Genomic DNA, 55923 nt, shown 5'->3' on the forward strand with positions numbered 1-55923 from the left:
ACACACATAGACCTGCATCACTATACAAACTCCTTCCTCCTGCAGAAGCTCGCAGGATATTAAAAAAGTTAGAGATACACTATACTCCCAAGCATGGAAGTTGGCTTGATATTGCCGAAATAGAACTCAATGTTATGACAAGGCAGTGCCTATCACGACGGATATCAAATATTGATTTGCTTATAAAAGAACTCAGCACTTGGGAAGATGAGCGTAATTCAAATAAAGCAACTGTAGATTGGCAATTCAAAACATCTGATGCAAGAATCAAACTCAAATCGCTGTACCCTGTCCTTTAAGGCAGGGAGCGACTTTGATTAATTGTCAACGTGTCAGTACACTAGTTTTACTGAGTGGAATGAAGGCCATGTAAAGAATTGCAGGTTTGTTTTTGAGGAAGAAGGGAAGGTTGTAGGCTGGATAGCGCTAAGTCCTTCTTCAAGTAGGTGCGCATATAAAGGCTGCGTTGAAATGAGTGTATATGTAGACAGAAACTATAGAGGTCATGGGATAGGAACAGCTTTGGTAAATACGATTATCAAAGAAGCTGAGAAAGATGGATATTGGAGCATATACTCTGCAATATTTTCAATTAATAAAGCAAGTATAGCCTTACACAAAAAATGTGGTTTTAGGGAAATTGGCTATAGGGAAAGAATAGCTAAAGATCGATTTGGAAAATGGCAGAACACAACTCTTATGGAGTACAGAGCTTCATAATTAGTTTATAGGAGAAGCTACTTATGACTATTGAAGAAAAAGCAAACAGGATTATTGAAGATATACGTAATGAAAAAGGCGTAAATCCTATCAAGATGTTTAAGTCAATGGCAAAGAAAGCGTATATAAGCATACATGGGCCAGAGCATCATATATTAGATGGGGCATGTCTTTTAATGGCTTATCATAATGCTGGTGGCAAAATAGATATAGACTATGCCTTGGAGAAGCTTTTGAAAGAAGGACTTCGGATGCCGGGAGCAATGTGCGGACTGTGGGGAATATGCGGAGCGATAACATCTATAGGAGCAGCTCTTTCTATTATTGATGGTACAGGACCACTTTCTGAGGATGGCACATGGGGAGATCACATGGCATTTACATCAAGCGCCATAGGAGAGCTTGGCAAGATAAATGGCCCAAGATGTTGTAAAAGAGATGCTATGATTGCGTTCAAGCATGGAATAGAGTACGTAAGACAGCACTACGGTGTGCAGATTGAATATGAGAAGCAACACTGTGAGTTCTCATCGCAGAACCAGCAGTGTATCAAAGAAAGATGCCCTTTCTTTGGATAATGGAAAGCTTTTTGTTCCGGACGATTTAGAAATTATGGAACTTTGAATTTCAGGTTAATAGATTAAAGGGTTAAGGATTATTAGCTGATGATACGAGAAGCAAGAAAAGAAGATTTGGAAGCACTTTTGGAACTGTATCTTTACTTACATGAAGATAGTATTCCCAAGCATGATGAACATCTTGAAAAAACATGGAATCAGATCATTGAGGATCCGAATCACCATCTGATCGTAAATGAGATTGATGGTCAGATTATATCTTCCTGTGTTTGTGTGATCATCCCGAATTTAACAAGAAATATAAGACCATATGCTTTTGTTGAGAATGTGGTAACACATGCGGATTTCAGAGGAAACGGATATGCAGGTGAATGTCTGGATTATGCAAAGAAGATTGCGGAGAAGGAAAACTGTTACAAAATGATGCTACTGACAGGATCAAAGAAGCCGGAGACTATGCATTTCTATGAGAAGGCTGGGTATAGCAGCAGTGATAAGACAGCTTTCATACAGTGGATAGAGATGGATAAGTAGCCATAGGTAAAGGAGTATGAAATGAAGGTATTCATTGTATATTGTCATCCAAGTAAAAATAGTTTCACATATGAAGTGAAAGAAGCTTTTATCAAAGGACTGGAGAGTGCAGGACATTCATATGAGATTTCTGATCTGTATGCAGATGGATTCAATCCCGTGATGCCGGAAAAAGAGTATATAAGAGAAGGATTTTATAATTTGGATAGTCCTGTATCGGAGGACGTTCTTTTTGAGCAGAAAAAGATAAATGAAGCAGATGCGATAGCTTTTATTTACCCTGATTTTTGGACTTCGTCTCCTGCTATGTTAGAGGGATGGTTTCAACGGGTATGGACTTACGGATTTGCATATGGGGATAAAACATCTATGAAATGTCTTGAGAAAGCTTTATTTTTGATTACCATGGGTGGGTCATTAAAAGATAAGGTAAGAAGAGATCAGCTGGAAGCAATGAAGACAGTTATGGTTGGTGACCGGATCAGAAATAGAGCAAAAACCTGCGAAGTATATGCTTTTGATGAGATGACCAGAGGCTATGGTAATGATGCTAACCGGGATAAAAACGCTGGTAAGTATCTAAGAAAAGTATTTGAAATTGCAAAAAACTTATAAAAAGGAAAAATTCTGTTGAAGATAATTCTTTTGCAGATCCTGATTAAAATTGACTAAAGGAGTGAATAGCTGTGAAACGAAAAACAACAGACGAGACCCTTGCGGAGTCTTTCTTGGAAAGAGTGTCAGTAAATGTGCTATTTTTAAGTAAGGAGGAATCGCGATCATCACATTGATTGCATGTTTTTTATAGAATATGTATAGAGTCAAGAGAATAATACCATACGCTTGTACAGTTCTGTTAGTAGCGCTGATGACACTATTTGCAGAAACTTTAAATGAGAAGGAGATTATATTTCCTGAGATAACAGCATTAGCAGTTGGATATATGGTGGCAAAAAATAGAAGCTGGAAGGTTAATGGAAAGCGTATGCTTTCACTGATAACAGGCTGTGCGATAATAGGAGTGTGCATTGTAAGATTTGTTCCGTTTGATACGTATATCGAAGTGATTTTGGCATTCACAATCGCTCAGGTAATCTTTATGTTTTCAGGAACCACGTTTGCACCATTTGTCTCAGCAATAGTGCTCCCGGTGATGATGCATACTACAAGTATAGTGTATCCTATAGCTGCATTTGTACTGACATTACTTGTAATATTGTTTCATAAACTTTTTCTATTTCAGGGAATCCGAGCAGATGAGGAATATGTTCCTGTGATGCTGAATTCCAGGGACGATATGGTAGATACTTCCATTAGAATCCTTTGTGTGACAGTAATAGCCGGTGTTGCATTCAGAACGGGTTATAGATTTGTTGTGGCACCTCCGTTACTTGTGGCATTTACTGAGTTTTCCAGGCCAAGGAACAAAACAAGAAATATGCCAGTCAAAACGGTGGCAGTGATAACTGTGTGTGCCATAATTGGTGTGATTTCAAGATATTTCTTTGCTATTTGGATAGGGCTTCCTATTACGATTTCAGCAATTGTTGCTACAAGTGGTATGCTTATCGTTATTCATTTTACTAAGATGTATATGCCACCGGTTGGCGCTATTACCATGCTGAGCATGATAATATCTGAAAGCGTACTAATCACATATCCGATTCAGATTTTTGTAGGAAGTAGCTTGATTCTTTTTCTGTCCCGGATGATTTTCATGAGACGGCAGGATAACAAGCTTTATGAAAAAGAACATGAACTTCATGCAGAATGAGTTATAGGTTGTATTTCCTCACATATTGCACGGATCTCTTCACTGAAAACAGTATCTTTGGGCCAGATGAAGGTAAAATCATGTTTTACCCTAAAGTCGTCAAGGGGGATTGTTTTCAGATATCCGGACTGCAGTCCTGATGCAACCGCTGCTTTATATAAAAAGGTGATGCCACAATCTTTTTCAATAAGGCTTATTATGGCATGCATGTTCTCCACCTGGGTAAAATTCCTAAAATCACTTGTGGAGTAATTGTTCAGGGCAAGAGCTCTTTCCAATATATTGCGCGTTCCTGAACCGGGTTCTCTTATAAGAATTCGCTCGGGAAAGAGATCTTTTATCACGCGTGGCTTCTGATTGAAAGAGTGCTTTGCCGAACAGACAGGAACGAACTCTTCTTTGCTAAAAAGCAGCGTTTCATAATCATTTTCAGGGAAATATCCTTCTACAAGTGCAAAATCTATAACACCGTCGGAGAGTTTTTTAAGAAGCTCCGATGTGTTGCCAAATGTAATCTTAAGATTAGTATCCGGGTGATTTTTTATGTAATCACTGATCGGATCAGCAATTATGTATTCTCCTATGGTCATGGTGACACCAAAAGAGATGTCTTTTAAGCCATGGTTATTCTTTGAAAGTATTTCTTTGAGACTTTCATCATCATTTTTTATCTGATTCATTTTTTTATACATGAGTTTTCCGTTATCAGTTAGAAAAAGTTTTTTTCCATCCTGAGTAAACAGCTTTGTCCCGTATTCATTTTCAAGATGATGTATGTGCTGAGAAACAGCGGGCTGAGTAATATTCAGCTCCTTAGACGCCTTGGTGAAATTGAGGTGCCTGCAAACACATAGAAAGGTATCTATCCTGAAATCCAGCATAATCAGTCCTCCCTAACGATAAGAAATGTTTATGGATATATAATAATATATAATTTTATCTTTTTCAAAAGACAGAATAGAATAAGACCTGCGAAAGAACAGATTAAAAAGAGAGAGAGGTCTTGAGATGGATTTTTTGAAAAAGAATTACATGGGAGTAATAGTATGCTTCACTATTGCAGTTCCTTCATGGCTCCTGGGAAAGCGCTTCCCTGTCGTTGGCGGAGCGGTGATTGCAATCATTCTGGGCATGATAATAGCCCTGTTCTGGAATGACAAGGGGAAGGCGGCTGATGGAATAAAGTTTACATCAAAGATAATTCTGCAGGAGGCTGTTGTCCTCCTTGGATTTGGTATGAATCTTTCGGTCGTTCTTCAGACCGGGAAACAGTCACTTCCTATAATTATCTGCACGATTTCAACATCGCTTATCCTATCATGGATTCTTCATAAGGTTATGAATATCAAAGGAAACACAGCTACTCTTATCGGAGTTGGCTCATCAATATGCGGCGGCTCAGCAATTGCAGCTACGGCTCCTGTCATTGATGCGGATGATGATGAAGTGGCACAGGCAATTTCTGTGATATTTTTCTTTAACGTGCTGGCAGCACTTCTTTTTCCTTCGCTGGGAAAGCTTATAGGTTTTGATATCACAACAGGAGAGGCTTTCGGTATTTTTGCGGGAACTGCAGTTAATGATACTTCTTCCGTCACCGCAGCTGCATCAACCTGGGATAGTATGTGGAACCTGGGGAGTCAGACTCTTGATAAGGCAGTTACGGTCAAGCTTACAAGAACACTGGCTATCATACCTATTACACTGGTACTTGCGTATTTGAGGGCAAGGGAAGCAAAAAAGGATGGAAGTTCGACAAATGGCTTTAGCTTTAGAAGAGCATTTCCGATGTTCATAGTCTTCTTTGTGATTGCTTCAATTATCACAACTATTTGCTTGAGAGCAGGTGTCCCTTCTTATGTTTTTAAGCCACTTAAGGAACTTAGCAAGTTCTTTATAATAATGGCCATGGCTGCTATTGGCTTGAACAGTAACATAATCAAACTAATTAAATCAGGTGGGAAGCCGATTTTGCTTGGCGGCTGTTGCTGGATCGGAATAACAGTTGTCAGCCTTTTGATGCAGCATGTAATGGGAATATGGTAAAAGAAAAATAGGCGTTGACAAATACTCCCCCCCTAGTATATATTGCAAATGGTAGGGGGGACTATTTTGTCGTCCCGTATTTATTGTCAAATTATGAACCAAAAAGACTATGAAATTTTTGGATGGACCTAGGGAATCCACCGCAAGCGGTACCACCCTTAGGTCGAAGAATGGAGGATACTCGAATGAAACTTGAAGAAATATTAAAGATGGTTGATCACACACTGCTTGCTCAGGGAAGCACATGGGATGAGATAAAAGAGATATGCGACGATGGTATGAAGTACCATACGGCTTCCGTATGCATTCCTCCATATTATGTGAAGAAAGCCCGTGAGTATATGGGCCCTGATATGCCTATAACAACAGTAATCGGATTCCCGAATGGAAATACAACAACTGCATCCAAGGTTTTTGAGACAAAGGATGCGCTTGCAAACGGAGCAACAGAGATCGACATTGTTATAAACATAGGGGAGCTGAAAGCTAAGAATTATAAGTTTGTTCTTGATGAGATCAATGAACTCAAAGAAGCCTGTGGCGACCATACCATGAAGGTTATCATTGAGTGCTGCCTTCTTACAGAAGAGGAGAAGATCAAGATGTGTGAGATTGTTACGCAGTCAAAGGCAGACTATATCAAGACTTCAACAGGTTTCTCAACAGGCGGTGCAACCTTTGAAGATATAGAACTCTTTGCAAAACACTGTGGTCCAAATATCAAGATCAAGGCATCAGGCGGTATTGCATCAATTGAAGATGCTGAGAAATTTATTGAACTTGGAGCACACAGACTTGGCACAAGCAGGCTGGTAAAGATTGCTAAAAGTATGTGATTTAGAAAAACTATAAAACACTGGAAATGGAATAATCAGTACATATGGACAGAAATAATATTTTGACTGAGTTTAAAAAATATACGGATCAACAGAATTGATGGCGTATCTGCAAAACTGAACCTCAAAAAGAAGCAAGCTGTTGTGAAGTACGAAAAAGAGGTAGAGGATGACACCTTGATAAAGGAGATAGAAGATCTTGGCTATAAGGTTGTTTCTGTACAATAAATAGCCGGGATATGATACTATTAGTCAACATATGAATAATAGGGAGATTACTTATGGCACATAAAAAGACAGTCAGAACAGCAGCACAGAAAAAGGCTCTGACCAACCGGTTGAAACGTCTGGAAGGGCAGATACGTGGCCTGGAAAAAATGATCGAGGATGACGTATATTGCAACGACATCCTTCAACAGTCCATGTCTGCAGCCTCAGCAATAGACGGCTTTAATCAGGAACTTCTTGGATATCACCTGAAAGGATGCGTTACGGACGGCATAAAAAATGACGATGAAGAAATCGTGGACGAATTATTGAAGACGATCCGTAAACTCATGAAATAAAAGAATTACATTCATGAGTAACTATTCCGCGATAATAAAATATGTAGGAGAAATATGCAGACATCTGAGAGTTTTCGATTAAGTGCATTATTATCCTTTTCAGGAGGATTACAGGATGCGTATACATATAATATGAGGGATAAAGTCTTTGCCAATGCACAGACCGGCAATGTTGTTTTAATGAGTCAGAACCTGATGCAGGGTAATTTTATGCAGGGGTTACACTATATGTGTCCGCTTTTTTCGTTTGCTGCTGGGATTTTTATAGCAGAGAGAATTGAAAACGAGTATAAATGTGCTGAAAAAATCCACTGGAGACAGATTATCATAATAATTGAAATGATTGCGCTTAGCATTGTCGGACTTCTCCCCATGGATATGAATATGATAGCAAATATGATTGTGTCATTTTCATGTGCCATGCAGGTGCAAACATTTAGAAAAGTACATGGATATGGATATGCAAGTACCATGTGCATTGGAAATCTGAGAAGTGGAACAGAGAGCCTTTCTAAATACCTTAGAGACAAAAACAAACAATCTTTGTACAAATCATTTCACTTCTTTGGAATCATTCTGATATTTGCTATAGGAGCAGGATTTGGCGGAGTAATATCCGGAATCATTGGGATAAAAACCATATGGATTTCGGTAGTCATACTGCTTATAGTTATCAATATGATGGTAAAAGAAGTAAGGTAAAATTGGCATACAATGCGCGGTTTGCTGGAGGCGATGGTTCAGCAGGTGCTATTCTCCAACTCCGCTAAAAATGATGGTCTAAAGGAATTTAAGATGAAAAATGTACTCTTGAGTGATGATGGTGATATAAAAGTTTATTCTGTTCCTGACATGGAAGAAGTCGCTCACATTTTAGAGCAGAATGGATTTATCAGAATGTCCGATGAAAAAAGACGGATTTCATTAAATAAGGGATATACAAAAGAGGGCTTTGCGGATAAGGTTTATCACATTCATCTTAGATACACAGGAGATAATGACGAGCTTTATTTCCGAGACTATCTGAATGAGCATCCTCATATTGCAGAGGAATATGAAGCATTGAAGCTTGAATTATGGAAGAGATATGAGCATAACAGAGATGCCTATACCAATGCTAAAACTGAGTTCATCCGCAAGTGGACAGCAGAAGCCCGCATGAAATATGTCGACAGATACTTACAAATTCAGAATTTGTCGAGATAATCGTTAGAACATAATATTTGCAGTTATGATATGTGTGCTTGACACAAATACTCCTATATCGTAGTATAAAACTGCGATATAGGAGTATTAAATTATGAAGACAAATGGTGGATTTCTTGTTACAAAAATAAAACAGCTGGGTGATCGTATATTTGAAAGGATACTGGCAGAAAAAAACATTGATGCATTTAATGGAGCTCAGGGAAGGATTCTTTATGTCTTATGGCAGGAAGATGGTGTTCCTATTAAAATTATTTCCGAGAAAAGCGGACTTGCAATTACTTCACTTACAACCATGCTTGAGCGGATGGAAAAAAACGGACTGATAAGCCGCAAAACTGATGAAGCTGATAAGAGAAAAACTATTCTGTTCCTCACAGATAAAGCCAAAGAACTTAAAGAAGCTTATGACTCCGTATCCAATGAGATGGGGAATATTTATTATCGTGATTTTACGGATAAAGAGATTCTTCAGTTTGAAGAGTATCTTAACCGCATCAGGGTAAACCTTGAGGAATGGAGTGACAAATGAGTATCTGTATTAAAGATCAGATTCAGAACATGAATCTTGTTATAGGGTGCACTGTTGGATGTCCGTACTGCTATGCCAGAAACAATACGAGGCGTTATCACATCATAGATGATTTTGAAAAGCCACAGTTTTTTCAAGGCAAGCTTCGTATGATGGAAAAGAAAAAGCCGCAGAATTTTCTGCTGACCGGTATGAGCGATCTCTCGGGATGGCATGAGGAATGGAGAGAGGAAGTCTTTAAAAAGATAGCAGAGAATCCTCAGCACCAGTTTCTTTTTCTTACCAAACGACCGGATCTTCTGTCTTTTGAAACAGATCTTGATAATGCATGGTTTGGCGTTACAGTTACGAGAAAGTCTGAGTTATGGCGTATTGATGCACTGCGGAGCAATGTGAAGGAAAAAAAATATCATGTTACCTTTGAGCCTTTGTTCGATGATCCGGGTAAGGTTGATCTTACAGGCATTGACTGGATTGTGGTGGGAACCATGACAGGTGCAAAGAGCAGGACTGTTAAAACAGATCCCGGGTGGGTTTATTCATTGACAGAACAGGCTCATGAACTGAACATTCCTGTATTCTGGAAAGAAGATCTTGTTCCGATTATGGGAGAAGAAATGATACAGGAAATGCCGGATGCTTTTAACAAAGTGCTGGAGGAACAGAGGATATGGAACAACCAGAAATCAAAGTAAATCATATAGAAACAAAAAGTGTAATGACAAAATCGAATACTCCTATTGGAGGATATTCGGTGAATCCCTATGTGGGGTGTCCCCATGCCTGTAAATACTGCTACGCATCTTTTATGAAACGCTTTACAGGGCATACGGAGGAATGGGGAACTTTCATGGATGTGAAAGACTGGCCTGAAATAAAGAATCCAAAGAAGTATGCCGGCCAGAAGGTGATCATTGGAACAGTTACGGATGGTTATAATCCGCTAGAGGAAACATATAAAAATACAAGAAGACTTCTGGAAGAACTAAAGGACAGTGGTGCGGACATACTTATCTGCACAAAGTCAGACCTTGTACTAAGAGATCTGGATCTGCTAAAAGAGATCAATGAAAATAGCAGACTTACAGTATCATGGTCAATCAATACTCTCGATGAAGAGTTTAAAGACGATATGGATGCGGCAGTAAGCATAGAAAGAAGGCTTGCTGCAATGAAAGAGGTATATGCGGCAGGCATTCGTACAATTTGCTTCATTTCACCCGTGTTCCCGGGGATTACGGATATAGAAGCAATCATAGACAGGACAAAAGATCAGTGTGACCTTGTATGGCTTGAGAATCTGAATCTTCGCGGAGGTTTTAAGGCAGATATCATGAAATACATTTCCGATAAACATCCGGATCTGGTGCCGCTGTATGACGAAATTTATAACAAAAAGAACCGCAGCTATTTTGAAGCGTTGGAAAAGAAAGCTGAAGAGCTGGCTAAAAAGTATGATTGCAGGTTTGTTGATAATGAAACTCCGTATGAGAGAGTAGAGAAAGGACATCCAACAATCGTAGATTACTTTTACCACGAAGAAGTAAGAGGAACTGCCAATAGTGGAAAGAGAAATGTAATACATAATCCTTGATGGAAGAATAAACGGAAGTTAATCGCACAACTTCAAATTTGTGCATATAGAAACACTTTTGTAAAAAGGGAGATACATTTTTATGATAGAGATCCCGTAAAAGAAGCTGATTGTCGATTATGGCAGTCAGCTTTATTTTTTGCATTGACATGCACGCAATGACTACATTAAAATGAAGGTAGATAAATATACGCATTGACTACATTGATGGAGGTAGCCTATGAAGAAAGATATTTATGATGTAGAAGGCATCCAGATTGAAGTTGAAAGAACTGACAAGGATGACAAAGACGCTGAGCGTCGTAGGACAGCTTACATGTTTAAAGTAATCAGGGAACAGTCTGGTATGAATCGTACAGAATTTGCCAAGTGGCTTGGAGTTCCTTATAGAACTATGCAGGAGTGGGAGCTTGGACGTAGACAGATGCCTGACTATGTACTTCGTTTGATTGCCTATAAGGTAGCAAATGAAAAACGCGAAGGGAGGATCTGATATGAGTAGAGTATTAGTAAAAATCCTATTGGCACCGATAATTCTTCCAATGATAATTGTAATGAGCTTACTAAGCCTGATGATCACGATAGTAGCAAGCGTTTATGAGAATGTAGCAGGTCTTCCGATGAAACTTGTTGGCATCTGTATCCTTCTTGCACTTTTCACTAAGTCCTGGCTTGCAGCTGTATTATTCGGAATTATACTTGCGATGGGATATCTTGTACCGTTATCAGAAAAACTGATTTACAATCTGTGCATGAGGGAGGTGCCATCATGCAAAGCATCAAGATTTGATTAGTTGATGTCCGGAGCTATTTTATTTTTGTCTGAAAAAAGGTATGATAATCCATAAGTTGTCGAAAAAATGATAGGAAAAGGGAAAGTAGGATAAGATGAAGCATTGCGGAACACAGACTATCGAAACAGAAAGACTTATACTGAGGCAATTCAAGAGAGAAGATGCAGATGCCATGTTTAAGAACTGGGCAAATGATGAAGAAGTTACTAAGTATCTTACTTGGTCACCTCATGGAACGGTGGATGTTACAAAAGAGATTTTAAAACAGTGGGTGGATTCATATAAGGATGAAAAGTACTATCAGTGGGCCATTGTTCTAAAAGAAATAGATGAACCAATAGGCAGTATCTCTGCAGTTGGTATGAAAGAGAGTATAAACATGATTCATATCGGATACTGTATCGGAAAGCGCTGGTGGAATCAGGGTATTACATCTGAAGCATTAAAAGCAGTCATAGATTTCTTTTTTGACAAGGTGGAAGCAAATCGTATCGAATCAAGGCATGATGTTAATAATCCACACTCCGGTATGGTCATGAAAAAATGTGGAATGAAGTACGAAGGGACACTCCGTAGCTCAGATATTAACAACCAGGGACTTAATGATTCCAGTTGGTACGCAATTCTAAAATCAGATAGGTGAGGGAAGAATGAAAAGGTTAATAAGCAAGATTCTTGCTGGGCTAGGAATTACGATAGTGGCGATTCCGGTTCTTCTTATAGCGCTAGGGGATAAGGATGATAGAAAAGATAATAGCGGCTTGTGGAAACGATTGTGCTGCATGCCCCAGATATGTTGGACATCCATATGAAAAGATAGGCGAAGAAGTCCGCCACACTGTAGAGCTTTGGATGAAGATTGGGTACCGGGATCATCTCGTGACGAATGAAGAGATTTCCTGTACGGGTTGGAATTTAATGGAGAAACTATGTTAAAAGATTATGAAATAGATAAGCCAATGCTTGAAACTGATAGACTGATCATTCGAACTCTTAACGAAGCTGATGTGCCGGATTTGAGAGAATGGTTGGGGAGAGACGAAATTTATACCTATTGGGGACGAAAAGCAAGTAAGGGTGAGAAAAATCCTGAACTTATGTTTATTGACCCCCGCCCTTGGGTAAAAAGAAAACCTTCTCCTGATTTTGATTGGGGAATCATATTGAAAGAATCCAATAGAGTGGTAGGCATGATCTCGGTATTTGATATCCAAAATGCCAGAATGGGTGATATAGCATACAGAATTAATCCTGAGTACTGGAATATGGGAATTACTACAGAAGCCCTAAAGGAAGTTGTACGGTTTATATTTGAGAACACGGAAATAGAACGATTGAATGGGCGCGCTGATGTAAGAAACAGTGCCTCAAATAAGGTTATGGAAAAATGTGGATTTATAAAAGAAGGAACCATTCGCCAAGGAAAAATGGTTTCTGTTTATTGCGATTATAATATTTATGGCATGCTTAGAAATGATTATGGGGTACTGTAAATATGAGTTTTTACGATCCCGGCAATATGTATTATTAAAGGCAGCTACGATCAGATGGGTGAGGCATATGCAACTGTGGCGTCATGGATCAAAGCTAATGGATATAAAATGAATGGACCTATGTTTAATATCTATCATGTGAGTCCTGCACAGACACAGAATCCTGATGAGTATGTAACGGAAGCTTGTTTCCCTATTGAGTAAATACTATCTATGCCAAGGAGCTTAAGTGTTCATTGGCATATTATTGAAAGGAGCGGTCATGGAATATGTTCATGTAACAAAAGATAACCTCGAAGAGGAGCATATTTGCTGCGCGATATCAAATAATAAGGATGTTCAGGTTTCTTCTAAGAAGGCATGGCTTTCGGAGAGGTTTGATGAAGGACTTGTTTTCCTAAAGAGCGTAGAGCGCGGAAAGTGTTTTATCGAATATATCCCGGCGGAAAACGCATGGATTCCGATAGAGGCAGATGGATATATGTACATTGACTGTCTCTGGGTGTCCGGGGCTTTCAAAGGACATGGATATTCTACTGATCTACTTACTGCCTGCATCGAGGATAGTAAGGAAAAGGGGAAAAAAGGGATTTGTATTCTTTGCGCTTCAAAGAAGAAACCGTTTCTGGCTGATCCGAAGTTTCTGAAGTACAAAGGATTTGTCGTGAGCGATGAAGCTGATAATGGTATTCAGCTTTGGTATATGCCGTTCGATAAAAATGCAAAAGCTCCGGTGTTTAAGAAATGTGCAAAACATCCGCATATAGAAGAGAAGGGATATGTTCTGTACTATACGAATCAGTGCCCATTCAATGCAAAATATGTCCCGGTTTTGGAGCAGACGGCAAAAGAAAATGGTATTGCATTCAAGGCAATACATCTTGAAAGCAAAGAAGAAGCACAGAATGCACCGACACCGATTACGAATTATGCGTTATTCCATGATGGGGAGTATGTTACAAACGAGCAAATGAACGATAAGAAATTCTTAAAACTTACAGGAAAGTGATAGTCGTTTATATACGAAGTTAAAGCGGAAAAGCCACTGCATCTTTGTACAGCTTTTGAAGCGTCTTGATAAATGAGGCAAGGCTCTCACGACTATCCGTCTTGTGGGTGCATAGGACGCAGTGAAAACATTCCCTGCAGTCATAAGGGATCCACGCAAATTGTCCGCTATGGTCGTTTAAGAATCCGGGAGCAAGGCAGATACCTTTGCCGGATGCGACATTTACAAGAGTAGAGTCGTGATCAGGACTGTTAAAATACTCGATCTTCCCAGAGGAGATTAGTTTTTGCTGGACGGATCGTAAAGCGTTCGGAGAGCCGCCGCCTACCATGAGGGTGCGTCCGTAGATGTCTTCATCCGTGATGATGTTCTTTTTAGCCAGAGGATCGTTTTTATCGGTAATAAGGTAGATACCAGAATCAAAGAGTTTGTGGATGTTGATTCCCGGGATATGTTTAGTCTGTTCTATAAGTGCAAAGAGGATGTCGGACTCATCCTTTAAAAAGCTTTCCACACCGTTATCGTACTGAAACAGAGGAGTAACCTGGACACCGGGTTGCTCCTTTTCAAATATGCGGATAGCTTCGGGCAGAAAGTATATGGCTTGTCTGACCATCATGGAAACAGTTATGTTGTCCCTGTATCTGGCACTGAAATTCTGTCCCTGTTCGATGGCGCGTTTCATATCCTCACGCATACCGGAAAGATAGGTTACGAACTGCGCACCGGCCGGAGTGAGTGCAGCTCCTTTGCCGTTTCTTTCAAATATCTTAAAGCCTACCTCATCTTCCAAAAGCTTTAGCTGATAAGAAAAGGTTGGCTGACTTACAAATGTGTTCTCAGCCGCCCGGCTGAAGTTAAGGGTATGAGCCAGTTCTATGCAGTAATCTATCTGCTTGGTTGTCATCGATATATCTCCTTGAAAGTCAGCTATTTAAAAATTAAATCAATTATAGGATATTTGAATTGGATTATTCAAGTGTTTTGCGTGATAATCAAGTCATAGAAACAAAAATAAATGTAAACACCTGTAGATAAAAGGAGGAGATCAAGATGGCAAAAACATTGATTACATTCTTTTCAAGAGCGGATGAAAACTATTTCGGCGGAGCAATGAGATACGTAAAGGTCGGAAATACAGAAATCGTTGCAGGTCTTATGAAAGAGCTGATCGACGCGGATACATTCAAGATCGAGATGAAGGATCCATATTCACCGGTATACATGTCCTGCATCGATGAAGCAAAGAAAGACAAGCAGAACAATGCACGACCTGAGCTTACAAATTATCTTGATAGTATCGATGAGTATGACACCATAGTACTTGGCTACCCGAACTACTGGGGGACCTTCCCGATGGCAGTCGCAACTTTCCTTGAGAGATATGACTTTACAGGAAAGACCATCCTTCCGCTTTGCACAAATGAGGGAAGCGGTATGGGTTCCAGTGAGAGTGATATAAAGAAATGTGCTAAAGGGGCAACAGTAAAGAGTGGTCTTGCAATCACGGGTTCAAAAGCCGCAGATTCCAAAGATGCCGTAAAAAAATGGTTTGCAGCAAACGGACTGGTTTAAGAAGAAGAATGGTGACGGAGATGGATTACGAAAGAGGATATGTATTTGATCTGATGGAACAAGGCGGTCCCACGGATGTAAGGGAGCCATACTTTAAGGATGCCGTGGATGCAGCACAGTGATCGCAGAGGTTTATGGCGGAGGAAAGGGAAGCTGGAGACTGCAGGGAGATTTTACCTTAAGAAAAGAAAATGGAACATGGAAATTGATGAGTTCAAAGGCGTCAACATATTAATGAATGGAGGATTATGCAATGGAATATGTAACACTAAATAATAAACTGGAATGTCCCGCAGTCGGGATCGGAACCTTTATGCTTTCGCCTGCCGATGCAGAGAACAGTGTAAGAGAAGCACTTAAGATGGGATATCGCCTCATTGATACTGCCAATGCATATGTAAACGAGCGGGCCGTTGGAAGAGGCATGAAGGATAGCGGAGTAAAGAGAGATGAGATCTTTCTTTCCACCAAACTCTGGCCCAGTGAATATGAAAATCCAAATGCTGTGGATGAGACTCTGGAGCGCCTTGGTGTAGATTACGTAGATCTTCTTTATATACATCAGCCGGCCGGCAACTGGCTTGCAGGATACAGACAGCTTGAGAAGGCTTATAAGGAAGGTAAGGCAAAGAGCATCGGTATCTCTAACTTTGAAGGAAAGTATATCGAAGAACTTGAGACGAAGTGGGAGATCGCACCGCAGTTTATCCAGGTGGAGGCGCATCCTTATTTTACCCAGAAGGAACTGCGAAAGACTCTTGATAAGTATGGGATCAAGCTTATGAGCTGGTATCCGTTAGGACACGGCGATAAGAGCCTGATAAATGAGCCGGTTTTTGCCGAACTTGGAAAGAAGTACGGAAAAACTCCTGCACAGATCATCCTCCGCTGGCATACACAGATGGGATTTGTTGTGATCCCCGGCAGCAAGAACGTGGATCACATCAAAGATAATCTCAACATCCTTGATTTTATGCTGACAGACGATGAGATGGCAAAGATCGCTAAACTTGATAAGAATGAGAGATATTATCACAGGACAGATGAGCAGCTGGTCCAGTTTGCAGGATGGAAACCTGATTTTGAAAAGGCGTAATGATATGAAGAAAATACTAAAACAATTAGGAAGTGAACATATGAGATTACAAGTAATTGGGACTGTTTTTACGCAGTCCTTTTTATTTTGAAATAAAGTTAGCCAAAGCTAACATTATGGTGTATCATTGATTATGGTGATCTAAATATTTGACATATGGGGGCATTTATAATGAAAACAGCAGAGCAATACAAGAAACTTACAATTAGTGAATTTACCAAAGCAGCGGAAATATATGAAACCGATCATGCAGGAATTTATGAAATGTGCAAGGATGATTACCCGTATATTGAGGCAGAACTCTCACATATAGAATACCAGGATCTGTTGGACTGTGGATGCGGTACAGGTCCTATGATATCTCTTTTACATGAAAAAGACAGTTCCAAGCATTATGTAGGACTGGATCTAACGCCTAAGATGATAGAGGTTGCCAAAAGTAAGAACCTTAAGGGAACGGAATGGGTAGTTGGGGATTGTGAAGATTTGCCCTTTGAGGACGAGTCTTTTGATGTCATCATATGCACAAACAGTTTTCATCACTATCCAAATCCCCAGAAGTTCTTTGACAATGTAAAAAGAGTATTAAGACAAGGTGGAAAGCTCATCCTTCAAGACTATACAGCACCGACTCCTATTTTATGGCTCATGAACCATACAGAGATGCCGCTTGCTAATTTGATAGGTCATGGTGATGTTGGGGCATATTCTCTTGGTCAGATCAGGGATTTTTGCGATAATTGCGGACTATATATTGAGAAGTTGGAAGCGGCAAGGAAATTTAGGATGCATCTGGTGGCAAGGAAGTAAGGAGATTGCGATATGAAATATGAAGAAATGGGACTTAAGACAGGAAAGACACTTATGCTACTGCCTGGAACATGCTGTGACTATCAGACCAACTTTGCTAATGTCCTGCCAAAGCTCTCTGAGAAATATCATCTTATCTGCGTTAACTATGATGGTTTCGATGGAGGGGATGAAATATTTCCTGACATGATAACTGTGACGGAGAAGATTGAGAAGTATATTATCGAAAAACATGGTGGGAAGATTGATGGTGCAATAGGATCGTCTCTTGGTTCAAGTTTTGTGGGACAGCTTGTGCAAAGAAGAAATGTGCATATTGATCATGCGATATTTGGGAGTCCCGACCTGGACCAGAGCGGTAAGTTTAGTGCATGGCTTCAGTCCAAAATGGTAGTTCCGCTTCTCACAAGCTTTACCAAAAGTGAAAAGAAGCAGCAAAAGACCAAGGAAAAGCTGAAGAATATTTTTCTTATGAGTGACGAACTTGCAGACCAGTTCATGGCCTGCTTTTCCAAATTCAAACCGGAGTCGATTAAGAATGAGTACTATACGGATCTTATCACATATCTTGAAGATGATATAAACGTGAAGCACACAAAAGCTCATTTTATCTATGCAAACAAGATGGGTGAAAAGTACCTGAAAAGATATAAGAAGTACTTTCATGATCCTGATATCAGGGAATTTGATATGCAGCATGAGCAGTGGCTTTTTGGAGAGGAAAAGTATGCCCTGCTGGTACTTACTGTGATAGATGAATTTATGGAAATGCCGGTTTGACATGACTATACTGTACCAACAATTATGACCTCCTTGTAAAAATCTTAAGACAGGAGTGGGGATTTGATGGTGTGGTAATGAGTGATTGGGATTCTATGAAAGCAGATCAGGGTGATTGTATGAAGGCTGTAACCGGAGATGTTTTAAAGGTAATGGGGGCCCAGTGCGACCTGATCTGCCCCGGAAGACCAGATCAGGCAAACGAAGGCAGTGCCTTGCTATTACATGACCTGGACAGAAGAAAATAATGAGCAGTTTCAACAAGAGTAATGCTTAATGCCATGCTTGATAAGGCAAAAGAACTTGGTTTTATAGAAGTTACGTTCACAACCAAGCCTGAAGTGATGAAGGTTGGATATGAGCTGTATAAGCGTATGGCTTTACATATTGATCAAATCGAATCTATTACTTCTCCAAGAGAAATAACTGCATTTCTTACACAATCAGGACATTCACAAATAACATTGCCGGTGGTGATTCCTTTTAGATCTTTGCAGATAGTTGCGCCGCACTTATCATTGAATTTATTAACCAGATTCTTGGAATACCTGGGAGTGCCCTTTCCATCCGTGATCATGCCGGCAACCATGACTGCTCCAATAAGAGCACCGCATGTACTCTCCATACAGCCCATTCCTGCTGCGAATCCGGAAGAAAGCTTGGAGAGTTCTTCCGGGGCGATATCAATCTTATCTTCAAAAACTTTAAGCACAGACTGTGTGCAGTTGCACTGGCCTGTAGCTTTCAAATTTGCTGCAATATCAGCTCTTTCTTCTATAGTCATTTTGAAGCTCCTTTTTCTTTTATCTTACAGATACCTTGTGTCATTGTTCCCATGGGGCAAAATGTACACCAGGTCCTTTCTCTATATAGTACCATCACGATCAGCCCTATCAAAGTGGATGTGAGCATAAGGCTGTAAAAACCAAAACCAAACTGAGCTACCCAGTTCGGGAAAATACTACCGGAATATGCCCATTTCCATGGCAACTTGAAAGTCCAGAATAGTTTGATGGCTTTACGCAATGTGTCTGCACCTGCAAAGACCTGATAGGTCTGAAATATCATTGTGCCAAACATCGTCATGAAAAATGTCAGAAATCCATATCGGAACCATTTTGACGACAGCCACCTGGGAGCAGGCTTCTTTCTGGAACATCCTGCCTTTCTTCCGAGTATCCAGAACAGTTGTCCCCTTCCGCACATATTGTTGCAGAACCATTTGTTGCCTCCAGCGATAGCAAATATAAGCGGCAATATGAAATCAATAAGCCCAAGCCAAGCAAAGAGTATATTAAAGAATCCAAGCGAAAAGTAAATGATGCTCCAGATCCACAAATAGCTGTACCAGTGTTTTTTCTTGTTAGTCATTGACTGATATCCTCTCTTTCAACTCAATAACGCTTGCAGGACATGCCTTTTCACATAATCCGCATCCTACACATAAGCCATCTTCAACAACTGCATAGCAGCCTTTGTATATGGATATTGCCTGTCTTGGACACTGCAGTGCACAAACACCGCAGGCAACACACCTTTCGACATTCACATTTGCTTTTCTCTTAACCATGTGCAGATTCCTCTCAATTTTTCTGTTCGACAAGCTAATTATACGTGGTACAATAAACTTATCAAGTACGCAATTTTTATTAACCTGGTAAGGAAAAACTGACTATGAAAAAAGAACCATTATGCGATGAAATCGCAGGAGAAGGCTGTGGATTAAAGAAAGTGTTAAACATTGTTGGAGGCAAGTGGAAGATTATGATCCTCTGCGTAATAGACAACAATGAAGTGGCAAGATATGGAGATCTGCGTCGCGCAGTGTTTGGAATCACCAATACGATGCTGGCTCAGTCTCTTAAAGAATTAGAGGGTGACGGCCTTATAAACAGGACTCAATATGATGAGATGCCTGTACGTGTTGAATACACACTGACCGATAAAGCCAAAAGTATGATACCGATCTTGCTGCAGCTGAAAAAATGGGGAGAGGAGAATTTGTAGATGATCATCTACAAAGCAACGAAATGACAGAGATAAGCAGGCTGAAACGTATAGTAGAGACGCTTCGAAGTGAAAACGGCTGCTCATGGGATAAGGTGCAGACACATTCCAGCTTGAAAGAGGCGTGCACAGAGGATGCTTTATGGTCGAAAAAAGCGTGTTCCTATGGAGGGTCTTGAGATAATCATGAAGTATCTTGATAAAAAAGACTGATTATTTGATGTACATATGTTTGGAGATTATCTGTGGCAAGAGAACTAACTGACAGCTACTAAGAGAATAATGCATGACTATGATAGAGCCGTGGTATTTGTATTGATTTACAAGTACCGCGGCATTGCTTTTTAAGGGTGCCCGGAACTGCGCTATTCCGGGCGTGTTGTTATGAAGATTGTATGAAAAAACTTTCTATTATAATTTCCAGAAGATTTTCATCTCCCGATGGATGTATATTAGCATCCGAAACTTAAGCGAACATAAAAAAGAAGATTCCTTCCGGAATCTTTTGGAATTCTTTTTTTAGGGAAAGAATTGAAATTTTAATTCATGTATTATAAATGATTTTCGTGCAAATTGGACCATCTTTAGTGCGCTTAGGCTTGCTTTTCTGCACGAGTGATATCATTCGTGCAGGATAAATTAGTAAGAACCTCTGTAAAAGAAGAATAGACATGCCGTTTTTGCGGTGGCAGACATTTATCTGAAGACAAGAGGATTTTACAATCGTTATATAAACAGATGGTGCTTTTAGAAAGCGGAGGGTTAGCAGTTATGACAATGGTAAAATCAAAGGCTTTAATCTTTGATCAGATCGCCAGGATGGAATTTCTAGAACTTTTATGAGGAGGACAGCATGAACCGCAGATTAAAGAAATATGCAGGTGTATTAGCAGTTATCGTTGGGGTGCTATTTACATGGGAAGCAGCCACTGAAGTAAATATGATGTTCATGGCAGAGAGCATCTGTCTTGCTGTCATTGGAATATGCTATGCATTTCCTATGCTCGGGGACGAGTAAGTTATACTGGGAGTTATTTACAACTATGCCCATGACTATATAATAGTTCTTTTTGAAGGGATACCATTCACCTTTATCTACAATTACTTTTTAGTGCACAAGATTGCCAAATTTATCGGGCGCATATACTATAAAAATATAGTTGACCGCCCAATAAATTCAGAATTCAATACAGTTAGATTTTAATGGGCGAATTTAAACGATTGGATATTTATTCAGCCCGATAAATATCACTGCAAGAGGTGCCAAATGATTGGAAGAGAGAAAGAAATAAAAGAATTAGAAAAGATATATAGTTCTAATAAGGCGGAAATGGTTGCTGTATATGGAAGGCGAAGAGTTGGAAAGACATATTTGGTTGATGAAGTGTTTCAGGGCAGCGGAATATTTGTTAAGACAATCACTTTTGATGATTTGTTTAGATAAAGTCTGAAGATTCAAATTGTTATTGTGTGGGAATAATCATAGAAAGTTCAGAATAATGTTAAAATGGCCAGGTAGTAGGATATGCATATGACGGAGCTTATAGTGCAAGAGAAGCGTACAAGTGGAGTGTAAGCACTTCGATTTATGGCGCAGGCTATGAAAATGCCCACGGAAGATTTGAATACGTCCCCATCAGATCCATGGAAAAGAACGTGGAGATCCTCCTCAATATCTGTGAGGAGTATGCTGATATTCGATGAGCTGCCCCTCCAAAAAGCGCAGGGCTGGCGGGTCAGATAAACACCTCCCTCAGGCATTTTTCCTGAATTCTGTAGGCGTCATATTATAGTTTTTTCTGAATACTTTAACGAAGTAATTATTGTCGGAGTATCCGACATAGCTGCTGATCTCCTGAATAGGAAGATTCGTCTTCTTCAGGAGGTCGGCAGCTTTTTTGCAGCGCATGGAAGCGGCGTATTCCGTCATGGTCACGCCTGTTTCCTTTTTGAACAGCCTTGCAAGGTGGGAAACAGACATACTTGCGGCACTTGCAAGGTCTTCGTTTGATATGTGATCTCCGAAATGGAGACTAATGTACTCAAGGACTCTCTGAATTGGCGCCGAAAACCTGTCCAGGGACAGTTTGTGATTTCGAACTGCTTTCGTGAGCTCAACGATCATTTCAATCTGGTAGCGGGTCTGCAGCTCCGGTCTTTTTGTAGCTGATGAGAGCTGAGTATACTTCTGAGTGATCTCATCTATTGTAATGACCGAAAGCCCTGATTCTTCCGCAGCTTTTCTGGAAAGGGCTTTAAGTATTGCCAGACCATAGCCCGAGGCATAGTAGTTAAGGGTCTCTTTAGAAAAGTCGGAAAGAGACTCAGGGCCGGATAATTTTTCAAATGCTGACATGACGTTTTTGGTATCCCCGTTCCTTATCATTGAGAGGAACTGTTTTTCCTGGTCGTATCGCCTGTAGATCTCGCTGTAATTCTTTTCAGACAGCTCCGTCCTGTCGTCTTCCTCGGATACATTCTGGATAAAACCCGTAAGCCTTCTGTACGAATACTCTGACTCCGCAGGAGAAAAAGAGATTATGCATTTGTTTACCACGCTGGTGATCTGCTCAGTATATACTATTGGAAATGCAGTGTAATACAGCTTAAACGCCAGTGATTTCGAGGAGGATTCATCGTTTCTTGCAAGCACGGTCTCTGTCTTAAGTTCCGAGTATTTCTCTTTTACATAAGGCCCGATTAAATAATACCTGTTATCAAATGTAAAAAAAGACATACAAATGCCCAGCTGGTCTATGAGTTCATAGATCATTTCTCCTTTGGACGAGCTCAGAAGATAGTGCAGGGCATCCTGTGTAAACATGGGCTGCATCCTGATACTGAAGCAGTATTTCTTTTCGAAGGCCTCAAGAGATATGTCCATATCCGTGGCATCCGTTACATCTACTGAGAGCAGATTATTTAGAAGAGCTGAAAAAAGAGCATAATCCATATTCATTCCTCAAAAGCAGCAAAATAATACTATAATAGACAAAATAATTCTAACATATCCCGGAGCTGAATGGTACTATGACCCTACCAGGAAAGCTTTCACTATTTAACAGATTCTCAAAACAGCAATAAAGATGTAATTGAAAGGGGCTTACAATGGGCAAGGACAGATCTCTTTTTAGGGAAGAAAATGGGGTAACTTACAAGAGGGCAAGGACGTGGCATATCGCTCTTGCAATGATGACAGGTGCCGGGCAGATGGCTTTTTATCTGCTGATGAACGGGGCAACCTATATAGGAAATTCGAACTTTGGAATACTCGTGGCAGTTACAGGCCTTATTATCACGGGATCAAGGCTTTTGGACGGTATTACAGATCCGGTAATAGCTTTTTTCTTGGAAAGATTTAATTCAAGATTTGGAAAAGTACGTTTTTCGATCATGTTCGGATGGCTGCTGATGGCAGTTTCAACCACACTGATGTGCAATATTGGGGCGAAGCTTTCGCTATCGGGAGCGGCAGGGATAACTTTCTTTGTTCTCTGCTATGTGATCTACATCATTGGTTATACCTTCGTAAGTATAGCCGGCCAGATCAACATGAGCATTCTGACCAATGATCCCAAGCAGCGTCCCACCATCGGCGTCTGGAGCACAGCATATTCATACCTGGTTCCAATGATCATGAGCGTTGTGGCATCGGCTGTGATCCTCCCGAGATTTAACAACATTCAGGGAACGGAATACTTCGCAACTTACAACATAGTGGTGGTACTTGTTTCGCTCTTTTTCTATATTCTGGCATGTATAGGAATTGCTCCTTATGACATCCCCGAGAATTTTGAAGGAATTAAAAAGGATGGCGAGACCGATGAAAAGCCAAGCTTTAAGGACATGCTGGCGCTGATAAAAGAGAATAAAGAGCTTCAGAGATTCATCATGGCTGCAACCTCGGATAAGCTGGCTCAGACCATAGGTTCAGCTGCGGTGGTATCCACAATGCTCAACGGCATTATGCTGGGATCAATGGCTATCTCATCGATTCTCTCTGCTGTGGCAATGCTTCCGTCCATCATCTTCGCCATCATAGGTGCAAAAATTGCAGGAAAGCAGGGTAGCAGAAAAGTCATGATCGACTGGACCCAAAACTGCATTGGACTGAACATCGCATTTGCCGTATATCTGCTGTTTACTCCTACAACCCTTGTGGGAACGGTATTTGGCGGCAATTTATCAACAGGCGCAGTTCTTATGGCCATTACTTATGTGCTCTTCACCTTCGGAAACAATGCGATGAAGATGGTGGTTTCCGTTTCGACAAGCGCATTCAGGATGGATGTGGTCGACTATGAGATGGATCGCTCCGGAAAATACATGCCTGCGACAGTATCTGCCACCTACAGCTTCGTTGACAAAATAGTTTCATCCTTCGGTGCAACCATCGCAACACTAATGATCGGACTTATAGGATATACGACTACAGCTCCCCAGCAGGGAGATCCGCTTACCTTCGGCGTCAAAGCCATGACTGTTGTGCTTCTGATCGGCTTCCCCATTATCGGATGGGTCTGCACACTTCTGGCAATGAAGAATTCCGAGCTCACATACGAGAAGATGGAGGAGATCCAAAAGAGTATTGGCGAAAAGAAAAAGGCAACAATGGAGCAGTAAAAGCAGGAGAGGTGAAGCATGAGAACAACAATTCTTTGGAATGATAACTGGATATTTGAAAAAGAGGGCAGGAGCGAGGCAGTAACTCTCCCCCACACATGGAATGCTGTTGACGGACAGACAGGTCCGGATCCGTATTACAGGGGAACCTGCACTTATAAAAAGACATTTGAACGGCCTGTAACAGAGGAAGGCCAGCGGGTGTTTGTGGAATTTCGCGGGGTCAATTCTTCCGCCAAAGTTGTTTTAAACGGCCGTGAACTCATAAATCATGACGGCGGATATTCCTGCTTCAGGGCGGATATTATGCAGGCGCTTTCAGATTCAAACGAGATTGAAGTCTCTGTCTCCAATGAGCCCAATACAAGGGTGTATCCTCAGAAAGCGGACTTTACCTTTTACGGCGGGATATACCGGGATGTCTATCTTGTGATCGTGGATGAAAAGCACTTTGACATGAACTGTTATGGCGGCAGGGGACTGTATGTCACACCAAAAATAAACGGAAATGAAGCTGAAGTTGAGGTCAAAGCCTATGTAAACGGCGGCGAAAGTGTGAAAATATCCATAGACGGCGTAACAGAGAAGGAATTCGAGGTGGTTCCGTCAGATGAAGCCACCGGCGGATATATGGCCTGCGGCACTATCATTATAAATGATCCGCATTTATGGAACGGGCTTAAGGATCCGTTTTTATACAATATCACAGCGACTCTTTTAGATGAATCAAAAGAGTGCGACAGGATATATGACAGATTTGGAGTGCGGCAGTTTCATGTTGACCCTGAAAAGGGATTTTTCCTAAACGGAGCAAGCTACCCTCTTCGAGGCGTCTCAAGGCACCAGGACAGGGCAGGAGTCGGCAATGCACTGACAAAAGAAATGCACAGGGAGGACCTTGAGCTTATCCTCTCCATGGGAGCCAATTCCATAAGGCTCGCGCACTATCAGCATGATCAGTATTTCTATGATCTGTGCGATGAAAAAGGCGTAGTAGTATGGGCTGAGATCCCATATATCACCGTACACATGGACAGCGGAAGGCAGAACACCATATCTCAGATGAAAGAACTGATAAGCCAGAATTACAATCATGCATCAATAATGTGCTGGGCACTTTCAAATGAGATATCTCTGCAGGGCGTGACCGAGGACCTCCTGGAGAACCACAGGATATTAAACGATATTGTCCACGAGATGGATCCTGTAAGGTTTTCTGCCATGGCAAATCTGTTCCTTCTTAAGACAGATTCTCCCCTGGTGACACTTCCCGATATTCGCGGATACAACCTGTACTATGGCTGGTATGTAGGAGAAATGGAGGACAATGACAGGTGGTTTGACGACTTCCACAGAGACCATCCGGGTGTCGCAATAGGACTTACGGAGTACGGCGCAGATTCAGTGATCACGCTTCAGTCTCCAATGCCTGAAAAAGGTGATTATACTGAGAGCTATCAGGCTGTTTATCACGAGCATATGCTTGAAATGTTTAGTACCCGCCCATATATCTGGGGTACCTACCTCTGGAATATGTTTGAATTTGCCGCAGCCGGACGAGACGAGGCCGGAGATCCGGGCAAAAACCACAAGGGTGTCATCACCTTTGACAGGAAGCAGAAAAAAGACGCTTATTATATCTATAAAGCTTGGTGGTCAGATGAGCCCTTCATCCACCTTTGCGGGAAAAGATATCACGACCGCATAGAGGATACTACAACGATCAAGGTGTATTCAAATCAAAAATCCGTCACTCTCTTTGTGGACGGGAAAGAAACAGGATGCTTAAGCGGAGAACACGTATTTAAGTTTAATGTGCCCATAAGCGGAGTTCATACAATAAAAGCCGTCTCAGGAAATCTCTCTGATGAAATGGAGATAGCAAAGGTTTCCGAGCCCAATCCCGCTTACTTTGCTCCTGACAAAAAGGTCAGGAACTGGTTTGACAAGAAAGATGCGCCTGAGGAAAAAGAGGGCTACCTTTCCCTTTCGAGTACAATGGCAGAGATTCAGGCTATACCTGAAGGAAAGGCAATACTCGACAGAATGATGGCTGCAATGACTGCAAAGACAGCTGGCGGCATGGGCGAAGGAGTGGAGATATCCGAAGCCATGCAGCAGATGATCGCCCGCCAGCCCCTCATCAAACTTTTGCAGCAGGGCGGCATGGACATAGAATCTGACGAGATTAAGGCACTTTCAAATGCTCTTATGAATATTAAAAAGCAGTAAAGAATGCAAGAGGTGTTAAATGGAAGCGGCTAAGATTTTTGAAAAATCAAAGTGGATATCGCCTGAAAACGTCACAGAACCTGAAAAGAGAAAAGGCGCAGGGTATCTCAGGACTACATTCTTTTATAAAGAGGGAGATGTCAGGGTATTTGCCACAGCCCATGGCCTGTATGAAATACTTATAAACGGACGTAAGGTCACCAAAGCACGACTGACTCCGGGATGTGATGAGTATGATAAAAGGCTTCAGTATCAGGAGTTTGCGATCACAGAGGCGCTTAAAGTAGGAGAAAACGAGATATTCGTCACACTGGGCGACGGCTGGTACAGAGGCTGCAGCGGGATTGACGGTATAAGAAATCTGTACGGTGAGGATATTTCTTTTTTGTGCTCGCTCATAGCCGGAGACGACTTTGATAATCCCATCCTTGTATCTGACACAGTGTGGGATGCCTGTGAAAACGGGCCCATAAAACTTACGGACCTTGAACTTGGAGAAACTTATGATGCCAATGTACCGTTTGATGAATGGCATAAGGCAAGGGAGATGTCTTTTGACAAGGGAAACCTCGTGGCCCAGTCCGCGCCATTTGTTACGGAGCATGAGGTGTTTGAGGGAAGGCTCATCACCACCCCTAATGGAGAAAATGTCTTTGATTTCGGGCAGAACCTTGCCGGTTATACGTCTTTTGTCGTAGAAAATGCCAGGGGAGGCGAAAAGATCTGTCTCATCCACGGTGAAACCCTGGATGAGAATGGAAACTTCACAATAGAAAACTTCCAGCCCGGAGAGCGCAACAAATCCGGCGGAATAAAGCAGGAGATAAACTACATCTGCAAGCAGGGCAGGAATGAGTTTAAGCCGCTTTTTTCCATGTTTGGATTCAGATACGCAAAGATAACTGGTGATATTTTACCGCCTGACATCCGGATAAAGAGCATTGCCGTGTATTCAGACATGAAGGAAACAGCATATTTTGAATGCGGCATGAGTGAAGTAAACAGGCTCTTTAAAAACAGCGTATGGTCCATGAAGTCAAACTTCTGCGATATACCGACTGACTGTCCCACAAGAGAGAGGGCAGGCTGGACCGGGGATGCGGCGGTCTTTGTGAGGACGGGCGCATATCTCATGGACTGTAAGGGCGTATATGAGAAATGGCTTGCAAACGTCAGGATAGGGCAGCATCCTGATGGCAAGATGGCCTATATCTGCCCCAGAAATTCCAATCCCGGCAAAATAGCAGAGATGTTCTCAGCTTCTGTGGGCTGGGGCGATGCAGCGGTCATCGTGCCCTGGAATCTTTACAGAATATACGGCGATGAGCAGATACTTAAAGACAATTATGAAATGATGAAGAAGTGGGTGGACTTCCTCGGAAGAAGAGCTGGAAAGAGCAAGCTCAAGAACCGGTTTGGGAAGAACCCCTACAGAAAGTACATCATCGACACGGGAATGGACTACGGCGAGTGGTGCGAGCCCGGGGCAGATGTCATGAAGACCATGATGGCGGCCTTTAAGGACGGACAGCCCGAAGTAGCCACAGCTTACTACGCCTATTCTTCAGGAATCCTTGCCAAAATATCAGACATCCTGGGATTCAAAGACGATGCCGACAAATACAGAGAGATCTCAGAGAAGGTGACAGAGGCATACCGATATCTGGTTTTAAAAGACGGGCATATAAGATCTGAGAGGCAGTGTGAGTATGTAAGGCCTCTTGCGTTTTCTCTTTTAACGGAAAAAGAGGCAGAGGATGCAGCGGCGGATCTGAATGACCTTGTAGTGAAAAATGGCTGCCATCTGAACACGGGCTTTCTTTCAACGCCTTTCCTTTGCCGGGTGCTGGCTGATCACAGCTATACGGACACGGCATACAGGCTGCTCCTTAATAAAAGCTATCCATCATGGCTCTATGCTGTGGAGAAAGGCGCCACAACAATCTGGGAGACCTGGGACGGTATCAGGGAGGACGGGACCGTCCACGATTCGCTTAACCACTACTCCTACGGAGCTGTTTCCGGATGGCTCCTATCAGGCGTTCTGGGAATAAGATACGATTTTGAAAAGGTTCTGATAAAGCCGCTGCCGGATAAGAAACTAAAATATGCCAAGGGATACTATGATTCGCCGAGAGGGCGCATAGTTTCCGAATGGAAATATATCGAAGAGACGGATTCTTTTACCTTCCATTTTGAGATTCCGGAAGGTATGGAAGCAGAACTTGAGCTCCCCGGGCAGGAAAAGAGACTTTTCACCGGCGGCAGCTTCGACATGGCAATAGAAAACACAAAGTGATTTAGGAGGATCAAAGATGAATAGATTTGAGAACGGATTCATGCTTGGCGCATCAACAGCAGCTCACCAGGTTGAAGGAAATAATACAAATTCAGATTACTGGGTAATGGAGAATATGGAGTATTCCCAGTTTGTGGAGCCATCACTTGACGCTGTCGACCACTATAACAGATATGAGGAAGACATCAAAATGCTGGCGGATGCGGGCCTTAACACCTACAGATTTTCTGTTGAGTGGGCACGCATTGAGCCTGAGCAGGGCAGATTTGACGAAAAAGAGATTGAGCACTACAGGAAGATGATCAGATGCTGCAGGGACAACGGCGTTGAGCCTGTTATTACCCTGATGCACTTCACCTCACCTGTGTGGCTTATAAAGCAGGGCGGCTGGGACAACGAGCAGGTCGTAGAGCTTTTTGCAAGCTATGCAAGATATGTCACAGAGCAGCTTGGCAGCGAGATTAAATATATCTGCACCATAAATGAAGCAAATATGAGATTGCAGATCGGCGCTCTCATGGAGAGATTTAAGAAGCAGATGATGGCAAAAATGGCAGATGCAGCCAAAAACGGTGGTGATTCCATGGAGGGGCAGGTTCAGGTCGGCCTTAATCTCTCGGATCCCATGGAGAAAATGAAGCTGGCAGCTATGGAGAACGCTAAAGTATTCGGTGATCCTCAGCCCCATACCTTTGTCTCCGCAACTGATGCTAACGGCGATATGATAGTGATAAAGGCACATCAGGCTGCAAAAGCGGCGATAAAGGAAGTTAATCCTGATATTAAGGTTGGCATCACACTTTCCCTTCACGACTGTCAGTACATCGAAGGCGGCAGGGAGCGCGCCGACAGTGACTGGAACGAGGAGTTCAGCCATTACGTTCCTTATATCAAGGATGACGATTTCTTTGGACTTCAGAACTATACCAGAACCACTTACGGCCCAGACGGAATCGTGCCTGTTCCTGTGGGAACTCCAATGACACAGATGGATTATGAAGTATATCCTGAGGCCCTTGAGCATGTAATAAGACGCGTACATGAAGAGATGCCGGAAGTGCCGATCCTGGTTACCGAGAACGGAATTGCAACATCAGATGATACTCAGAGAGTTAAGTTTATCGACATGGCAATTGAGGGCGTTCAGAGCTGTATCAGAGATGGCATTCCCGTTATCGGCTACTGCCACTGGTCACTTATCGATAATTTTGAGTGGCAGAAAGGCTATGCGCTGACCTTTGGCCTTTGCGCAGTTGACAGAAAGACACAGATAAGGGCACCAAAGCCCAGTTTGAAGCATCTTGGAGGCTATTTGAAATAATGACAGGCAGAATACTTACAGGCGTACAGCAGATAATGATAGGAAGCAGATGCGGCAGCTATGAAAGTGCCCTGCGCACGCTTGAGAGCATCAAGAGTGCAGGGTATGACGGCATTGAGCTCAATGAATTCATGATAAGGCCAACACCTTTTATCGTGAGACTGCTTACGAAATTTGCCGGCATGCCCACGGGAAACAGCGGAAAGCTCGACTGGAAGAAGCTGATCTCAGAGAGCGGCCTGAAAGTCATAAGCCTCCACAGCTATCTGAATAGCATTGAAGAAAAACCCGAGGCTGTTGCGAAAGAAGCCTTGAGCTTTGGAACGGACACCGTTGTTATAACCGGTATGTACAGGTTTGATTACGGGAATTTCGCTGAGGTAAAAAAACTGGCTGTGCGCCTGAACATGGCCGGAAAAGCTCTTTTGCCCTATGGAGTGAAACTTCTTTATCACAATCACAACGTAGAGCTGCAGAGGGTCTCAGAAGAAAAGACCGCCTATGATCTGATCGTAGAAAACACAGATCCGCAGTATGTCAACTTCGAGCTTGATACATACTGGATGGCAGATGGAGGTGCCGATGTCACAGCCCTTGTAAACAAACTGTCAGACAGGATGGTGATGTGGCACATAAATGACAGGGGCTGTAGGAAGAAGGGGCCTTTTATTACGCCTATACTTAAAGAGGACGCCGCGGAACTCGGCACAGGTAATATGGCTCTCGGAACTATCTTGGAAGCCGTAAAGGCCAATACCAGAGTAGAAGCGATCGTTCTTGAGACCCACAAAAACTGGATAGATAATGACCCGGTTAAGAGCCTTACGGTAAGCGCAGAGTGGTTTAGAAAACACCGATGATTGAGTCATCACTTCGAAGCAAAATATGGATTCGAAGGAAGAGGGTGCTGTACCTCGTTCAGCGTACGGAACAGTGACGACAGATAACCGGTGTTCTTTTGAAAGCTCGTGTGAATGCTGCCTGGCTGGCAAAGCCTGCCTGATAGGCAATCTCCGTAATATCAGGAAAGCTCCTGGACATGGTAGTGGAAGACATGAGAACCAAAGGGATCACTCCAATTTATCTTGTCACAGATCATGTCGGATTTTATGAGAAATATGGATGGGAGTTCTTTTGCATGGTGCAGGGTGATGGAGAGCCTGAGCCGACAAGACTTTACATTCACAGGTGATCACGAAAGGGGGACTAAATGAACTATTTTGTTGAAGGACTTCAAGGAAGTGGAAAGAGTACGCTTGTAAAGAAACTTTCCGAGAAGTATTCTGATTATATGGTCAGTTATGAAGGTGACTACTCTCCTGTGGAGCTTGCCTGGTGTGCCTATGTTGATAAAGAGACGTATGGTGGGATCCTTGAAAAGTACAGTGAAATCCGTAGTGAAATTGAGGAGAAGAGCGTAGGAGAAGGTGATCACATGATCATCTGCTATACTAAGATCATCACTGACATTCCGGGATTTCATAAGGATCTTGAGAAGTATGAGATCTATAACGGAAATATTACTACGGATAGATTTGAAGAGGTTGTCCTGCGGAGACTTCGAAGCTGGAGCGGAGATAAAAGTATATTTGAGTGTTCCATTTTCCAAAATATAGTAGAGGACATGATCCTGTTTCAGAAGAGAAGTGATCAGGAAATCATTGATTTTTATAAGAGAGTTAGCGAAGCTCTTACCGGCAAAAAGTATCAGATAATGTATATCATGACTGAGGACGTTGCATCAAATATTGATGTTATAAGAAAAGAAAGGTCTGATGACAAGGGAAATGAGATGTGGTTTCCACTTATGATGCGATATTTCAACAGCTCACCTTATGCAACAGCAAAGGGACTGTCAGGAACAGACGCTCTGATCGACCACCTCAGGCACAGACAGGAATTGGAACTTAGGATCTGCAGGGAGATATTTGACGGAAGCTACACGCTATTAAAGTCGAAAAACTACTGCTTGGAATAATAGCAGTTTACGGGCTTTATAGGCGTTAACATTTGGGCGGGGAACATAATCCGGAGAAGAATACATTCCCCTTGAGCCAAGGATGGAGCTGGTTTCTGAAAGAAGCTTCCCTTTGATGATGAGTCTTTTGATGTGATCATTCGTCTAAAAGATTTGTCATACTCATCATGCTTAGTGCAATTGTTGACGCATTGTGAAGGAATGCAGTGGTGGTTGGAGTAAAGGTTCCAAGCATGCCCATGATTATCAGGAAAGAGTTAAATCCGATAATGGAATTGTAATTCATGTTGATCCGTCGCATCAGTTGAGAGCTGAGCTTTCTAAGAGTCAGGAGAGCTCCGAGATCATCTGAAGAAATCGTTATGTCCGCGATTTCCCTTGCGATGGATGCACCTGTACTGACGGCAATTCCGGCATCGGCCTCGGAAAGGGCCGGAGAGTCATTAATACCATCACCTATCATGATTACCTTTCTTCCTGCTTCGTGCTCTCTTCTTATGAAGTCAGCTTTATCTTCAGGAAGGACTTCGGAGAAGTACCTTGTAACGCCTGTTTTTTCTGCAACAGATTTTGCGGTTCTTTCGCTGTCACCGGTCATCATAACGATATCTTCAAAACCAGCCTCTTTCAAGCTCTTTATTACTGAAGGGGCTTCATCTCTCAGAGGATCTTCAATAAGTATTACTGCAGCAAGTTCTTCACCTATAGACATATACAGGTGCGAATATTCAGGTGGAAGAGAGTCGAATTTTTCAGTGAATCCACTTGGAACAGTACATTTTTCGTCCTCAAAGATGTAGTGATGGCTTCCTATACATATTTTTTTACCATCAATTGTACTGGAAATGCCATGTGCAACGATGTAGGTTGCTTTGGTATGCTTCTCTTCATGAGTAAGCCCTTTAACCTCAGCAGCTTTAACTACAGCATTGGCAATGGAGTGGGGGTAGTGCTCCTCTAGGCATGCGGCCAGACGAAGCATCTCATCCTCGTTTTGGTCGCCAAAGGTGACAACCTTGGCAACTTTGGGCGTGGCATAAGTCAGAGTGCCGGTTTTATCGAAGACGATAGTTTTTGCTTCGGCCACAGCCTCCATGAACTTCCCGCCTTTTATGGAAATCTTGTGGTCGCCTGCTTCGCGCATGGCAGATAAGACAGCTATTGGCATGGCGAGCTTCAGTGCGCAGCAGAAGTCAACGTTAAGGATGGAAGTTGCTTTTGTGGCGTTCCTGGTGATGAACCAGGTGAGCAGAGTTGCACCAAAGGTATAAGGAACAAGCCTGTCCGCCAGGTGTGCAGCTTTTGCTTCAGCCTCGGACTTTAGTTTTTCGGATTCCTCTATCATAGACACAATCCTGTCATAACGTCCCTGCCCCTGAGCTTTTTGCACGGCTATGACCAGTTCGCCTTCATCAATAACAGTACCGGCATATACAAGAGAGTCTTCTGTTTTGTGTACGGGCTCAGATTCACCGGTCATGGCAGCCTGGTTTACAGAAGCATCACCACTAAGGACAACTCCGTCAAGAGGTATCATAGAACCGGTTCTGACAACTATCCTGTCATTTTCCTTTATATCCGAGACATTTGAGAGAATTTCCTGACCATCAGAGGAAATCATCCATACCTTGTCAACATTGAGGGACATTGCTCTGGCCAGGTCATCAACCGATTTCTTATGTGTCCAGTCCTCCATCATCTCACCCATTTCAAGAAGGAACATAACATTGCTGGCTGTTGCATGGTCGCCCCTGATAAGAGATACTGCGATGCTGGTTGCATCAAGAACGGGAACTTCGAGCTTTCCGGAAAGCAGGCACTTAAGCCCTTTTATAACGTAGGGAATAGCCTTTAAGTAAATGATCACCCTTCTGAGCTGCAAAGGGATGATAAATCTGCGGACGAGTTTGCTTGCAATATGAAAGAACATCCTGTCCTCATATGCAATGCGAAGTTCCCTTCCGGTATGTTCCGGAACAGTGATTTCCATTTTTTCTTTATATGCGGAAAAAGCCTGTATCAGATCATCCCTGCAGGCGGAGTCATAGGAAACTATGGCATTCGATGTTCGTTCATTTACATCTGCCTTTTTTACAAAAGGAAGTGAAGACAGGTAATATTGAATTTTGTCAGCTTCAAAAGAAGACATATGGCGTACAGCGATGTGTACACGCATACGTCCCCCATTTTCGTGCAATATTTTACAATTCATAGTTATGCCTCGGCGTTAGCAAGAACAGCTTTTGCATCCTCTATTTCTTTTGCTCTTTCTTCAGCATATCTCTTTTCGTTGATCTCTTTGGCATCAGCGCTGATATCCTGACAGTTCTCCTTGATGTTTGTGTAGGTCTCAAGGCAGGTGTCTTTGCATCTGTATACCGCAGCGGTTATATGTGTATAGCATTTTTTTGCATCCTTGCTGGAAAGAGCTTTAACCCCTACTGTACCAAGTGCGAAACCGCAAGCTACTTTTCCTATTGTGCTCCAACTGATCATAAACAATCCTTTCTGTACTTGGAAATGTACACAATTAATTTAATAGGTTTAATTTTAATTATATATCAGGAGGAGGATTGAAGATACAAATAGCTCATGAGAATTTTTATCAAAAAGACATGATTGTTTCTTTATCAGATTGTAAGTTGATGCTAACATTAAAGGGGAGTGATTGATGGCGGGAGGATAATAAAAAGATGATTGTCACAAATGAAAATCATAAGGGAATACAGCAGATAGATTTTGTTATTCGCGGTGAAGATTACAAAAATGATGGAAAAATGAAATGGATGGTGTTGAATGACAATATTTTTGTCGGATATATAGACATATATTCAAGATTTCTTCCAAAAAGCATTTTTACGACATTTTCCACAATAAATGAGGGAAAAACACCAATTAAGATCAACTACTGTTTTCGTGGCCGTTGTGAAGTCAAGCTTGGCTCAGGTGCTACAACCTTTGTAGTGGGGGATGAACTTGCAATAGACTATGGAACTGCCAATAATGACGAAGAGGCTTTTTTCTATCCCTCATCGGAATATGAAGGGATAGAGATAATAATCTTTCCTGCAAAAGAAATGGGGAAAGAACTTACTGAATTGGGTGGCGCAAAAACGATAAAAGGAATCACAAGTAAATTTTCAGACCGGACAATACCGCTTATAACAGTGTCTGACAATCGGATAAAAAGATGCATGGAAGACATCAGGGAGGATATCTTGAACTTCACGGATGAAAAGCTTTTAGAGACAGATGTTATTAAGATCCTGCTCTTACTGAAAGGTGTATCTTTTGATGCTGATAAAAGAAGAACATTCTGTACCGGTTCCCAGGTAGATATAGCCAAAAAGGCATTCGAGATGGTGAATGGGGATCTTTCAAAAAGATATTCTGCTTCAGAACTCGCATCTGTTTTTGGTGTTAGTGAATCCTCACTCAAGAACTATATAAGGGTTGTCTTTGGCAGAGGATATAAGGAACTGGTAAATGAGACCAGGATGAAAAAGGCTGCTGATCTCATTATAAATAGTGAAAAAAGCATGGGTGAGATAGCTGAATCCGTGGGCTATCAGAACCAGTCAAGGTTTTCGGAAGCATTTCTCAAATATCACAAAGTGTTACCGATGGAATACAAAAGAATGCACTACGTTGCTAAAAAGGATAAAAATACTATTTTGTTATAGAAAATGCAGATGTAAATAGCTAGAATCATGTATTGATGTTAGCTAATGCTAACGGTGACTGGAGAATGGAGTTGTTGCTGATTTTATAACGGGCGGAGAGAGAGGAGAAGATGGAAAAGAAGAAAAGCGTTATTACGCAGCTGTTTGAATATGCAGGAAATCATAAGTATTTTACGATCAGTTCCTGGATACTTGCGGCCATAAGCGCTCTTGTGGCACTGGCGCCATTCTATTATATATGGCGCATCATAAAAGAAGTTGTGGAGGTAAGGCCTGATTTTTCCAAAGCGACGCATATAGTATCCTACGGATGGAGTGCTGTGGGAATGAGCCTTCTGGCCATGGCCATATATATTGCAGCACTTATGTGCTCTCATGTGGCAGCCTTCAGGGTTCAGGCAGGCATGAGAACTGCCATGATGGAACATGTCATGAAGCTTCCCATGGGGTACATTGAATTCGAGGGAAGCGGAAAGATAAGAAAGATAGTAGCAGAGTCGAGCGCTGCAACGGAAACCTATCTGGCACACAGCCTTCCGGATAAGGCAGTAAGCTACGCAACGCCGGTTGGCCTTATTGCCATGCTCCTTATTTTTGACTGGAAGATAGGCCTTATATGTCTTATCCCTGCGGCTCTTGCATTTGTCATGATGGGCGGCATGATGGGTGAAAAGATGCAGAATGATATGAAGGAGTATCAGAACGCTCTGGATGAGATGTCTGCAGAAGCTGTTGAATATGTCAGGGGTATTCCCGTTGTTAAAACCTTTGGTCAGTCTGTTTTTTCTTTTAAGAGATTCAAGGAAGCAATTGATAAATATGAAAAGTGGACGATAACCTACACAATCGGCATGAGAATGCCTATGATTGGTTTTACCACTGCGGCGAATGCAGTGTTCGCAGCACTTGTAGCCTGCAGTTTCATTTTTGCCAGAAATGGCGTAGCTGATACATTTCTTTATAATATTCTCTTTTACATCATAATCACGCCGATACTTACTGTTACTCTCATGAAGGTGGCATACGCCGGGGAGAGCCAGATGATTGTGGTTGATGCATTGAATAGAATGTATTCTCTTTTGGATGTTCAGCCCCTTGAGGAGACGTCAAATCCTAAGAAGCCGGCAGACAGCAGTATAGTCATGGATGACATAGTCTTTTCTTATGATGAAAATAAAGGCAATGCTATAGATGGCATAAGTCTGGACATAAAGCCGGGTGAGCATATTGCCTTTGTGGGACCTTCAGGTGGTGGCAAGACAACCCTTGCATCACTTATCGCAAGGTTCTGGGATGTGAAGCAGGGAAGCATCAGGATCGGAGGAGCGGATGTAAGAGATATTTCATCAAAAGAGCTGATGAAGAACGTTTCTTATGTTTTTCAGGATAGCAAACTTTTAAAGATGTCGATCCTTGATAATGTCAGGATGGGCAGAGAAGATGCCAGCGATGCTGAAGTTATACAGGCACTTAAGGATGCAATGTGCTGGGACATTATCGAGAAGTTACCTGAGGGGATAAATACAGTAATTGGAAGTAAAGGTACCTATGTGTCCGGTGGAGAGGCGCAGCGAATCTCCATAGCTAGAGCTTTTCTTAAGGATGCACCCATACTGATCCTCGATGAAGCCACTGCTTTTGCTGATCCGGATAACGAGATGATGGTTCAGAAAGCCTTTGCGAATCTTTCAAAAGACAAGACAGTTATCATGATAGCCCATCGCCTTTCTACAGTCGTTAACGCAGATAAGATCTGTGTCATAAAGGATGGAAAGATAGCTGAAAGTGGAAAACATGAAGAGCTGCTTTTAGCCAAGGGAATCTATAGTCACATGTGGAATGAGTACCAGAAATCTGTGGGCTGGAAGGTTGGTAAGGGGGCCAAAGATGATAGAAAAATTACAGCATAAGTACGCGCTCTCCGAGCAGGGAGCAAAAGATATGATAAAGGCATTTGCCGCGTGCACTCTGGCAAATCTGGCACAGATGATGCCTGTGGGAATACTGTTTATGATGACCGGGGATCTTTTGAATGGAGCACTCCCCAAAAATCATCTCGTGATATTTATTGCAGGATCAATAGTCTGCCTGTTTCTTGTGGCATTTACAGAGTATTTGCAATATAACGCCACTTTCTTTTCAACTTATATTGAGAGCGGCGTCAGAAGAAGGTCTTTGGCAGAAAAACTGAGGAAGATTCCGCTTTCTTTTTTCGGAAAAAAAGATCTTGCGGACCTGACAAATACTATCATGGCAGACTGTGCAATGATTGAGACGGCTTCATCTCATTGGCTTCCTGAACTTGTGGGGGCATTTATTTCTACCACCCTGGTCGTGATAAGCCTGTTTTTCTTTGATGCAAGAATGGCGCTGGCAGCCGTATGGGTCCTTCCTGTTGCTTTTTTCATTGTATTTACATCAAGAAATGTAATTCATAAAGTTAACAGAAGAGGAAGCAGATATAAGGTTGAGTGCCTTGATGGAATACAAGAGGCGCTTGAGACTGTAAGGGATTTAAAAGCATATAATGCGCAGGATGCCTATATGAAAGGCCTTAATAAGAAGATAAAGGCTGTAGAATCCCATAACATATTTGCAGAGTTTATAAATGCAGCCTTTGTCTGCAGTGCCCAGATGATATTAAAGCTGGGGATTGGAACTGTGGCAGTAGTGGGATCGGCACTTCTTTTAAAGAATGAGGTGAGCGTTATCACCTTCTTTATGTATCTTCTTGTAGTGTCCAGAATGTATGAACCGCTTCAGATAGCACTTCAGAATTTTTCTGCGCTTATAGCTACTGATACCCAGTGTGAGAGAATGGATGAGATCCTGTCTCACTATGAGCAAGACGGCGTTGATGTCATGACGAACAATGGGTATGATATTGAATTTAAAAATGTTCGGTTTTCTTATGAGGATGGAGAGAGTGTATTAAGCGATGTTAGCTTTACAGCAAAACAGGGCGAAGTTACGGCACTTATAGGGCCTTCAGGCGGAGGAAAAACTACTGTATCACGACTTGCTGCAAGATTCTGGGACATTGATGAAGGAAAGATCACCGTTGGAGGAATGGACATCTCAAAGATCGATCCTGAAAAACTTCTTTCCATGTATTCCATAGTATTTCAGGATGTAACGCTGTTTAATAATACTGTTCTTGAAAATATCCGAATCGGTAAGAAAGAAGCTACAGATGAAGAGGTAAAAGCGGCTGCCAGACTGGCGCATTGTGATGAGTTTATTGAGAAATTACCTGAAGGATATAACACACTTATCGGAGAGAATGGCTCTGAATTATCAGGTGGAGAACGACAGAGAATATCGATAGCAAGAGCTTTTCTTAAGGATGCCCCTATTATACTTATGGATGAGGCGACAGCATCACTTGATGTAGACAATGAATCTCTCATCCAGGAAGCAATCAGCGACCTGATAAAGGACAAGACGGTTCTTATAATTGCCCATCGTATGCGTACGGTCGATGGCGCAGATAAGATAGTAGTGTTGAAAAATGGAACGGTAGCCGAGTCTGATGCCCCATCAAAACTGCGAGGGAAGGATGGGATTTATAACCATATGTTGTCTGTTCAGATGCAGTCTGAAAACTGGAAAATGGCATAAATTTACCCCCAGGGGCTGATCTACAGGACATGCAATTCAATGATAGTCTCATTGGATTTAATATACATTTTTAGTAATCTTGGAATCTGAGGTAGATGACATTGTACAGAAACAAGCTGATTAACAGAATATACTGTTAATTGGCTTGTTTTTTGTTATAGTAAAAATATGTTATTGTTGGAGGACGATTATGGAGTTTGGGGAAATTTCTATTAAGGATAAACTTGGCAGAACTGTAATACTAAGAAATGCAAGGCCGGAAGATTCAGCGGCTCTTATAGAGTATCTGAAAACGACTAGTGCCGAGACGCCTTATCTGATCAGAGAACCTGAAGAAATCACAATTACAGAGGAACAAGAGAATCAGTTTATTAAGGCTAAGATAGATGCAGAGCGTGAGCTTATGCTAGTTGCCTTTATTGATGGCAAACATATTGGTAATTGCTCCCTTATGAGCATTGCACCATATAAGAGGTACAGCCACAGGTGTGATGTTGCAATTGCTCTATACAAAGAATACTGCGGATACGGTATAGGAAAAGCTATGCTTCAGACTGTACTTGATGTTGCAAAGAGCATAGGCTATGAGCAGGCAGAGCTTGAAGTTATGGCAGAGAATAAGGATGCCATTGCTATGTATGAGAAGTTGGGATTTGTGAAGTTTGGTACATTTCCTGATAACATGAAATATGCTGATGGATCCTATATGGATGCATATTGGATGATGAAGAAACTTTGAGAAGGTCATCTTAATGAAGAAGGGACAGTATTATAGTTTGACAGTACCGGAATTTTTAAGTACTATCAGTACAGTTGAATTTTAAGGACGCCCACTGCTACCGAGTAGTGGGATTAACGTCATTCCGTTACCGTTAGGTCTTAGCAGGTAGTGGAATGGCGTATTTAATTATATGGAGGTCTTCAAATGAAGTGGATTTATCTGTTTATTGCAGGAGCTCTTGAAATAACATGGGCGGTAACAATGAAAATGTCTAACGGATTTACTGTGCTTATCCCATCAATTATTACCGGTGTGGGATATATAGCCAGTGCAGTGTTTTTGTCGATCGCACTTAGGCAGCTTCCTTTGGGAACAGCTTATGCTATGTGGACAGGCATGGGAATCGTGGGGACTACGCTATTTGGGATTTTTCTTTTTCATGAGAAACTGTCAGTTCCACAGGTCATATGTGTTATTTTTATCGTAGTTGGAATTGCTGGATTAAAGCTATTGGTAAAGGAGTGAGGTGCACTATGTTTAGAAAGATGAGAAGATTTAAGCAACAGATTACAGATGAACAGTGTATTGAAGTATTGAAAAATGCAAAACGCGGAGTACTATCCCTGGTTGGTGATGATGGTTACCCATATGGTTTGCCAATTGACCAATGGTACTGTGAAGAGGACGGGAAGATTTATTTTCATGGAGCTAAGGAAGGTCACAAGATTGATGCAATCAAGGCCTGCGACAAAGCCAGCTTCTGTACATGGGATGAAGGCTACCGAAAGGACGGCGAGTGGGCTCTAAATATTAACAGCGTAATTGTATTTGGCAGAATCAAGCTTGTAGAGGATGAGGATACTGCAATAAAAATATGTACTCATCTCACAAAGAAGTTCACAGATGATGAAGAGTATTTACAAAATGAACTGAAAAATGCACTACCGAGAGTACAGTGCCTCGAACTCATTCCTGAACATATGACAGGGAAACTGGTTAATGAATCTTAGGATATGGTAAAAGTCGTGAACCATTTAGGACTTATATTCGCCAACAGAACTATTGCAGAGAAACGTGCAAACCATATTATAAATTCCTTGTATACAATGAGATGTACAGACTTTATGATGATAACGCAAAAATAGTATTGACAGTGATTTGTCAGTTAATTATACTTGCAACTAAAAATTTTCAGAAAGAGAGAAACTATAGATTAAATGAAGAAAGCAATACTTGTGGCATTTATGCTTACAATGACATTAGGAACAGTAGGATGCGGTGCGAAGAATGAAGACACCGATATAATTGGTGGAGCTTATGAGCCAACATCAATTTCTTTGCATTCAAACGAGAGTGAGCCTGTTATATTAGGAACGTGGCAGACAGCATCTATAGGTTATGAGGCTGATGGAGAGATGCAGCCTGAATACTATGTGCAGTTCACTGATTCAGAGATAATCTATGGACACAGGGAAAATGATGAGTTTGTTCCTGAATATGCGGATAGTATTTCAAAATTTGAGGAGCTGGGAGAGGGTGGCTATAAAATACAGGCTGAATCTGAAAGTGGAGTGCAGTATACTTATCAGTCCGCTGAGGGAGATGCAAATATTCTGGAATATTATGCAACATGGAATGAGGAAGAATTCTCAGATATGTACAGTGGCGGTTCATCTCTTAGCAAATGTGAATAGTGGAGAAATATATTGTTAGATGAAGGTAGCAGCTTACCTATATCTGCGCATTCAAGTCTGATATAGCCAAGTTTGCTTACATATATTTTTAACGATGAGCAGTCCTCCAACAAGTACAGCCGGGAAAAAATCGTAAGGAACGTGACCGCAAGTGTAGTTAAAAATATAATGATGTATGTCCGAAACATGAGTTAAAAGAAGAATAGTTATTCTGAACATGCATTTTACAATACCTGTAATCTCGACTAATGAGGATAAGGAATGGATGACAGACTGAGAAGGCAAATGGAGTTTGCTTTGGAGATAGATAAAGAAAAGAATGTATTCAGGCAGACCCATCTGTCAGGAAAAGGCAGAAATGAAAATGATGCGGAGCACGCATGGCATATGGCAATCATGGCATACCTGCTTAAGGAATACTCAAATAAGGATGTTGATATTTCAAGGGTCATGATAATGTGCCTTATTCATGACATAGTTGAGATTGATGCCGGCGATACGTATGCTTACGATAAAGAAGGGCTTGCTACCCAAAAGGAACGCGAGGATGCAGCTAAGGAAAGGATATTCTCGATTTTACCTGATGATCAGAAAAAGGAACTGATAGCTCTTTTTGATGAGTTTGAGGAAAATGAGACTCCTGAATCAAAGTTTGCGCATGCTATGGATAACCTCCAGCCACTTATACTGAATAACAGTAACGGTGGAGGAGACTGGAGAGAGCACGGTGTCACCAGGGAACAGGTATATGGCAGGCAGTCAAAGACAAGAGAAGGTTCAGAAAAGCTCTATGAGTTTACAGATAAGATCATAAGGGAACATATCAGAAAAGGAAATATCAAAGGATAAATGCTGTATGAAATGGTTGGATTTTGGTATGAAGTTCTTTCATACATATTGAATATAGCTGACAAAACTACGCAAAGTAGGAAATGTAACATTTTTCATCTCATATGTAAGATAAAGGTAGATAATCAGTTTGAAGATTCTGATTCTATCACGATATCGAATGAAAACCAAAACGAAGAAGTTGCAGAAGGAGGAAATGAAATGAGTGAGGCGACATTATTGTTTCAGGGACACGCAAGCATGAGGATTATTACGGCAGAGGGAAAGGTTATCTATGTTGATCCGTTTGCCGGAGATGGATATGATGCTCCTGCGGATCTGATACTCATAACACATGGGCACTTTGACCATACGCAGACTGGTTTGATCACATCTAAGAATGCCGATTGTAGAACAATAACATATACTGAGGCACTTAGTGGTGGGCGGCATCAGAGCTTTGACCTGGGGTATGTCAATGTTGAGGCGGTTGAAGCGGGATATAACAAGAATCATGACGCAAGTGAGTGTGTGGGATATATACTCACATTTTCGAATGGTGCAGCATTATATCTGTCGGGAGATACATCAACTACGCCTCAGATGGAAGAACTTGCAGACAGAAAACTTGACTATGCTTTTATCTGTTGTGACGGTGTATATAATATGGACGTGACGGAAGCTATAGAGTGTGCTAAAACTGTCGGAGCCAGGCATACTATTCCATATCATATGATCCCGGCAGATAAGACAAATAACTTTGACCAGAAAGTTGCAGAGAGCTTTGAGGTACCTGGAAGGATAATACTAAAGCCGGGAGAAGAACTTGTGTTAGAAAAAGCAGATTGAAATTATTCTGAATATGACGTGGAACAGATGAGCGGAGAGATTTGGAGAGAGGATAACGAATATGAAATATTGTATTGCTTATGCTTCAACACATCATGGGAATACAAAGAAGGTTGTCAGGGCACATTACTAAGAACGGAGAGAAATAGATGTCAGTTAAAGAGGGGAATGTATGGCTAATGAAAACGGTACCTGGATTATGTATGGCGTGGAGTGGGATGACCCTGAATGCCTGCATACAGTCCGGGATGCAATAAATTACATAAATGAAGTGGGATTTTTGCCGCTCTTTAAGAACGATATTCCGGGATTCTCACTTGAGGAGCGTACTGTTCCGGAGTATTGGTGGTGCGGTGACCCAAAGGTGGATCCATGGGAGTGGCGTGAACTCATTGCCAGGAGCGGAGAAGTGGCATATGGAAAGTTTTTTGAGAAAAAAGCTGGATTCATATCCAAGGAATGGCTGCCTTTTTTTGCCAACTATAGGCGGGATGGCTATGATTTTGATGCGCTTTGGGATGATGAAAAAGCTTCCAGGCGTCAGAAGAAAATCATGGACTGCTTTGAAAAAGAGGACGAGCTGTATTCTAATGAACTGAAGCTGAGAGCTGGCTTTGGTAAAGACGGAGAAAAGGGATTTGATGGAACAGTCACGGATCTTCTTATGAAGACTTACCTTTGCGTTAAGGATTTCAGGCAGCGTAAGAATAAAAAGGGTGAGTTTTATGGCTGGCCAATAGCTATTTATTCCAAACCCGAGGCTTTATGGGGATATGATTATGTGACTTCGAGATACGATGAGTCCCCGCCAGAATCGGGTAAAACGATTGAGAAGCATGTAATGGATATGTATCCGATTGCGACGGCTGCTCAAATAAAAAGACTTCTTGGTGGGGCATTTGGTACAGAGGTAAGAAGTAAAAAGAAAAAGTTCAGACAGCCTAAGGAATGGATAATTCCTGCCAATCCAAAGTACTATGACATCGTGCATGCTTTCGATGATGAGACAATTATTAACTGGAAGCAGGGAGCGGGAATAATTGAAGGTGATACTGTTTTTATGTATGTTGGAGCACCGGTATCATCGGTTCTTTACAAGTGCAAAGTTATTGAAACAGATATACCATATGAATATTCTGACAGGAATCTTACTATCAAAGCGCTGATGAAAATCCAGTTGCAAAAGAAATATAATCCGGAAGAGTTTACTTTTGAAGTTCTTAAGAATGAATATGGAATTGCTGCCATCAGGGGACCTAGGGGGATTACCAATAGCCTGAGTGAAGCACTTAATTAAGTAAGAGAGTAATAGATTGGGAGTCGAGAATTCTGATTATTGTGTTTTAGTATTACGAAGAAGACAAGAAAAAAGTTTTAGTGGGGAATAATTGATGAACATACAAATATTTGGAAGCAAAAAGTGTAATGATACAAAGAAAGCGGAGCGTTTTTTCAAGGAGCGTGGCATAAAATATCAGTTCATTGATATGAAGGAAAAAGGCATGAGCAAGGGTGAGATGACATCTGTTGCAAGTGCTAATGGAGGCATCATGAATATGATAAATCCTGATGCAAAGGATAGAGATGCGGTTGCACTTATCCAATACATTGCTGATGAAGATAAATTGGAAAAGCTTTTGGAGAATCAGCAGATAATAAAGACACCGGTTGTTAGGAACGGCAAACAGTCCACACTGGGATATCAGCCTGATGTGTGGAAGAAATGGGAATAAGGATTGGCTGATAATAACTGTACATTTTGGTTGTCGAAGAAAAGAGATTTTAATCAATGGATTTTGGTAGAATTGAAAAGCTGAAAACAACATATTGTCTGGAAGCGCATCCTGAAGGGGGCTGGTTTTCTGAGTGTTATACATCCAAGGACGAAAAGGATTCACGGTCACTTGCCGGAAGTATTTACTTTTTGCTCGCTGGAGATGAAATTTCTCATTTTCATCAGATAGACTGTGATGAGATTTGGTACCACCATGAGGGATGTGCAGTTAAGATCACGGTTATAACTGGTGGACATATTGGTGAATATTTGCTTGGCCAGGATATTGAGAACGGCGAAAGGGCTATGGTTGTTATCCCGAAAGGAGCCATTTTTGCTGCAGAAAATCTCGATAAGAATAGTTACTGCTTCATGTCATGCGCTACAACGCCTAAGTTTAGATACGAAGGTTTCAGGCTTGTTGGAGAAACGGAAATGAAGGAAATATGCGGAAAGGATGCAGATAAGATTTTGTATCTGGCATATAGAGGATAAGAAGCGTGTTAACAGAGAGGTTGTTTTAGCGGTTACCGGCTCTGAAGGCTGGTGCGTTGTATGTAAGGGGTAGGAAGAAATAATCGGTGATGAAATAATTATGGATATATAAATGATGAGGGGGAAGAACTAATTTATGGAAAAATATATTGAAGGAAATAAGGCGGCATGGGAAGAGGCGTTTGACAAAAGAGATGGATCATGGGGTGCCGATATAACAGAGCGCATACAGAAAGAAGATTATCCCTTTTTTGAAAAAGAAATGGTTGATGTTTTACAAAACATCGATATCAATGGAAAGACAATCGGTCAATTCTGTTGTAATAACGGCAGGGAGCTGCTTTCCTTGGTGAAAAGCGGAAAAGCTGCGCAGGGAATAGGCTTTGATATTGCTGAAAATCAGATTGCCTTTGCAAACGAAAAAGCTAGAGAATTAAACCTGCCGTGTACATTTGAAGCCGTAAATGTCTACGATATTGATGAGCGCTATGAAAAACAGTTTGATATTGTGATCATTACTATAGGTGCGCTGTGCTGGTTTGAAGATTTGAATCGTTTTTTTGAAATCGTGGCTAAATGCATGAAGCCCGGAGGTTTGATCGTAATTAATGAACAGCATCCCTGCACGAATATGCTTGCAACTGAAGGTGATGCTGAGTTTGATCCGAATCACAGGATGGAATGTCATTTTTCATACTTCGAGCATGAATGGACCGGAAACGGCGGTATGTATTATATGACGCTGAAGAACTATCATTCAAAGACTTTTACCGATTTTACTCATTCGATGTCGGATATCATATCAGGTATGTGCAATAACGGAATTGTTGTCACAGGGTTACAGGAGTTTGATTACGATATTAGTAGTGGGTTTACTGCAATAGATCATAGCGGTTTTCCGCTCTCGATGATTGTGCAGGGGAAGAAAAAGAGGACTGAATGATTATTCAGGATATTGATAAAGGAAAATCCTTTGACTGGGAAAAAAATAGCTAAAGATTGGTTTTGAGTATTTATGGATAAGATTACAGAAGCTATACAACGTGTTACCGGGATGGAAGGCATTTATGATCGGGCACTTAAGATAATGGATAATGTAGAGAACAATCAGGAAGAGTTCTTGAAATATCAGGCTGAGCTGATGAAACTTGCAGATTATTATTCCAGCCCAGACTGGAAAGATGACTTTGCTCTGGACGAAGAAGGAAAGCTTCCGCAGGATCTCAAGCGTGGAGTGCTGTCAGAGGATGGCGTTTACAATCTGCTTGAGAGAAACAAGGAGCTGCTAGATCAGAGACGGAAAAGTGGGAGTAATATTGGGATGAAGTATTTAAAATTGCTGAATTTGATACCGCTTATTATGTTCTTCATAATAGATAAGCTGAGAGGAACATTGATCAGCAGGTATTTACTGATAATAATTGTTGCGCTTGGAGTTGTGAATATGTTCCTTGCAAAAGGTATGAAAGATTATCTTATTTCATCGCTGATGCTTGTAGCATCGACTGTCGTAGGAATGATTATTTACACTTATTTTTACTACTATTTTGTCAGCGCTAACCCTGATGCTCCGATTGTTGGTGCGGCTATCATGATGGTTTATGGCTTTATCGCTTTTGCCGTGGCAGCAGTTGGAACTGTTGTGGTGGTCATAAAGGATAGGAAAAACAAGGAGAGATAAAGGAAAGGGTAAGTATGGTAAAGAAGATAGTAAGAGACCAGTTCTTTTTACAACAGAAGTCAGAGCCTGCAACTGAAGAAGATAAGCAGGTTGTCGAAGACCTTATAGATACATTAAGAGCAAATCAGGACAGATGCGTGGGCATGGCTGCGAACATGATTGGAGTAAAGAAGCAGATTATCGTAGTGGCTATGGGACCATTTATTTTCCCTATGATAAATCCGGTAATTACTAAAAAGACTGGAGAGTATCAGACTGAGGAGAGCTGCCTTTCGTTGGATGGCGTAAGGCCCTGCACAAGGTATAAAGAGATTGAGGTTGATTACCTGGATCAGGACTTCAAACCAAAGCATGGAAAATACAATGGTTTTACGGCACAGATAATCCAGCATGAAATCTCACATTTTTCAGGAGAGTTGATCTGATGAAGTCTAAGATGAAGAGATGCAACCGGAACACTATGTAGGGTTTGATGAAGTACTGGATATTGTCTGCTCATTTATTGAAAAAGTTTGTTGCTAACGATAAGGTAAGTGCTTTTTCAAATTACCTGAGGACAAGGGATGCAAAAGACCTTGGTAAAGCCAGGGACTATATTGCGTTTATTGTCGTCTCTGCACTTGGAGCAGTAATCGGAGGAAACAGCTCATTAGCTTTTGGTGAAAGGTCAATATGGACTTTGGCAGTTATTCGTGCAACAATTCCTTTTTTACAAAGTTAATCAAGGCGCGGATCATGTCCGGGTTAGCGCGGTAGTATACCTTAGTGTCTACCTTATCCAGGGTCAGTAGATTCTGATCAAGGAGAGCTGAGGTGTGGTGAGATATAGTAGCAGTGGTAAGCCCCAGCATTGATGCCAGTTGCGCACCGTATGCGGGCTGGTCCACTGTAGCTGACAAAATCTCAAATTTACTCTTATCTGCGAGGAGCTTGAGCATCAGGAGCACCTTGTCTTCATCGAGGGTGGCCTGGTTCTTCAGAAGGTCCTTTATTCTAATGGATGGATCAAAGATAGCCCCAATGTTGACTATCGCTTTAGGGGGCATGGAATCTCCTGTAAAGGATAATCCCATTGAAGCACTCTTTATATAAGAAATATAGACATCACATTCCTCAAAATTATTCTCAGCTTCAAGATCACCATAGAATTCCTTCATTATATATGCTGCCAGAGATGTCTTGTTAAGGAGACTCTCGAAGTGTTCAGCTACTCGTTTTCCCTTAGAAATAAGTTTTTTTTCAAACTTCTTAATAACCTTGGCTGAACGCTCCATTAGGAAGGCAAACTTCTCACAGTATTCCTTATGATGAATATAAAGCTTTTGCAGGTGCAATTTTTCAGCATCGGAAAAATCCATCTGCTGTATCAGATCAAATATCTCCAGGGCGGATATTTCGCCCTCAGCCCCCTCATCAACAGTACGGGAGCCAAAGGCCTTAACTTCATCATAAAAATCTCTGGCGTATTCAGCATCGGAAAGACCTTTAAGCTCATCATAATATTTTGAGACAGAGATCTCCCAGTGTGCGCTTTTTCCTGCCAGCATCATAATATTGGCAAAGGAGACTACGTTGTCACTAAGCTTATTCATGCCGCAGAAAAAGCGAATATCCTCAGAATCCTTGGAAAACTCAGCCCTGGCAGCGTCTTCAATCTCCTGGAGTAGCTCCACATATTTTTTTGCTTCCTCGTCCGGCGTGATGCCATATCTTGCAGCGATACTATTCATATATTCTGTTTCAAAGCCTGCCGGCTGAGCAATCATATTAAGTAATGTAATACTTTCAGGTACGTACTGTACTTCTAAATGAAACTGATTCATGCTGCCTCCCTAGTTTCTGCATTATCTGTAGTTTCCTGTTCATCAAGATTACCTTTTGCAATAAGAACGATGCAGAACACGATTGCCACAACCCCGGCGCCAAGAAATATCTGTGCCACATTTGTGAATTTAAGTAAACCACTGATGAGGCCTGCAGTTATGGGCATGATGGCTGACCCAAGGGCATTTCCGATGCTTGATGTTCTTGCAAGATATTCTTTATCAATTATACGATAAGACTGAACACCAAGGAACATGTTAGCGATTGTTATAAAAAGGCCAAGAATCGCGGTAAGTACAACAAGGAAACCAAGAGCGACATAATAATTGGTGTAAAGCGGTGATGCAGCAACGAGGATGAAATATACAGCGGTGATAACAACTGAAACCATTACAAGTACCATTTTTGAATCTAAACGCTTGTAAATCATAGGGAAAACCAATGAACCAACAAGCATGCTGGCAACGAAGGTAGCACCAAAGGCTGATAGAAAGAATGCATCGCCATGAAGCAGTTCGCTGACCATAGGAGTCTGAAGGCTGTTCAGTGGAACCAGAATTCCATTTAAGAAAAGAATTATCATGGTGATGGCAACAAGCTTTTTCTTGGTGGCGCAGTATAAAAAGCCGTCCTTAAGATCCCTCATATATACGGAAACATTGAAACGTTCTGCGTTTTTATTACTGTCATCCTTAAGCTTCATGGAGAAGATGATAAGAGCTGAAAGTATGAAGGTTATCATGTCAACGTAGATAGCTCCTGAGCTGCCGATAAGAGCGATTATAACAGCGGCAACGGCTGTACCTACAAGTTCAACGGTACCGGAAGCAGCTTTGTTGATAGACATGGCCTCGCCATAGAGATGCTCGGGAACAATCTGTGGGAATATAGCTGTTCCTGCAGGAACTCTGAAGGCCTCTGCGCTGGAGATCACAAGGCTCAGTACTGCGATCATCGGTGCATTCAGAAATCCCATGAGAAGTCCTGTTGCAATGAGCCCTACACATATAGCTCTGATAAGATCCGTTATCACCATGATCAGCTTCTTGTTCTGACGTTCAACCCAGGGACCTGCCAGGGGAGTCAGGATAATTGTAGGGATACGGTTCAGGGCATAAATAAGAGCTGACCAGCTGGCCTGACCTGTGATTTCATATACGATCCATGAAGACGCGATGGCATCCACTGAATCACCGAAGCGGTTGATGAGCTCTGCTGATAAGCTCTTACGATAGTTTCTGTTCTGGAATAATTCACGAATCTCTGCTTTCATATGGGTTCTCCTGCATTAGATATTTGTCTAACAGTTATTTGATGAATATAAAATATCATAATATTCGATGTGTGTCAAACATAAATGTTAGATATATATCTATTGATACATAAAATGCTATGCACTATTATAGAAAAGACAGAGCTAGATGGCTCTGTCTTCTGATAAATTAAAACTATGTCATTGTTGGCGGCAAACTCCGCCTTATATTTTTATTCGTCTGCAATTGTAGGATTAGCAAACAGTGCTACATGCGAACATGTGCGATTAAATTCGGATTTGATGCGACGAATGCGCCAAGGTTCCTATAGTCATTTCTCATTTTAAAAGCAGTTATGAGATCTACAATATACCAGGTATTAAAAATTAGATAGAATAGCATTCTTCCTGCAGTTATCCTGTTATTCATTTTCAGCTTTATTGCACATATTTCTGCAGGAATTACTGTAGTTGAAAATATTAAAGCATCAACCGCAATGAGTATAGGTAAAAAAAGATCCCCACGCCTGCCAAAGCCATTAAAACAGAAAAAATACCAGTGGCCAGCACAAAATATATAATGTCAATAGATTTTTCATCTCCCGATGGATGTATATTACCCCATGAAATTTTAGGAGTTATTTCTTACGCCTGTCATTTAAGAGGACTATAATGCAGACTGTGTCTGGGATATAATCTATAGAGAATATAAAACGGACGGAAAGTTAAAGAGGAATTAGAATTATTCAGGATATAAGAATGATTTCTTCAGTACCAAAGGAAGCAAGAGAGGTGCAGGTGGTGGTACAATAAATGTATCTAAAAAGAAAAGATCTGAAGGATATCTGGAGATGGATGGTAAAGTATTGTTTATGTTTCTAAGGAGGAGTGGGTTTGGAAAAGTTACTTTATTTTATTACTACAGTATGCGCGAAAATACAGGTCGTATCTGACCTTTTCTGGGATTTTCCTACGAATTTTGGGTGGTATTCAAGTATTCCGATATTAGGGAATTTCTCGCTTGCAATCATTCTTCTTATTGGCTCAGGAATCTATTTTTCTATCAGACTAAGGTTCATTCAGGTACGAAAGTTTAAGCATGGCATAGATGTTCTGAAAAACAGTAAAGCGAAGACAGGTATATCACCATTAGCATCCTTTTTCTTATCGACTGCAATGAGAGTGGGGCCGGGAAATATCCTTGGTGTCACCGGAGCTGTTTCTGTGGGCGGTCCGGGAGCTCTTCTTTGGATGTGGATTTCTGCATTCTTTGGAATGGCTACAGCCTTTGTGGAGTCTACACTCTCACAGATTTTCAAGGAAGAGAAAAACGGAGAGTATATCGGTGGTATGTCTTTCTATGGACGAAGATTACTGAAAAACTCCGCTGTAGTCGGAGTTGTGCTTTCACTTATGTATATCATTTATGCTATTCTCTGTTTCCCGGCACAGGGTTTTAACACTGTATCGGCTATGGGACAGATATGCAGTATCATCAGTGGAACAGAGCTTCCTACAACACACATGGTATATTGGATAGGATTTGCAATAATCATTATTGCTACAGTATCCGTATCTTTTGGTGGAACAAAGAAAATTTCAAAAGTTACTGATGTGCTTGTTCCCATCATGGCAGTTGTATATGTGGCTACTGTACTGATTCTGATAGTTATTAACTTTAGACGTATTCCGTGGTTTTTCTATGCTGTGATTACAGAAGCGTTCAAACCGGAAGCAGTTTTTGGCGGAGCATTTGGAGTGGCGCTTATGCAGGGAGTAAAAAGAGGTCTTATGTCCAATGAAGCAGGACAGGGTACCATTACAATGCCGGCAGCTGCTTCAGATGCTGCACACCCATGTGATCAGGGATGTGTGCAGGCAATTGGCGTATTCCTTGATACTATCGTAATCTGTACGCTCACCGGTTTCGTTGTAATCATGGGCAGGGTATGGCTTACTGATGCGGCAGATGCATGGTTTGAACTTGGAAAACTCCCCAAGTATCTGGCATCTGTAGCAGAGCTGACACCGGGGACTTCTTTTAACAGCATAGTGACACTTCTTGTATCCCTTTGTTTTGGGCTTTTCGCATTTACCTGCCTTCTCGGATTTATGTCATTTTCAGAGATCTGTGCAAACAGAATCAGTAAAAAGGCAGCATTTATCAATTTAATAAGGCTAATTGACATAGCAGTTATATGCTTTGGAATGCTTACATCCATTGTGGGCCTGGATCTTGGCGCACTGTGGGATTTGTCTGATTTTGCCAACATTCTGATTGCTTACTGTAATATACCGCTTTTGTACATTGGATTTAAATATGTGAAAATGGCTCAGGAGCATTTTGAAAAGAACGATGGAACGCCGTTTACGTCAAAAGTAATCGGAACTGATGTGGAGATTTGGGACAAAAAAGCGAAGTTGCTGTCTATCTTATGAATAGTGAAGTAGTAAATATTCCAAGTATAAGTGAAGTGAGGCAGGGTTAAATATGATTCGCAAAGCAGAAAAGAAAGATCTGTCTAGGATTGCAGAAATTCTGGTGTTTGTAAAAAGAATAAAATATCGACCTATTTTCAAAAATGATGATTATTCTTTTAAAGACTTACAAGTTATCAAGGTAGCAAAAGAGTATGGCAATCCTAAAAGATTAGATAATACTTGGGTTTATGATGATGGAATAGTTAAAGGGATGATTCATATTGAAGGAACTGAGGTTGCTGAATTGTACGTAGATTATTTCTTTTGGAATCAAAGCATTGGAGCAGATCTCATAGAATTTGCAAAAGAGAAGTTCAGTGTAAATACTCTTTGGGCGTTGGAAAAGAACTTAGAAGCGATTAAGTTCTATGAAAAGCATGGATTTCATGATAGCGGAGATAGAAAGCTTGAGGAAGGAACAACTGAGTATCTGATAAGAATGGAGCGATAAATTACTGTTAAATGGTTTTTTTTCTGATATATAGAACTATGTTTTTGTAGGTTGGAGAAGGGGATTTTTAGTTGATAAGGAATAATACGAGGATAAGCCTAAATGAAAGAGTATTTATATCATGGATCCCCAAATAAACTTGATAAGCTGATACCTAATCAGGCACATGATGTGGGATTTGAGGAAGGATGCCAGTTAGCTGTATATGCTACTTCAAATAAGAATATGGCTATTTGTTTTGCGCTCGGATGTATTTCAGACGGAGAGGATGCAGAACGTATCATGATGCCAGAATATGGGGATAAAATGATTTTCAAGCACTGCCATCCAAATTATGGAGGAAAAGGATATTTATACTTTCTTGATAAGAGAAAGTTTAAACCAGCGATGGGATCACAGTGGGTATGCTATGAAGAAATAGTACCAGATGATGTTATCGAAATAAGTGTGGATGATTACCTGGATTTGTGTGTTGTAGAGAATAATATGATTCTTGTGAGGGATGAACATGAAAAAATGGTATGACGAAGAATATGAATTTACGGTAGAGGTAACAGGTTTTCTGCATGGAGATCATACGGAGCGATACTGTCGTAATGGCGAGGAAATCGGAGATAAATACACATGCACCTATGGATGTCCTGTTAACAAGGATGGATATGGAATCTGTTCAAAGACCATGATGATGTTATACCCTCTTATGGAAGCGATAAGAAGCGGCGGAGATTTGGAGAATCTTGGTGGTGACAGCAAATATACGAAAACCATAGTATGCCCCGATGGCTGCGTAATGTTCAAACTAACTGCCAGACCATTAGGAAATGAGAATTTTCATAAGGGTGGATTCTGGGATTATCCGGATCAAACAGTTTAAAGGGATTGCAAAACTAATAGCACTTCCTGATTTTTCAAAAATTGTCAAAATTATAGCATAGCGGAGATGATGGGCTGACAGTTAAGGAGTCGGATATAGTGGAAGCAATGATTGCGTACATTAAAAGAAGATTCCTTCCGGAATCTTCTGGAAATAGTCATTTCTATATATTTCACCAAACGTAGGCTACTGCGTTAGCTATGTCTTCTGTGATGGTGTTATCTTTAACTAGCTTCTTAAGCCATTTATTAAGCTTGCCTACCTTGTGGTTAGTCTGGATAAAGTGAATCTTCTTGCCATTTACATCATTTGAAAGAAACAGTTCGTATGTGTACATAAGAGAAAACCTCCAAAAAAATCATCTTATTTGTTCCATTCGTTTTGGCCATTTGAATGTTCTTTTTGCGCGTCTGAGAAATATATCGATGGGTGGGTGAAAAATCTTTAGGGGTTTTCTAAATGTTTTTTTTATATCTTTTTAATGGCCAATTTGTGAAATAAAATTTCAAATAATTGAGTGTTTTACAATATTGTTTGATATATCTGCCAGAGACCAGTCAGATACTTGGGGAAAATTTGTGCCGAAAGATGTGGATTTATGATCCCATTTGCAGGACACACAAAATCCACACCGATAGAACATAACTTTGTGGATAATCACTTCTATTTTTTCTTCGAATGTGGATAAAATTCCAGCGGCTTTAGGAAAATAAGAGTTGGTAGCAAAGTTAATTGAATCCCGAGCCAATGCAATAGATTTAGCAGATAGGCTAAAGCTGAGAAGCTAAAAAAGGAGTGCTTTCTGGTGTAAAATGGTATAGATGAGCTTTTGGCAAGTATAAACGAAAGAAATGAACCCGTTATTCAGGGGAATAGTCTGTGCTGCAAAAAGATGAAAAAGGAACATCCTTTTTCAACATGTTCTAATAGATATGCGATTATTAGAGGCGGGACTGAATCCCGAGAGTATAATAGCAGTAGTCTGAGGAGGAAAAGTATGAATGCTAGAGAGTATCTTGATATTTTGCATGTGGCTGAGAGATTAAAGGATACACCACGCCACTGCACGACGACAAATCGCAGAACTGAGAGTGTGGCAGAACATAGCTGGCGAATTTCTCTTATGGCTCTTTTATTGAGGCATGAATTTAAGGACATCGATATAGATAAAGTCATAGACATGTGTATCATCCATGATCTTGGGGAGTGCTTTACCGGTGACATTCCTACATTTATAAAAACCGATGATGACAGAGAAGTCGAAGATTCCCTTTTGAATAGATGGGTCCAAT

The 55923-nt window shown here is 41.3% G+C and carries 68 protein-coding genes and 1 pseudogene (1 of these 69 only partly in view); 58 read left to right on the forward strand and 11 right to left on the reverse strand.

Annotated elements, in window-relative coordinates:
• From G622_RS0112925 to G622_RS0112950, 6 genes are all read left to right on the forward strand, one after another.
• A partial coding sequence (locus G622_RS0112925) for a transposase (protein ID WP_026511066.1) occupies window positions 1–299 on the forward strand: 299 nt, incomplete at its 5' end.
• 22 nt (window positions 300–321) lie between these two features.
• Window positions 322–720 carry a GNAT family N-acetyltransferase gene (locus tag G622_RS22890; RefSeq protein ID WP_242833002.1) on the forward strand — a complete coding sequence of 133 codons (399 nt, stop codon included), beginning with the start codon at window positions 322–324 and terminating at the stop codon, window positions 718–720.
• A gap of 23 nt (window positions 721–743) precedes the next feature.
• Window positions 744–1298: a DUF5714 domain-containing protein gene (locus tag G622_RS0112935; RefSeq protein WP_022775883.1), complete on the forward strand. Its 555-nt coding sequence runs from the start codon at window positions 744–746 to the stop codon at window positions 1296–1298.
• Between the two features lie 87 nt (window positions 1299–1385).
• Window positions 1386–1832, forward strand: coding sequence for a GNAT family N-acetyltransferase (locus G622_RS0112940; RefSeq protein WP_026511067.1), 447 nt, complete (start codon window positions 1386–1388; stop codon window positions 1830–1832).
• Between the two features lie 21 nt (window positions 1833–1853).
• Window positions 1854–2447 carry an NAD(P)H-dependent oxidoreductase gene (locus G622_RS0112945; protein WP_026511068.1) on the forward strand — a complete coding sequence of 198 codons (594 nt, stop codon included), beginning with the start codon at window positions 1854–1856 and terminating at the stop codon, window positions 2445–2447.
• Between the two features lie 253 nt (window positions 2448–2700).
• The gene (locus G622_RS0112950; RefSeq protein WP_022755918.1) at window positions 2701–3606 is read left to right on the forward strand and encodes a hypothetical protein; all 906 of its coding nucleotides are present in this window, start codon (window positions 2701–2703) and stop codon (window positions 3604–3606) included.
• Here G622_RS0112950 and G622_RS0112955 read toward each other — a convergent pair.
• Window positions 3594–4487, reverse strand: coding sequence for a LysR family transcriptional regulator (locus G622_RS0112955; protein WP_026511069.1), 894 nt, complete (start codon window positions 4485–4487; stop codon window positions 3594–3596). The genes G622_RS0112950 and G622_RS0112955 overlap by 13 nt on opposite strands.
• 127 nt (window positions 4488–4614) lie before the next feature.
• Between G622_RS0112955 and G622_RS0112960 the strand changes: the two genes are divergently transcribed.
• From G622_RS0112960 to G622_RS0113035, 16 genes are all read left to right on the forward strand, one after another.
• Window positions 4615–5652, forward strand: a complete 1038-nt coding sequence (locus G622_RS0112960; RefSeq protein WP_026496659.1) for a YeiH family protein — start codon at window positions 4615–4617, stop codon at window positions 5650–5652.
• Window positions 5653–5837: 185 nt separating this feature from the next.
• Window positions 5838–6488: a deoxyribose-phosphate aldolase gene (gene deoC, locus G622_RS0112965; RefSeq protein ID WP_022762004.1), complete on the forward strand. Its 651-nt coding sequence runs from the start codon at window positions 5838–5840 to the stop codon at window positions 6486–6488.
• 96 nt (window positions 6489–6584) lie between these two features.
• Complete coding sequence (locus G622_RS27045; protein ID WP_255345354.1) at window positions 6585–6716, forward strand: heavy-metal-associated domain-containing protein; 132 nt, start codon at window positions 6585–6587, stop codon at window positions 6714–6716.
• 53 nt (window positions 6717–6769) lie between these two features.
• Window positions 6770–7054 (forward strand): metal-sensing transcriptional repressor, encoded by a 285-nt coding sequence (locus tag G622_RS0112975; protein WP_022762007.1) that lies wholly within the window; start codon window positions 6770–6772, stop codon window positions 7052–7054.
• Window positions 7055–7108: 54 nt separating this feature from the next.
• Window positions 7109–7756: a YoaK family protein gene (locus G622_RS0112980; RefSeq protein WP_035773381.1), complete on the forward strand. Its 648-nt coding sequence runs from the start codon at window positions 7109–7111 to the stop codon at window positions 7754–7756.
• Between the two features lie 93 nt (window positions 7757–7849).
• Entirely contained in the window at window positions 7850–8260 is a 411-nt protein-coding gene (locus G622_RS22895; protein WP_242833003.1) for a GrpB family protein, read from the forward strand.
• Between the two features lie 94 nt (window positions 8261–8354).
• Window positions 8355–8792: a radical SAM mobile pair system MarR family transcriptional regulator gene (locus G622_RS0112990; RefSeq protein ID WP_026511070.1), complete on the forward strand. Its 438-nt coding sequence runs from the start codon at window positions 8355–8357 to the stop codon at window positions 8790–8792.
• The gene (locus tag G622_RS0112995; RefSeq protein ID WP_026511071.1) at window positions 8789–9487 is read left to right on the forward strand and encodes a radical SAM mobile pair protein A; all 699 of its coding nucleotides are present in this window, start codon (window positions 8789–8791) and stop codon (window positions 9485–9487) included. The genes G622_RS0112990 and G622_RS0112995 overlap by 4 nt, the downstream gene beginning before the upstream one ends.
• On the forward strand, window positions 9463–10386 hold the full coding sequence (locus G622_RS0113000) for a radical SAM mobile pair protein B (RefSeq protein ID WP_022755164.1): 924 nt from the start codon (window positions 9463–9465) through the stop codon (window positions 10384–10386). Before G622_RS0112995 ends, G622_RS0113000 begins: the two co-directional genes overlap by 25 nt.
• Before the next feature lie 220 nt (window positions 10387–10606).
• The gene (locus G622_RS26550; protein ID WP_044957672.1) at window positions 10607–10879 is read left to right on the forward strand and encodes a helix-turn-helix domain-containing protein; all 273 of its coding nucleotides are present in this window, start codon (window positions 10607–10609) and stop codon (window positions 10877–10879) included.
• Window position 10880: 1 nt separating this feature from the next.
• Window positions 10881–11180: a hypothetical protein gene (locus G622_RS0113010; RefSeq protein WP_026511072.1), complete on the forward strand. Its 300-nt coding sequence runs from the start codon at window positions 10881–10883 to the stop codon at window positions 11178–11180.
• Between the two features lie 94 nt (window positions 11181–11274).
• Window positions 11275–11823 (forward strand): GNAT family N-acetyltransferase, encoded by a 549-nt coding sequence (locus tag G622_RS0113015; RefSeq protein ID WP_026511073.1) that lies wholly within the window; start codon window positions 11275–11277, stop codon window positions 11821–11823.
• Window positions 11824–11918: 95 nt separating this feature from the next.
• The gene (locus G622_RS0113020; protein WP_026511074.1) at window positions 11919–12116 is read left to right on the forward strand and encodes a hypothetical protein; all 198 of its coding nucleotides are present in this window, start codon (window positions 11919–11921) and stop codon (window positions 12114–12116) included.
• Window positions 12110–12673: a GNAT family N-acetyltransferase gene (locus G622_RS0113025; protein WP_044957674.1), complete on the forward strand. Its 564-nt coding sequence runs from the start codon at window positions 12110–12112 to the stop codon at window positions 12671–12673. The genes G622_RS0113020 and G622_RS0113025 overlap by 7 nt, the downstream gene beginning before the upstream one ends.
• A 33-nt stretch (window positions 12674–12706) precedes the next feature.
• On the forward strand, window positions 12707–12877 hold the full coding sequence (locus G622_RS25330) for a GyrI-like domain-containing protein (protein WP_256374521.1): 171 nt from the start codon (window positions 12707–12709) through the stop codon (window positions 12875–12877).
• A 58-nt stretch (window positions 12878–12935) separates the two neighbouring features.
• A complete protein-coding gene (locus G622_RS0113035; protein WP_026511076.1) occupies window positions 12936–13682 on the forward strand; it encodes an N-acetyltransferase in 747 nt (248 codons plus the stop codon).
• Window positions 13683–13701: 19 nt separating this feature from the next.
• Here G622_RS0113035 and G622_RS0113040 read toward each other — a convergent pair whose 3' ends face one another.
• Window positions 13702–14589, reverse strand: a complete 888-nt coding sequence (locus tag G622_RS0113040; RefSeq protein ID WP_026511077.1) for a LysR family transcriptional regulator — start codon at window positions 14587–14589, stop codon at window positions 13702–13704.
• 146 nt (window positions 14590–14735) lie between these two features.
• Here G622_RS0113040 and G622_RS0113045 point away from each other — a divergent pair, with 146 nt between their 5' ends.
• The 5 genes and pseudogenes from G622_RS0113045 to G622_RS25335 form a co-directional block, all read left to right on the forward strand.
• Window positions 14736–15257 (forward strand): flavodoxin, encoded by a 522-nt coding sequence (locus G622_RS0113045; protein WP_026511078.1) that lies wholly within the window; start codon window positions 14736–14738, stop codon window positions 15255–15257.
• A 253-nt stretch (window positions 15258–15510) separates the two neighbouring features.
• Entirely contained in the window at window positions 15511–16353 is an 843-nt protein-coding gene (locus G622_RS0113060) for an aldo/keto reductase (RefSeq protein ID WP_026511079.1), read from the forward strand.
• 171 nt (window positions 16354–16524) lie between these two features.
• Entirely contained in the window at window positions 16525–17163 is a 639-nt protein-coding gene (locus tag G622_RS0113065; RefSeq protein ID WP_026511080.1) for a class I SAM-dependent methyltransferase, read from the forward strand.
• 12 nt (window positions 17164–17175) lie between these two features.
• On the forward strand, window positions 17176–17943 hold the full coding sequence (locus G622_RS0113070) for a hypothetical protein (RefSeq protein WP_026511081.1): 768 nt from the start codon (window positions 17176–17178) through the stop codon (window positions 17941–17943).
• 23 nt (window positions 17944–17966) lie between these two features.
• Window positions 17967–18191, forward strand: a pseudogene (locus G622_RS25335) (glycoside hydrolase family 3 N-terminal domain-containing protein); the annotation flags it as partial.
• Window positions 18192–18334: 143 nt separating this feature from the next.
• On the opposite strand, the gene G622_RS0113080 reads toward G622_RS25335, so the two are convergent.
• From G622_RS0113080 to G622_RS0113090, 3 genes are read right to left on the reverse strand one after another with little or no spacing between them, the layout of a single operon-like run.
• A complete protein-coding gene (locus G622_RS0113080; RefSeq protein WP_026511082.1) occupies window positions 18335–18727 on the reverse strand; it encodes a C-GCAxxG-C-C family protein in 393 nt (130 codons plus the stop codon).
• A complete protein-coding gene (locus G622_RS0113085) occupies window positions 18724–19314 on the reverse strand; it encodes a 4Fe-4S binding protein (protein WP_026511083.1) in 591 nt (196 codons plus the stop codon). Before G622_RS0113085 ends, G622_RS0113080 begins: the two co-directional genes overlap by 4 nt.
• A complete protein-coding gene (locus G622_RS0113090; protein ID WP_026511084.1) occupies window positions 19307–19513 on the reverse strand; it encodes a 4Fe-4S binding protein in 207 nt (68 codons plus the stop codon). The genes G622_RS0113085 and G622_RS0113090 overlap by 8 nt, the downstream gene beginning before the upstream one ends.
• Before the next feature lie 104 nt (window positions 19514–19617).
• On the opposite strand from G622_RS0113090, the gene G622_RS0113095 reads away from it, so the two are divergent.
• From G622_RS0113095 to G622_RS25340, 3 genes are all read left to right on the forward strand, one after another.
• Window positions 19618–19950 carry a winged helix-turn-helix transcriptional regulator gene (locus G622_RS0113095; RefSeq protein ID WP_026511085.1) on the forward strand — a complete coding sequence of 111 codons (333 nt, stop codon included), beginning with the start codon at window positions 19618–19620 and terminating at the stop codon, window positions 19948–19950.
• An 853-nt stretch (window positions 19951–20803) separates the two neighbouring features.
• A complete protein-coding gene (locus G622_RS25790; RefSeq protein ID WP_155831487.1) occupies window positions 20804–20968 on the forward strand; it encodes a hypothetical protein in 165 nt (54 codons plus the stop codon).
• A gap of 249 nt (window positions 20969–21217) precedes the next feature.
• On the forward strand, window positions 21218–21394 hold the full coding sequence (locus tag G622_RS25340) for an ATP-binding protein (RefSeq protein WP_081675315.1): 177 nt from the start codon (window positions 21218–21220) through the stop codon (window positions 21392–21394).
• Window positions 21395–21703: 309 nt separating this feature from the next.
• Here G622_RS25340 and G622_RS0113115 read toward each other — a convergent pair whose 3' ends face one another.
• Window positions 21704–22903: a helix-turn-helix transcriptional regulator gene (locus tag G622_RS0113115; RefSeq protein WP_026511086.1), complete on the reverse strand. Its 1200-nt coding sequence runs from the start codon at window positions 22901–22903 to the stop codon at window positions 21704–21706.
• 155 nt (window positions 22904–23058) lie between these two features.
• On the opposite strand from G622_RS0113115, the gene G622_RS0113120 reads away from it, so the two are divergent.
• The 7 genes from G622_RS0113120 (at window position 23059) to G622_RS0113150 (ending at window position 32403) form a co-directional block, all read left to right on the forward strand.
• Complete coding sequence (locus G622_RS0113120) at window positions 23059–24573, forward strand: MFS transporter (RefSeq protein ID WP_026511087.1); 1515 nt, start codon at window positions 23059–23061, stop codon at window positions 24571–24573.
• 18 nt (window positions 24574–24591) lie between these two features.
• Window positions 24592–26805, forward strand: coding sequence for a glycoside hydrolase family 2 protein (locus G622_RS0113125; RefSeq protein WP_026511088.1), 2214 nt, complete (start codon window positions 24592–24594; stop codon window positions 26803–26805).
• Window positions 26806–26824: 19 nt separating this feature from the next.
• Window positions 26825–29104 (forward strand): family 78 glycoside hydrolase catalytic domain, encoded by a 2280-nt coding sequence (locus G622_RS0113130; protein ID WP_026511089.1) that lies wholly within the window; start codon window positions 26825–26827, stop codon window positions 29102–29104.
• A gap of 16 nt (window positions 29105–29120) precedes the next feature.
• The gene (locus G622_RS0113135) at window positions 29121–30425 is read left to right on the forward strand and encodes a glycoside hydrolase family 1 protein (protein ID WP_026511090.1); all 1305 of its coding nucleotides are present in this window, start codon (window positions 29121–29123) and stop codon (window positions 30423–30425) included.
• The gene (locus G622_RS0113140) at window positions 30425–31285 is read left to right on the forward strand and encodes a sugar phosphate isomerase/epimerase family protein (protein ID WP_044957676.1); all 861 of its coding nucleotides are present in this window, start codon (window positions 30425–30427) and stop codon (window positions 31283–31285) included. Before G622_RS0113135 ends, G622_RS0113140 begins: the two co-directional genes overlap by 1 nt.
• A gap of 179 nt (window positions 31286–31464) precedes the next feature.
• Entirely contained in the window at window positions 31465–31617 is a 153-nt protein-coding gene (locus tag G622_RS22905) for a hypothetical protein (RefSeq protein WP_330363616.1), read from the forward strand.
• Window positions 31618–31635: 18 nt separating this feature from the next.
• Window positions 31636–32403: a hypothetical protein gene (locus G622_RS0113150; protein ID WP_026511092.1), complete on the forward strand. Its 768-nt coding sequence runs from the start codon at window positions 31636–31638 to the stop codon at window positions 32401–32403.
• A gap of 136 nt (window positions 32404–32539) precedes the next feature.
• On the opposite strand, the gene G622_RS0113155 is transcribed toward G622_RS0113150, so the two are convergent.
• Entirely contained in the window at window positions 32540–34615 is a 2076-nt protein-coding gene (locus G622_RS0113155; RefSeq protein WP_026511093.1) for a heavy metal translocating P-type ATPase, read from the reverse strand.
• A 2-nt stretch (window positions 34616–34617) separates the two neighbouring features.
• Window positions 34618–34899, reverse strand: a complete 282-nt coding sequence (locus G622_RS0113160) for a DUF6110 family protein (RefSeq protein WP_196814219.1) — start codon at window positions 34897–34899, stop codon at window positions 34618–34620.
• A 197-nt stretch (window positions 34900–35096) separates the two neighbouring features.
• On the opposite strand from G622_RS0113160, the gene G622_RS0113165 reads away from it, so the two are divergent.
• The 16 genes from G622_RS0113165 (at window position 35097) to G622_RS0113245 (ending at window position 48470) form a co-directional block, all read left to right on the forward strand.
• The gene (locus tag G622_RS0113165; RefSeq protein ID WP_049945850.1) at window positions 35097–36086 is read left to right on the forward strand and encodes a helix-turn-helix domain-containing protein; all 990 of its coding nucleotides are present in this window, start codon (window positions 35097–35099) and stop codon (window positions 36084–36086) included.
• A gap of 110 nt (window positions 36087–36196) precedes the next feature.
• Window positions 36197–37996: an ABC transporter ATP-binding protein gene (locus tag G622_RS0113170; protein WP_044915520.1), complete on the forward strand. Its 1800-nt coding sequence runs from the start codon at window positions 36197–36199 to the stop codon at window positions 37994–37996.
• Entirely contained in the window at window positions 37974–39707 is a 1734-nt protein-coding gene (locus tag G622_RS0113175) for an ABC transporter ATP-binding protein (RefSeq protein WP_026511097.1), read from the forward strand. Before G622_RS0113170 ends, G622_RS0113175 begins: the two co-directional genes overlap by 23 nt.
• Before the next feature lie 190 nt (window positions 39708–39897).
• Window positions 39898–40446 (forward strand): GNAT family N-acetyltransferase, encoded by a 549-nt coding sequence (locus G622_RS0113180; protein WP_026511098.1) that lies wholly within the window; start codon window positions 39898–39900, stop codon window positions 40444–40446.
• A 186-nt stretch (window positions 40447–40632) separates the two neighbouring features.
• Entirely contained in the window at window positions 40633–40953 is a 321-nt protein-coding gene (locus G622_RS0113185; protein WP_026511099.1) for a DMT family transporter, read from the forward strand.
• An 8-nt stretch (window positions 40954–40961) separates the two neighbouring features.
• Window positions 40962–41438: a pyridoxamine 5'-phosphate oxidase family protein gene (locus tag G622_RS0113190; protein ID WP_026511100.1), complete on the forward strand. Its 477-nt coding sequence runs from the start codon at window positions 40962–40964 to the stop codon at window positions 41436–41438.
• A gap of 207 nt (window positions 41439–41645) precedes the next feature.
• Entirely contained in the window at window positions 41646–42122 is a 477-nt protein-coding gene (locus G622_RS0113195) for a hypothetical protein (protein WP_026511101.1), read from the forward strand.
• A gap of 261 nt (window positions 42123–42383) precedes the next feature.
• Complete coding sequence (locus G622_RS0113200) at window positions 42384–42971, forward strand: HD domain-containing protein (protein WP_026511102.1); 588 nt, start codon at window positions 42384–42386, stop codon at window positions 42969–42971.
• A 201-nt stretch (window positions 42972–43172) separates the two neighbouring features.
• Window positions 43173–43799, forward strand: coding sequence for an MBL fold metallo-hydrolase (locus G622_RS22910; protein WP_044915535.1), 627 nt, complete (start codon window positions 43173–43175; stop codon window positions 43797–43799).
• Window positions 43800–43971: 172 nt separating this feature from the next.
• Window positions 43972–45096, forward strand: a complete 1125-nt coding sequence (locus G622_RS26905) for an AlkZ-related protein (protein ID WP_081675317.1) — start codon at window positions 43972–43974, stop codon at window positions 45094–45096.
• 94 nt (window positions 45097–45190) lie between these two features.
• Complete coding sequence (locus G622_RS0113215) at window positions 45191–45532, forward strand: arsenate reductase family protein (protein ID WP_026511103.1); 342 nt, start codon at window positions 45191–45193, stop codon at window positions 45530–45532.
• Window positions 45533–45588: 56 nt separating this feature from the next.
• Window positions 45589–46068, forward strand: coding sequence for a cupin domain-containing protein (locus tag G622_RS22920; RefSeq protein WP_044957678.1), 480 nt, complete (start codon window positions 45589–45591; stop codon window positions 46066–46068).
• Window positions 46069–46204: 136 nt separating this feature from the next.
• Window positions 46205–47011 (forward strand): class I SAM-dependent methyltransferase, encoded by an 807-nt coding sequence (locus G622_RS0113225; protein ID WP_026511104.1) that lies wholly within the window; start codon window positions 46205–46207, stop codon window positions 47009–47011.
• Between the two features lie 72 nt (window positions 47012–47083).
• Complete coding sequence (locus tag G622_RS25350) at window positions 47084–47749, forward strand: DUF4298 domain-containing protein (RefSeq protein ID WP_081675318.1); 666 nt, start codon at window positions 47084–47086, stop codon at window positions 47747–47749.
• A gap of 14 nt (window positions 47750–47763) precedes the next feature.
• A complete protein-coding gene (locus G622_RS0113240; RefSeq protein WP_026511105.1) occupies window positions 47764–48174 on the forward strand; it encodes a peptide deformylase in 411 nt (136 codons plus the stop codon).
• Window positions 48175–48221: 47 nt separating this feature from the next.
• Window positions 48222–48470, forward strand: coding sequence for a hypothetical protein (locus G622_RS0113245; RefSeq protein WP_026511106.1), 249 nt, complete (start codon window positions 48222–48224; stop codon window positions 48468–48470).
• Here G622_RS0113245 and G622_RS0113250 read toward each other — a convergent pair.
• On the reverse strand, window positions 48436–49572 hold the full coding sequence (locus tag G622_RS0113250; protein ID WP_026511107.1) for an ArsR/SmtB family transcription factor: 1137 nt from the start codon (window positions 49570–49572) through the stop codon (window positions 48436–48438). The genes G622_RS0113245 and G622_RS0113250 overlap by 35 nt on opposite strands.
• Window positions 49569–50846 carry an MFS transporter gene (locus G622_RS22930; protein WP_049945851.1) on the reverse strand — a complete coding sequence of 426 codons (1278 nt, stop codon included), beginning with the start codon at window positions 50844–50846 and terminating at the stop codon, window positions 49569–49571. The genes G622_RS0113250 and G622_RS22930 overlap by 4 nt, the downstream gene beginning before the upstream one ends.
• An 873-nt stretch (window positions 50847–51719) precedes the next feature.
• On the opposite strand from G622_RS22930, the gene G622_RS0113260 reads away from it, so the two are divergent.
• From G622_RS0113260 to G622_RS0113275, 4 genes are all read left to right on the forward strand, one after another.
• The gene (locus tag G622_RS0113260; RefSeq protein WP_026511108.1) at window positions 51720–53264 is read left to right on the forward strand and encodes an alanine/glycine:cation symporter family protein; all 1545 of its coding nucleotides are present in this window, start codon (window positions 51720–51722) and stop codon (window positions 53262–53264) included.
• Window positions 53265–53316: 52 nt separating this feature from the next.
• A complete protein-coding gene (locus G622_RS0113265) occupies window positions 53317–53757 on the forward strand; it encodes a GNAT family N-acetyltransferase (RefSeq protein WP_026511109.1) in 441 nt (146 codons plus the stop codon).
• A gap of 102 nt (window positions 53758–53859) precedes the next feature.
• Entirely contained in the window at window positions 53860–54282 is a 423-nt protein-coding gene (locus G622_RS0113270) for a hypothetical protein (RefSeq protein WP_026511110.1), read from the forward strand.
• Complete coding sequence (locus G622_RS0113275) at window positions 54266–54631, forward strand: TIGR04076 family protein (RefSeq protein WP_026511111.1); 366 nt, start codon at window positions 54266–54268, stop codon at window positions 54629–54631. The genes G622_RS0113270 and G622_RS0113275 overlap by 17 nt, the downstream gene beginning before the upstream one ends.
• A 172-nt stretch (window positions 54632–54803) precedes the next feature.
• Here the strand turns inward: G622_RS0113275 and G622_RS25805 are convergent, their stop codons facing one another.
• Window positions 54804–54968, reverse strand: coding sequence for a hypothetical protein (locus G622_RS25805; RefSeq protein WP_155831488.1), 165 nt, complete (start codon window positions 54966–54968; stop codon window positions 54804–54806).
• 660 nt (window positions 54969–55628) lie between these two features.
• Here G622_RS25805 and G622_RS0113285 point away from each other — a divergent pair.
• Window positions 55629–55923: the 5' portion of an HD domain-containing protein gene (locus G622_RS0113285; protein WP_026511112.1), read on the forward strand. Its footprint extends 272 nt past the window's final position; the window shows 295 of its 567 coding nt (coding positions 1–295); it begins with the start codon at window positions 55629–55631; its stop codon lies off the right edge, out of view.

The organism is Butyrivibrio sp. LC3010, assembly GCF_000424385.1.
In the GTDB taxonomy this organism is placed as follows: domain Bacteria; phylum Bacillota; class Clostridia; order Lachnospirales; family Lachnospiraceae; genus Butyrivibrio.

What these genes read in the sequence shown, in the direction of transcription:
- G622_RS0112935 (WP_022775883.1), top strand. Translation starts at nt 744, where the DNA reads ATGACTATTGAAGAAAAAGCAAACAGGATTATTGAAGATATACGTAAT.
- G622_RS0112940 (WP_026511067.1), top strand. Translation starts at nt 1,386, where the DNA reads ATGATACGAGAAGCAAGAAAAGAAGATTTGGAAGCACTTTTGGAACTG.
- G622_RS0112945 (WP_026511068.1), top strand. Translation starts at nt 1,854, where the DNA reads ATGAAGGTATTCATTGTATATTGTCATCCAAGTAAAAATAGTTTCACA.
- G622_RS0112950 (WP_022755918.1), top strand. Translation starts at nt 2,701, where the DNA reads ATGACACTATTTGCAGAAACTTTAAATGAGAAGGAGATTATATTTCCT.
- G622_RS0112955 (WP_026511069.1), bottom strand. Translation starts at nt 4,487, where the DNA reads ATGCTGGATTTCAGGATAGATACCTTTCTATGTGTTTGCAGGCACCTC.
- G622_RS0112960 (WP_026496659.1), top strand. Translation starts at nt 4,615, where the DNA reads ATGGATTTTTTGAAAAAGAATTACATGGGAGTAATAGTATGCTTCACT.
- deoC (WP_022762004.1), top strand. Translation starts at nt 5,838, where the DNA reads ATGAAACTTGAAGAAATATTAAAGATGGTTGATCACACACTGCTTGCT.
- G622_RS0112975 (WP_022762007.1), top strand. Translation starts at nt 6,770, where the DNA reads ATGGCACATAAAAAGACAGTCAGAACAGCAGCACAGAAAAAGGCTCTG.
- G622_RS0112980 (WP_035773381.1), top strand. Translation starts at nt 7,109, where the DNA reads ATGCAGACATCTGAGAGTTTTCGATTAAGTGCATTATTATCCTTTTCA.
- G622_RS22895 (WP_242833003.1), top strand. Translation starts at nt 7,850, where the DNA reads ATGAAAAATGTACTCTTGAGTGATGATGGTGATATAAAAGTTTATTCT.
- G622_RS0112990 (WP_026511070.1), top strand. Translation starts at nt 8,355, where the DNA reads ATGAAGACAAATGGTGGATTTCTTGTTACAAAAATAAAACAGCTGGGT.
- G622_RS0112995 (WP_026511071.1), top strand. Translation starts at nt 8,789, where the DNA reads ATGAGTATCTGTATTAAAGATCAGATTCAGAACATGAATCTTGTTATA.
- G622_RS0113000 (WP_022755164.1), top strand. Translation starts at nt 9,463, where the DNA reads ATGGAACAACCAGAAATCAAAGTAAATCATATAGAAACAAAAAGTGTA.
- G622_RS26550 (WP_044957672.1), top strand. Translation starts at nt 10,607, where the DNA reads ATGAAGAAAGATATTTATGATGTAGAAGGCATCCAGATTGAAGTTGAA.
- G622_RS0113010 (WP_026511072.1), top strand. Translation starts at nt 10,881, where the DNA reads ATGAGTAGAGTATTAGTAAAAATCCTATTGGCACCGATAATTCTTCCA.
- G622_RS0113015 (WP_026511073.1), top strand. Translation starts at nt 11,275, where the DNA reads ATGAAGCATTGCGGAACACAGACTATCGAAACAGAAAGACTTATACTG.
- G622_RS0113020 (WP_026511074.1), top strand. Translation starts at nt 11,919, where the DNA reads ATGATAGAAAAGATAATAGCGGCTTGTGGAAACGATTGTGCTGCATGC.
- G622_RS0113025 (WP_044957674.1), top strand. Translation starts at nt 12,110, where the DNA reads ATGTTAAAAGATTATGAAATAGATAAGCCAATGCTTGAAACTGATAGA.
- G622_RS0113035 (WP_026511076.1), top strand. Translation starts at nt 12,936, where the DNA reads ATGGAATATGTTCATGTAACAAAAGATAACCTCGAAGAGGAGCATATT.
- G622_RS0113040 (WP_026511077.1), bottom strand. Translation starts at nt 14,589, where the DNA reads ATGACAACCAAGCAGATAGATTACTGCATAGAACTGGCTCATACCCTT.
- G622_RS0113045 (WP_026511078.1), top strand. Translation starts at nt 14,736, where the DNA reads ATGGCAAAAACATTGATTACATTCTTTTCAAGAGCGGATGAAAACTAT.
- G622_RS0113060 (WP_026511079.1), top strand. Translation starts at nt 15,511, where the DNA reads ATGGAATATGTAACACTAAATAATAAACTGGAATGTCCCGCAGTCGGG.
- G622_RS0113065 (WP_026511080.1), top strand. Translation starts at nt 16,525, where the DNA reads ATGAAAACAGCAGAGCAATACAAGAAACTTACAATTAGTGAATTTACC.
- G622_RS0113070 (WP_026511081.1), top strand. Translation starts at nt 17,176, where the DNA reads ATGAAATATGAAGAAATGGGACTTAAGACAGGAAAGACACTTATGCTA.
- G622_RS0113080 (WP_026511082.1), bottom strand. Translation starts at nt 18,727, where the DNA reads ATGACTATAGAAGAAAGAGCTGATATTGCAGCAAATTTGAAAGCTACA.
- G622_RS0113085 (WP_026511083.1), bottom strand. Translation starts at nt 19,314, where the DNA reads ATGACTAACAAGAAAAAACACTGGTACAGCTATTTGTGGATCTGGAGC.
- G622_RS0113090 (WP_026511084.1), bottom strand. Translation starts at nt 19,513, where the DNA reads ATGGTTAAGAGAAAAGCAAATGTGAATGTCGAAAGGTGTGTTGCCTGC.
- G622_RS0113095 (WP_026511085.1), top strand. Translation starts at nt 19,618, where the DNA reads ATGAAAAAAGAACCATTATGCGATGAAATCGCAGGAGAAGGCTGTGGA.
- G622_RS25790 (WP_155831487.1), top strand. Translation starts at nt 20,804, where the DNA reads ATGAACCGCAGATTAAAGAAATATGCAGGTGTATTAGCAGTTATCGTT.
- G622_RS25340 (WP_081675315.1), top strand. Translation starts at nt 21,218, where the DNA reads ATGATTGGAAGAGAGAAAGAAATAAAAGAATTAGAAAAGATATATAGT.
- G622_RS0113115 (WP_026511086.1), bottom strand. Translation starts at nt 22,903, where the DNA reads ATGGATTATGCTCTTTTTTCAGCTCTTCTAAATAATCTGCTCTCAGTA.
- G622_RS0113120 (WP_026511087.1), top strand. Translation starts at nt 23,059, where the DNA reads ATGGGCAAGGACAGATCTCTTTTTAGGGAAGAAAATGGGGTAACTTAC.
- G622_RS0113125 (WP_026511088.1), top strand. Translation starts at nt 24,592, where the DNA reads ATGAGAACAACAATTCTTTGGAATGATAACTGGATATTTGAAAAAGAG.
- G622_RS0113130 (WP_026511089.1), top strand. Translation starts at nt 26,825, where the DNA reads ATGGAAGCGGCTAAGATTTTTGAAAAATCAAAGTGGATATCGCCTGAA.
- G622_RS0113135 (WP_026511090.1), top strand. Translation starts at nt 29,121, where the DNA reads ATGAATAGATTTGAGAACGGATTCATGCTTGGCGCATCAACAGCAGCT.
- G622_RS0113140 (WP_044957676.1), top strand. Translation starts at nt 30,425, where the DNA reads ATGACAGGCAGAATACTTACAGGCGTACAGCAGATAATGATAGGAAGC.
- G622_RS22905 (WP_330363616.1), top strand. Translation starts at nt 31,465, where the DNA reads ATGGTAGTGGAAGACATGAGAACCAAAGGGATCACTCCAATTTATCTT.
- G622_RS0113150 (WP_026511092.1), top strand. Translation starts at nt 31,636, where the DNA reads ATGAACTATTTTGTTGAAGGACTTCAAGGAAGTGGAAAGAGTACGCTT.
- G622_RS0113155 (WP_026511093.1), bottom strand. Translation starts at nt 34,615, where the DNA reads ATGAATTGTAAAATATTGCACGAAAATGGGGGACGTATGCGTGTACAC.
- G622_RS0113160 (WP_196814219.1), bottom strand. Translation starts at nt 34,899, where the DNA reads ATGATCAGTTGGAGCACAATAGGAAAAGTAGCTTGCGGTTTCGCACTT.
- G622_RS0113165 (WP_049945850.1), top strand. Translation starts at nt 35,097, where the DNA reads ATGATTGTCACAAATGAAAATCATAAGGGAATACAGCAGATAGATTTT.
- G622_RS0113170 (WP_044915520.1), top strand. Translation starts at nt 36,197, where the DNA reads ATGGAAAAGAAGAAAAGCGTTATTACGCAGCTGTTTGAATATGCAGGA.
- G622_RS0113175 (WP_026511097.1), top strand. Translation starts at nt 37,974, where the DNA reads ATGATAGAAAAATTACAGCATAAGTACGCGCTCTCCGAGCAGGGAGCA.
- G622_RS0113180 (WP_026511098.1), top strand. Translation starts at nt 39,898, where the DNA reads ATGGAGTTTGGGGAAATTTCTATTAAGGATAAACTTGGCAGAACTGTA.
- G622_RS0113185 (WP_026511099.1), top strand. Translation starts at nt 40,633, where the DNA reads ATGAAGTGGATTTATCTGTTTATTGCAGGAGCTCTTGAAATAACATGG.
- G622_RS0113190 (WP_026511100.1), top strand. Translation starts at nt 40,962, where the DNA reads ATGTTTAGAAAGATGAGAAGATTTAAGCAACAGATTACAGATGAACAG.
- G622_RS0113195 (WP_026511101.1), top strand. Translation starts at nt 41,646, where the DNA reads ATGAAGAAAGCAATACTTGTGGCATTTATGCTTACAATGACATTAGGA.
- G622_RS0113200 (WP_026511102.1), top strand. Translation starts at nt 42,384, where the DNA reads ATGGATGACAGACTGAGAAGGCAAATGGAGTTTGCTTTGGAGATAGAT.
- G622_RS22910 (WP_044915535.1), top strand. Translation starts at nt 43,173, where the DNA reads ATGAGTGAGGCGACATTATTGTTTCAGGGACACGCAAGCATGAGGATT.
- G622_RS26905 (WP_081675317.1), top strand. Translation starts at nt 43,972, where the DNA reads ATGGCTAATGAAAACGGTACCTGGATTATGTATGGCGTGGAGTGGGAT.
- G622_RS0113215 (WP_026511103.1), top strand. Translation starts at nt 45,191, where the DNA reads ATGAACATACAAATATTTGGAAGCAAAAAGTGTAATGATACAAAGAAA.
- G622_RS22920 (WP_044957678.1), top strand. Translation starts at nt 45,589, where the DNA reads ATGGATTTTGGTAGAATTGAAAAGCTGAAAACAACATATTGTCTGGAA.
- G622_RS0113225 (WP_026511104.1), top strand. Translation starts at nt 46,205, where the DNA reads ATGGAAAAATATATTGAAGGAAATAAGGCGGCATGGGAAGAGGCGTTT.
- G622_RS25350 (WP_081675318.1), top strand. Translation starts at nt 47,084, where the DNA reads ATGGATAAGATTACAGAAGCTATACAACGTGTTACCGGGATGGAAGGC.
- G622_RS0113240 (WP_026511105.1), top strand. Translation starts at nt 47,764, where the DNA reads ATGGTAAAGAAGATAGTAAGAGACCAGTTCTTTTTACAACAGAAGTCA.
- G622_RS0113245 (WP_026511106.1), top strand. Translation starts at nt 48,222, where the DNA reads ATGAAGTACTGGATATTGTCTGCTCATTTATTGAAAAAGTTTGTTGCT.
- G622_RS0113250 (WP_026511107.1), bottom strand. Translation starts at nt 49,572, where the DNA reads ATGAATCAGTTTCATTTAGAAGTACAGTACGTACCTGAAAGTATTACA.
- G622_RS22930 (WP_049945851.1), bottom strand. Translation starts at nt 50,846, where the DNA reads ATGAAAGCAGAGATTCGTGAATTATTCCAGAACAGAAACTATCGTAAG.
- G622_RS0113265 (WP_026511109.1), top strand. Translation starts at nt 53,317, where the DNA reads ATGATTCGCAAAGCAGAAAAGAAAGATCTGTCTAGGATTGCAGAAATT.
- G622_RS0113270 (WP_026511110.1), top strand. Translation starts at nt 53,860, where the DNA reads ATGAAAGAGTATTTATATCATGGATCCCCAAATAAACTTGATAAGCTG.
- G622_RS0113275 (WP_026511111.1), top strand. Translation starts at nt 54,266, where the DNA reads ATGAAAAAATGGTATGACGAAGAATATGAATTTACGGTAGAGGTAACA.
- G622_RS25805 (WP_155831488.1), bottom strand. Translation starts at nt 54,968, where the DNA reads ATGTACACATACGAACTGTTTCTTTCAAATGATGTAAATGGCAAGAAG.